Origin of the sequence: Paenarthrobacter sp. 22069 (genome assembly GCF_052046035.1) — a bacterium.
Lineage (GTDB): Bacteria > Actinomycetota > Actinomycetes > Actinomycetales > Micrococcaceae > Arthrobacter.
Window position 1 is genome coordinate 109,621 of sequence record NZ_JBQEQF010000011.1, and the last position, 46,824, is coordinate 156,444.

Below are 46,824 nucleotides of genomic sequence, written 5' to 3' on the forward strand. Positions count from 1 at the left end.
GCCGACACCAAGTCCCGGCTTGAAGACATCTACCTGCCGTTCAAGTCCAAGCGCAGGACGAAAGCCCAGATAGCCCGGGAGGCCGGGCTGGAGCCGCTCGCGGATGCACTCCTGAAGCGGCCGGACCTGGACCCGGAACGGGAGGCCGCCAAGTACCTGAACACCGAGCACTCCATCGGTGACACCGCTGCCGCGCTCGCCGGCGCTCGTGCCATCCTGGTTGAGCGGGTGGCCCAGGACCCGGATCTCGCCGCGAACCTGCGGGACCGGATGTGGACGCAGGGCCGCATGGTGTCGCGTATCAAGAAAGGCAAGGAAGCGGAGGGCCAGAAGTTCGCTGACTACTTCGCGTTCGCCCAGGCGCCGGACAGGATGCCGTCCCACCGCGTGCTTGCGCTCTTCCGCGGCGAGAAGGACGGCATCCTTGAGCTGGACCTCGCCGAAGCAGACCCGTCGGACGACGCCGCCCTCACCGCTGCCCGGGCCCGCTACGAATCCGCGGTGGCACGCTTCCTCGGCGTCGCCGACCGAGGACGGCCCGCCGACGCCTGGTTGATGCAGACGGCACAGGTGGCCTGGCGCTCCCGCGTCCTCGCCCGCCTCACCTCCGACCTCCGCACCAAGCTGTTCGCCGCGGCGGAGGACGAAGCGGTCCGCGTGTTCGCCGCCAACCTCAGGGACGTCCTGCTGGCGGCTCCCGCCGGCAACCGGCCCACCCTGGGCCTCGACCCGGGGCTGCGGACCGGGGTCAAAGTCGCGGTGGTGGACGGCACCGGCAAGGTGGTGGCCACTGACACTGTCTACCCGCATGCTCCTGCCCGGAAGTGGGACGAAGCCCTCGCCACCCTGGTCCGGTTGGCGCGGCAGCACGCCGTCGAACTTGTGGCCATTGGCAACGGGACCGCATCCCGGGAGACGGACAAACTCGCCGCCGAATTGATCAAGCTGCTGCCCGGCGTTGACCGGAAACCGCAAAAGCTCGTGGTGTCCGAGGCAGGTGCGTCGGTCTATTCCGCCTCCGCGCTCGCCGCCGCCGAACTGCCGGGCATGGACGTATCGCTGCGAGGTGCCGTGTCCATTGCCCGCCGCCTGCAGGATCCGCTCGCCGAACTCGTCAAGATCGACCCCAAGTCCATCGGCGTCGGCCAGTACCAGCACGACGTGACAGCGTCGAAACTCGACCGGAGCCTCGATGCGGTGGTGGAGGACTGCGTGAACGCCGTGGGAGTTGATGTGAACACCGCGTCGCCGGCGCTGCTGAGCCGGGTGGCCGGCGTCGGACCCCTGCTGAGTGAAAACATCGTGGCCTACCGGAACGAGCACGGCGCCTTCAACAAGCGCACCGACCTCAAGAAGGTGCCCCGCCTGGGCGCCAAGGCGTTCGAACAATGTGCCGGCTTCCTGAGGATTACCGGGGGAGCGGAACCCCTGGATGCATCGAGCGTGCACCCGGAAGCGTACGCCGTGGCCCGGAAGATCAAGGTTGCCGCGGGCTCCGCGCCGGCGTCGTCACTGGACCCGCAAAAGTTCGTTGACGACACGTTCGGGCTGCCCACCGTCCGGGATATCCTCGCAGAGCTGGATAAGCCCGGGCGTGATCCCCGGCCGGCCTTCGCTGCCGCCACATTCTCCGAAGGCATTGAAAAGATCTCGGACCTGGTGCCCGGCATGATCCTCGAGGGCACCGTGACCAACGTGGCGGCCTTCGGCGCGTTCGTCGATGTGGGCGTCCACCAGGATGGGCTGGTCCACGTGTCCGCCCTGGCCAACCACTTTGTGGCGGATCCACGTGAGGTGGTGAAGTCCGGCCAGGTTGTCCGCGTGAAAGTCCTGGAGGCCGATCCGGAACGCAAACGGATCTCGCTGACCTTGAGGCTCGACGACGAACCGGCCGGCGCCGCCACAGGTTCAGGGCGTCGCGGCCCAGGCGCTGAAAAGACCGAGCGCGGCGGTAAGGCTGAGCAGCCCGGGAAGCCTGAGCAGCCCGGAAAGGCTGGGCAGCCCGGAGAGGCTGGGCGGGGCGGACGTCCGGACCGCCAGCAACCGGGAAGGCAGGCACGCGGGACGGGTGGTGGCCGGCCGGCTCCCAAACCCGAGCCGGTCAACACGGCAATGGCCGAGGCACTCAGGAAGGCCGGACTGGGCAAGTAGGCACGCCCTGCACGTATTTCAAGGCCCACGGGTGACCGTTGGTGGGGCTTTTGGCGCGGGTGGGTTTTCTGCAAGGGTGGAGTATGACGTATTTCCTGGAGTACACCGTTCCTGCCGCCCCCGGCGATGCTGGCTTCGAGTTCCCGCATGACGAGATCAACGCCGGCACTACCGTCCCGCTGACGCAGACGGACGCCGAAGTGGTGCATACTCCTGCCCTCCCGGCCCGCACGGGCATTTTGGGCGCCACCGTGCCGGAGGCGAAGCTCGAGGCTGAGCAGTTGATTTCCCATAGCCGTGCCTCGGAAGCGTCCCTGTACTACGATCCGTCCAACTCCCTGCAGGCGGGCGTCGGCACCCTGGTTAGCACTTTCAGCGAAGGCCAGGGCTGGCAGGATCTTCAGGACACCGGCTTCTAGTCGGCACCCACCAGGCCGGGCCGGCCGAACCTTGTCCGCACCCCAGGGGAATAGAGAACCGACTCCGGTGCTCCGCTGACGCCGATTCCTGCAGCGCCCACCAGCCCATCGGCGAACCCGTGGAGGTCCGCTGCAAACAGCGGCCAGGGATTATGCGTGTTGGGGATATAGGCGGTTCTTCCGAAGAAGCGGCCATGCATGCCGAACCTGGCGGTCAGGAAAATGGATAACGGGTCAGCGGCTGCGGTATCCAGGTGCGGAATGACCGCGAAGTTGCTGCTGGCGGCCGTGGCGCCGAACCGGCGCACGGAATAGCCCAACGGAAAATCATCCGTGCTGCGGGCTGGCCCGGACCGGCTTAACGCGTGCTGCGGATCGCCGTCTCCGGGGAAGGCCGGCCAGTGCCGGATTCGCGACCATACATACGGAATTCCGGCCGCCCTGGTTGCCAGGACCACCGGCAGCCGGTTGGCGTCCAGGCTCAGGAACACCACCCCGCGGGTCCCGTCCGGCCCGCGTGAGTAGAGCCGGACGTTGACCTCGTTGAAGCTGCCCAGATACGGAATGCCCGGGCCGCTCCCAAGCCCGGCTTGTTCCATCCGGAATCCGATGAGACCAACCCAGGAACTACCGTCGAACACATCCGGCCGTACTCCTGCGGGCATGTATCGGGCCGCCACCGACTCCGGAATGCGCCAGTGGAGGAAGATCGCGTCCAGCCATCGTTGGTCAGAGAACACCGGCGCGGGCAGCCCGGGCGGCCGCGGCCAGAGTCCGGCTGCAGATGATGTCGCCTTCATCTCCACTCCTTCGCTGCGCCGGATCACCCAGCTTCTGGCCGCACGGCTGTTGCACCCTTTAGTTCAGCGGACGCGTGTTCTCCGGAAGCTGGCCGCCAGCAAGGAGGCTGGCCGCAGCGTCACTCAGTGCAGTCAGGGCGACCCGCTGTGTCCACGGACCGTACGAGATGCGCGCGACGCCCAGTTCCTGGAGCTTGGCCGGCGGCAGGGACCCCGGAACGTTGATGACCGAGACCTTGTTCCAGCCGATGCCCTCCACCAGCGCGGCGACTGTGGGTTCGTCCAGCAGTCCGGGGACGAAGACGGTGGTGGCGCCTACGTCCAGGAACGCCTTGCCCCGGGCTATGGCATCCGCCAGAACCTCGTCGCGGTTCCGGTCCCCGGCCTTGAGGAAAGCATCGGTCCGGGCATTCAAAACGAAGTCGACTCCCTCTGTGGAGCCTGCGTGGACGGCTGCCGACATTTGGTTGACTGCGTCTGTAAGCGGCCGCATCTGGTCCTCGATATTCGCTCCGACCACGCCAACTCCAATCGCCCGGCGTACTGTTTCGCCCGGATTTCCATAACCGGATTCGAGATCGGCGCTCACCGGCAGGTGGGTGGCAGCCGCTATGCGGCCCACGAAGTCGATCATCTCGCCGACGGGAATGTTCTCGCCGTCCTCGTAGCCGAGCGACGCTGCGATCGAGTGGCTGGCGGTGGCCAGGGCGGTGGTGCCTGGGACATCCGTGATGACTTTCGCGGTTACCACGTCCCACACGTTGACCACTTGAAGGATCTCAGGTGCCTCATGAAGGCGGAGCAACTCGGATGCTTTGGCGCGGGTGGATTCAGTCATGGCTGAAGCCTAACGGACGGGGTCACCGCCTCCGGCGGTGCGGGGAGAACGGTGCTCGCCCCGGGCAGGGAGCCAGCCTTATCCCGCGGGGGCGTCGGCGCCGGAACGGGCAGCGGCCGGGTCCTTCTGCCACGGCCAGCGTCCGCTGATTTCCAGTTCCAGCGAGAAGCTGAGGAATGTCCTGATCAGCACGATGATGGCCAGTACACCGACGCTTTCAAACGTCGGGGTCACGGCAACGGTACGGATGATATCGGCAGCTACCAGCAGTTCCAGGCCCAAGAGGATGGACCGGCCCAGCAACTGGCGGTAGGACCGGTAGAAACCCAGCTTGCCTGCTCCGGGTGGGAGCTGCCGCGGCTGGTGGCCGCGCAGTGCCAGCGGGAGGGCTACCACGGCCCCGGCCACCATGACGGCAACCCCCGCGAAGTCCACCAGCTGCCCCGCTGCCTTAATGATCTGCCGAAATTCCATGCCCTGCCTCGTCCCGGGCCAGGCGTGCCGCGTCCGGCCTGGCAGTGACCAGGGAACGGCGGCGCCCGTTATGGATGGCGAACACCGTTTCCCGCAATAACGTCCCTGTACCCTTCCCTGAAGGTGGGAAACGTGAAGGTGAATCCGGTGCTGCTGAGGAGGCGGTTGCAGCAGCGCTTGTTGCCCCCGCGGGCCGGACCTGCGTCGCCAACCGGCGGCGATGGCTGCCCCAGTTCCTCCGCAAGGAACCGCAGTACTGTCCCCAGGTCTGCGCAGTCGTTGTCCACGCCCACGTAGACAGGCGCAGGTGCTGCTTCCATCGTGGCCAGGTGGACGATGGCGGCCGCGGCGTCGTCACGGTGGATGCGGTTGGTGTAGCGCACGTCCTCGGGGATGACCGCGGACTGCGTCCGTACCTGGTCGATCAGCCGGGTCCGGCCCGGTCCGTAGATGCCGCCCAGTCTCAGCGCTGTGCCGGAAGTGCTGGTTCCGGCGAGCCGGGTCTGCAGCAGGTCCTCCGCCTCCAGCAGCACCCGTCCTGAGAAGCCGGCAGGTTCCGGCTGCGTGGATTCATCCACCCAGCCGCCGGCTGCGTCGCCGTAGACGGCGGTTGAGGATACGAACAGGATCCTGTCCGGTGCCACCTGGTCGCGCTCCAGCGCGTCGAGGACGTTTGCCACACCGCGTACATACGCAGCGCGGTATGCCTCCTCGGTAGGGGAGTCGGCAGCAACAGCAATGACGACGGCGGTGGTGTCCGCCGGGACCGGCGGCAGGTCCGGCGATCCCAGGTCCGCCGCGGCGCCTTCGATATGTGCCGGCAGCTTGCCGGGGGTCCGGCGCCACCCCACGACCCTGTGGCCCAAAGCAGCGAAACGGAGCCCTGCCTCGGTGCCCAGGTCACCGCAGCCCGCCATAAGGATGGTCATTGGTTACGGTGCCTCCACCGGGAAGAAGGCGCGCGGGTCCTGCAGGAGGGCGGGGTAAGCGAACGCAGAACGGTCGATAATTTCCAGGACCTCAAAATTCCTGCCGAACCGGCCATCGTCAAGCGTGATGGGCCGGCCCACCACGTGTCCCACCGCGAACCTGGACCCGTTCTCGAACGGAACGGCAACGGGCGTCTTTCCGGGAAGGGTCCGGAACGCCTCTTCCTGCGCAAGCCGCTTGCGGGTGGGCTTCTTGGCCTGCGGCTTCGGGGGCGCCTTCTTGGGGGCGCGGGAAGGACGGCGGGACCCGTCGTGCACGTAGACAGGGGAGTACCCGTCATCCCCGCCGGCCATGGCTGCCGCCTCGGCAGCCTTCCGGTTCACAGGCGGCAGCGCCACCGTGCTGAGCGACTGGGGATCGACCTCGTCGTACGGCTCACGGAGGATCCACAGGATGTCCCCCTCAGGTTCCTGCGGGAGGAACTCGTGGCGCGGCTCCGGCCAGACGTAGTCCATGTCCGGAATCGCGTCAGCGAAGACAGGCGTGTAGAACTTGGGTTCCTTGTGGACCAGCTTGGACCGGTGGCTGAGGTGGAAGTCGGGGTCTCCGAGCCACGGCGGCATGACAATCTTCGCTGCATAGTCGGGGTGCGCCGCCTGCGGGGCGAACTCGGCGATGTTTGCACGGGTGTTGTCGGGGTGGCCCCGTTCGATCCATTCATCCACCATGGCCAGCCCATACATGGTGAGCGCGGGCACGTGGCCCATCCACATCCGGATCGCAGGGTGCGTCTGCCAACCGTAGCCGGGAATCACCAGGGCGCGGAGGGTCTGCAGCGCTTCAACCCGCTGCTTGCCCAGCCGTGCAGTGTCCAGGGCTTTGGCGCTTTGGCGGAAGTCAGGGTATGGGAGGAAGGTTTGCATCTATTCAGTCTGACGGCATGCGGCGGATGTTCCAATTGCAGTGCGCAGGACCACATACGGCATCGCGCGCTGTCCAAATAGTGGACGCATACATACGGCTCCCAGGTTAAACCACTAAGATCGCCGCAACCACCCCCGCGTTTTGGAAGCCCTCTCATGACATTTACATCAGACAAAGCCGTCAACCATGTCCCCGCCTCCCTGCCCAGGTACGGGCAGATGCTGGGCCCTGAAGCCCAGGGAATCCTGGTTCTTGACGAATTCACCATCGATCCCGCCGCGGCCCGGAAGGATCAGCACCGCTTCCGGGATGGCATGGCGACCGTCGCCAGGACGGTCCGCCGGATTGCTGCCCTCCGGGTGGTGATCGCGCTCGTGGCCATCGGCAACCTGCCGCTCTTCCTGCTCTCCAGCGGCTGGTGGATTTACGGTGTTTCGCTCACCCTCGTTGTGGGCGTCCACACGGCCGTGACGCTGCTCAACCGGCACGAGCCTCGGCTCAAGCAGCGCTCCGCCCTTGAACTGCATATGCACCGCGAACGGAGCGCCAACTACCGCAAGGTCCGGGACGCCGTGAAGTACATGATCGACACCCCCAGCCGGATGAACGAACACCTCTACCTGGAGCTGCTCGCGGTAAAGCGGGTTGCCCTGAACCTTGCGCACGGCACCGTCGCACTGCTGGACACCAGTGACGAATCTGCCTGGAAGGTGCGGATCGTCCGCGAGCTGCCCGCCAACTGATATCGCGGCCCTGACCGCCTCCTGCGGCAGGGACGAAGGAATTAAGGAACGACGCCGGCACATCCCTTGTGGGGTGTGCCGGCGTCGTCTTTTGGTCAACGGAATTTGTCTATCGCCGACCTGTCTATGTCGCCTGTGAAAGGCGCGGCGGCCGCAGCCGCTGGTGGAATGTCCCCAGGTGTTATGCCGGGAGCTGGATGACCTGTCCCTCGAAGACGAGGTTCGGATCGGAAATGGTATCCAGGTTCGCGTCCGCGAGGTGCTGCCAGCCGCCCTGGATGCCCAGCTTGTCGGCAACGATGCTCAAGGTATCCCCGGCCTGCAGGGTGTAGGTCTCACCGCTGAGGGGAACCGAGGTTGCGTGCCGCGGCGCCGGAGCCTGCTTGGCCGGCGCACTCTGCACCTGAACGCTCTGCGCGGGGGCAGCCTGGACGGGTGCGCTCTGAACGGGTGCGCTCTGGACCGGGGCCCCGCCGCCACCGCTGAGGCCGAGCTGTGAGGCGCAGGACGGCCAGGCGCCCCAGCCCTGGGATGCCTGGACCCGCTCGGCTACAGCGATCTGCTGTTCACGGCTGGCGTTCTCCGGGGAGCCGGTTCCGCCGTAGGCTGACCAGGTGCTGGAGGTGAACTGCAGGCCGCCGGAGAATCCATTGCCCGTGTTGATGGACCAGTTGCCGCCGCTCTCGCACTGCGCGAGTGCATCCCACGTGGACGTGGTGGTGGCTGCGTTGGCCGCCGTGGCGGAAAGTGCCAAACCTGCCGCGGAGACGGCGGCCAGGGTGACTCCGCGGCGTGCGGCAGTACGGAATTTGGTGTTTTTCATTATGGTGATGCTCCTGAAGGCCACCAGCGCTGCTTCCGTCCCCGGAGATCGTCGCGCCACTGCCCGCCCCTGACGAATAGAGGTCACTGTCGGCTGCTGCCGCTGGGCAGTTCTGGTGAAGGCAGCACCGGGCAATCAAAAAGCCCGCCTGGCGGGCATGTATTTCACGCTAGGTCATCGTTTGGGTGTTATCAAATCGAGATTCCGGCAGGCGGGGCGCCGTGGTGCTCGCGGCCCCGTGTTCGCGGGAAGGTATCCGGCCCGCATTGCTGGAAGGCACAAACCCGGGAGGGGCACTATCCTGACCGGATGGACAACTTTGCCGGCAGCAGCAGCATGCCCGAAAACGAAACGGATCCTGCGGAACCCGCGGTCCCTGCCCAGCCCCTCCCGGTGGCTGAACTTCACCTGCATATCGAAGGAACGCTGCAGCCGGAGCTCATCTTTGCCCTGGCCGGGCGCAACGGCATTGTGCTGCCGTACTCGGGCCTGGACGAACTCCGCGAAAAGTACGAGTTCACCGACCTCCAGTCCTTCCTTGACCTCTATTACGCCAACATGGCCGTGCTGCAAACCGAGCAGGATTTCGCGGACATGACCCGCGCCTACCTGGAGCGGGCCGCCGCCGCCGGTGTCCGGCACGCGGAAATCATGATGGACCCGCAGGCCCACCTTTCGAGGGGGATTCCCCTCGAAGCGTGCGTCAGGGGCGTTGCCTCGGTGCTGGCCACGTCGGAGCAGGACTACGGAATTTCCACCATCCTGATCGCAGCCTTCCTGCGGGACCTGCCGGAGGATTCCGCACTGGAGGTCCTCGACGGGCTGCTGGCCATGGATGCACCCATCGGCGCCATCGGCCTGGACTCAGCCGAAGTTGGAAACCCGCCATCGAAGTTCGAGCGGCTGTACGCGAAGGCGCGCGAAGCGGGGCTGCGGCTAACGGCGCACGCCGGGGAGGAGGGCCCGGCGTCGTACATCACCGAGGCCCTGGACATCCTGGGCGTGGAGCGGATCGACCACGGCATCCGCTGCATGGACGATCCCGACCTGGTGGAGCGCCTCGTGGACGCCCGGACCCCGCTGACAGTCTGCCCGTTGTCCAACGTCCGGCTGCGGGCCGTCGACACCCTGGCCGACCATCCCCTGCCTGCGATGCTCGCTGCGGGACTTAACGTCTCCGTCAACTCCGATGACCCTGCCTACTTTGGCGGCTATGTGGATGACAACTTCGCCCAGCTCACCGCCGCCTTTGACCTCTCCGATTTCGACAGGGCCCGGCTGGCGGCGAATTCCATTCATTCCTCCTTCGCCTCGGAGGAGCGGAAGGCGGAGCTGCTGGCCGAGTTGAATGGCCGGGAAGTGTCCGACTGACAGTCGCTGTGTCGGGCGCGACAGCCGGGCTTCGGGGCCGGGTAAACTGGTCCCGCAGGCGTGTCCGGGAGTGCGGTGCGGCACCCATGCCGGCGCTCAAAAGGGTTATGCAGACAGCCCTTACCCGAGACCTCAGCCTCACTTGCGGCCTAATCCGCTTCACAGTCGGTCACGACACGCAGAGTTAACCAATTAAAGTCGCGCGATTTAACGGGCAGTTGGCAAGATGCCTAAGACCGATCGCTTTTATATAAGGGGAATCATGGCCAAGTCCACCGCAGAAAACACCTACCTTCGACTCAAGACCGTGCTGGATGTCCTGACCGAAGGCGTGTGGTCCGGTGATGCCCTGAACGCCGGCCAGGTGCTGGCGGAAGCGACGGCCCGGGTGCCGTTCAACGAGCACGAGGCGGAACTTCTCAGCGGCGGAATCCCGCGCGGGCACAAGACCCTCACCTCGGCCACTGCCAAGCTGGTCAAGGCAGGCTGGCTGATCAAGGGCCGCTCTGGCTGGACCATCACCGAGGACGGCATGCGCGCCACGGTGGCCTTCCCAGACGCCGACTCCTTCGCCGCAGCGCTCGACGCCGGCACTCCGGTCCCTGCGGACACGCCGGTTCCCACGGCTCCCAAGGGTTTTGTCCGCCCGGTCTCCGCCGCCGCAGCAACGCTGCAGGTCCCGGCCACGGAGGAAGCTCCGAAGAAGGCAGCCAGGAAGGCTCCCGCCAAGAAGGCCGCCTCCGCCGTGGGCAAGGCAGCCAAGGCCATCGAAGACGCCGTCGAGCCTGTGGTCAAGGCCGTCCGCAAGAAGTCGGCGGCCAAGGACAAGGCTGAGACTGCACCTGCTGCGTCTGCCGCGGCAGAACGGTTCGAGGACGCGGACGTGGAAACCCTGCCGCAGCCGGAGGCTGTTGCCGTGGCCGGTGACTTCAACACCATCCTGGGCGCGCCCGAGAACTGGGCACCGCAGTACGACGAAGCCCAGATGGAGTTCGACTTCCTGGATCAGCTCTGGAAGAAGAGCGCTGAACTGCCCGCCGGGTTCTACACCTTCAAGATTGCGCTGAACCGCTCCTGGGCTGAGAACTACGGCGCTTTCGGCACCTTCGATGGGCCCAACCACGAACTGCACCACGCCGGTGGCACGGTGACAATCCGCTACAACCACGCCACCCGCGACATCACCATCAACTAACGGTTTGTCCTCTACCCAACCGGGTAGCGCCAACCGCCGTTTTGGAGGTTCGAAACGGCAGTTGCTGCTACCCGGTTGGGACGGGGCGACAGGTCCAGGAGGAGCCGCATGGGCAGGCATGAACGCCCGGCAGTGGATGACCCGGGGCAGGAAGCCGTGCGGCTGGACGCCCGGGTGTACGGGATGGTCCAGGGAGTCGGCTTCCGGTACTGGACCATGGGCACGGCGGAGGAGCTTGGGTTGTCCGGTGAGGTGCGAAACCTCGACGACGGCTCGGTATCCGTTGTTGCCGAGGGCCCTGGGCCGCAGGTCCGCAAACTCCTGGACTGGTTGAACTCTGACCGGACGCCCGGCCGGGTGGAACGGGTGGACGACTCACTGACACAGCCCAGCGGTAGCTTCCGCGGCTTCCGCGTCCGCTGACGCCTAATCCCGCCCCGTGCGGACCCACGCCTGGTCCCGTGGGCTGAGGCCGATGAAAGCGCCGAGCTCCTCGAGGGCCGCGGGCTTGTGCGGCATGTAGCTGGTGAGGTCGGGGGACCGGATGATCACGGCACGCCACTGCCCGCGGGACACCGCCACATTGATGCGGTTCCGGTTGAGCAGGAACTCCGCGCCGCGTGGGGCCTCTGACACAGCCGAGCAGGCCATCGACACCAGCACCACCGGAGCCTCCTGGCCCTGGAACTTGTCCACCGTGCCCACCCGGACCTCCGGCAGTCCGGCCTCCGCCAGATGCCTGCGGATCAGGTGGACCTGCGCGTTGTAGGCAGCCACCACCAACATGTCCTGCTGCTCCAGCGGGCGCGGCTCCAGGCCCGGGCCGCAGGTCCACTTCAACCCCAGGTGGCGGCGGACCTGGCGCACCACTTCCTCGGCTTCTTCCGTGGACGCCGTGGTGTTGCCGCTGTGGTCGACGAACACAGTTTCCACGCCTGGCGGCAGCTCCCCAAGTTTGCGCAGGGACGCCGCAGGAGCCGACTTCAGCTTCCCCTCGTAGCTGAGGGTCGACACCGCGCGGCATAATTCCGGATGCATTCGCCAGGTATCGGCAAGGAAGTAGCCGAGGGCCGGGGGAAGGGTGGCGTGTCCTGCCGCGAGCCAGCCCAGGGCAGACTCATCGACGGGTTCCGGATGGGCGCCCTGGGTGACCTGCGGGAGCTGTTGCGGGTCACCCAGCAAGAGCAGCCGTGTCCCCGCCCGGCTCACGGCCAGCGTGTTGGCCAGCGAGAACTGGCCCGCTTCGTCAATGACCAGGAGATCCAGGGACCCGGGAGGCACTTCCTTACCGGTCATGGTCCATGCCGTACCGCCGACCAGGCAGCCGCCGGGGGAGGAGAGCAGGCGGGCCACATCGCCTTCCGCCGTGAGCGTCCACGGAACAGGGTGGGGTGCGGCCAGTTTCTTACCCACCTGCTCTGCGTCCACCCCGCCGGTTTCGATGGCGCGGCAGAGCAGGTTTTCCACCACGTTGTGTGACTGGGCCACCACACCAATTTTCCAGCCCTTTGCCACCAGCCGGCCAATGACGTGCGCGCCCACGTAGGTTTTGCCCGTCCCCGGAGGCCCCTGGACGGCAAGGTACGAGCGGTCCAGGTCCAGCAGCGATTCTGCAATGGCGCCGGCATAATCTGCGGCGCTGTCGTCACCGTGCCGGACGGGCGCCGGTCCCGGGAGGGAACGGAACCGCGGCGGCAGCTTGCGCAAAATGTCCACGCCCGGCTGTGCGGGCAGCGACGGTACGGAGGCGCCAACGGCGCGGGCAATGTCCCTGATCGAGGCTTCGATACTTGCCGTTGCCAACGGCTGGTCCTCGGTCAGCGCCATGGGGAAGTGGGGATATGCGGCAACCTTCCCCGTTTCCCGTTCCGCGATGGTGACCAGATGTTCCGGGCTGTCCTGCGCCGGCTCGAGCCCGTTGATCCTGGTGCCGAACGTGTAGGCCCTGGTCCCCGGAACAGCTGCAGGGTTCATTCCGTCGGGACCCGGCGCGTCGTACAGCCGGCACCAGGTGGAGTCCGCACGGAAGTCGGAGCCCTCGGTCATGGTGCCGCGGAGTTTCAGGACGCGGGTGCGCATCCGTTCCCTCGGCTTGGCCAACGCCCAGTCGGAAACCACTTCCGCGGATGACACAACAAACACGTTCCTCTGGTCGGACCAGCTCTCCAGCGGGGCCTCGACCCGGTCGAAGTGCTGCCACCAGAACTGTTTGCGTTCGCGGCGGTGGTATCCGGTAGCGGCGGCCACCATGGCGATGGCACGTTCATCGTTGGTCCAGGGCCGGTTGTCCGGCAGGCCGGCAAGGAATTGGCGCAGCCTGGCGTGTTCGGGGGACTCTTCACTGCCGGGCGCGTCGTCGTCCTCATCGGGAAGTCCGGCGGACCGGTCAGGGCAGTGGGCGGCGGGAGCGGCAACTCCAGGATGGCCGGGAGCGGAGCCGGCTTTCTGTCCCGCCTCCATCAACCAGTCGCGAAGGCGCAGCGTGGAGAGGCAGTCGTAGCGGTTGTAGTCGGAAATCGAGGCCAGGATGGTGTCGGCTTCTTCCCGCCGTCCCTCGTCGCGGGCGGCACAGTAGGCGGCGTAGGCCACCACCGAGGCGCCGGCATCCTTGACGTCCCCGGACCGGAGGTTGTCACCCATGTACAGCGGTTCGAGCTTCTTGATGGAGTACGACGCTTCGGAGATGCGGATGGAATGCCGCACGGTGGCGTACAGGTCCACCAGCAGCCCCTGCCGGAGCCAGTCGTCCACGGTGTCCTCGCCGGCCTGGTGGGCGAGGGACAGGTTCCGCAGCGCCGTCTTTTCGTATGAGGCGTAGTGGTAGACATGCATGTCCGGGTACCGGGCCCGCCGCTTCTCCACGTATTCCAGGAAGTCCAGGAAGGCGCGGCGTTCCCCGGACCGGGAGTGTGCCCAGAACGGGCGGAATACGGGGTCGCCGTCGGCGCCCGCAGCGGGGGCTTCGATGACGCCGAAGAGGTACTCGATGCCCCACGCCCCGGTGGCGGGATCCTGCCAGAGGGGGTCACCCTCGAAGTCAAAGAAGATGTCGCCCGGGCTCGGGGCGGGCAGTGATCCGATCGTGTTGTCCGGAAGCACCGTGTAGGCGACCGTGTGGGGCTGGCCGTCCTTGCTGAACGTCCGCGAGCTGGCCGGCTGGTCCAGCCCCAGCTGCATCCGCGCCTGGGCACGAAGCCGTGCGACGGAATTCTTCGCCTCGGCGGCGGGCAGGGCAGCCAGGTCATCGATAGTCCTGATCCGGGCTGCGTGAAGCTTCCGCCGCTGGACAACGGACATGCCTGCCACCATCAACAGGTCCCGGTGCAGCCTGACCTGCTCGGCGCAGTAATCGCACCGCCCGCAGTGCACGATGCCGGGCTGTTGCCACTGCACCGGTGCCTCGGCAGCCCGGTGGTTCGCTGTGAGCTGGCGGAAGCGCCGGCGCCGTTCCCGGAAGACGGGCAGCAGGTCCGGCAGCGAGTGGGTGCTCCGCAGCCAGTCCTCGCCGACGCGGGTGCCCAGCACCAGCGTGACCACGGGGGAGGGCTCCAGTCCCATGCCGATGAGCTGGTCGCCGTAGGCGGCAAGCTGCAGGAGCGCCCCCACCTTGGCGTGCCGGGCAAGCTTGGTGTCCCACACTTCGTACCGGCCAGGGTTGCCCGTACCGGCAGCCTCATTCACCAGGAAATCCGCGTAGCCAAGGAATTCGCCGTCGAAGAAGGTGGCCTGGAAGACGACGTCGGCGCCGGACCTCAGGGCGAGCTCGGTTTCGGCGTGCCTGGCCTGCAGGTCGCCGCGCAGGGTGGGGCCACGCTCCAGTGAGTAGACGCCTGCCCCGCGGCTTGCATCCCACTCGCCGTACTTCGCCACCAAACTGGCAAGGACGGTGCGCTCGTGCCGGTCACCGAGCTCACCGGCGCGCTTTTGCATTTCGTCGACGGGGAACTCCGGTTTGGGAGACCGTCCAAGCTTTTCGTCGAGGACCCGGAGCGTGCGGTACTCACACTCGGATGCAGCCACCAGGTCGCTGGCCGAAAACACCAGGTCCGGCGGGGCGACGGACCCGGCATCAGCGCCGGGGGAATCGAGCAGAAACACGGGGCCTCCCGAACTGTTCGCGGGCCTGGGACGTTTCCCCGGCCTGGCTCAAACGTAGCAAGAGGGACTGACGAAGCTGCATGTTCCCCTGCCGGGGCTTCCTGTCCTGGCGTGGCGGCCGGGCTGTCAGGCCAGGCGTGCCACGCTGCGCCGCGACGGGCGGCGCGCTTCGCCGTCGGAAAACAGTTCCGGCGTTGCTTCCTGGATCCGCTGGACATCTTCGAAGACGGCACGGAGATGGAGGCGCAGGCTGCTGTCCGCATCCGGGAGGTTGTTGGCTTCCAGTGCGTCGACAACGGCGGTGTGCTGCTCGATCAGGGTGGACACGGGCCGCGTGTCCAGCAGGCTCATCCGGCGTGCCCGGTCCAGGTGCGCCTTGGCGGAGTTGACGGCCGCCCAGGCTGATTCATGTCCCGCAAGGCGCAGGAGTTCGCGGTGGAAGTCTTCGTCCAAACGGAAGAATTCCTCCACGTCGTCCTTGGCGTCCGCCTCGCACTGGGCCTGCAGGATGTTCCGCAGTCCGGTGATGCCGTCGCTGTCAACGGCAAGGTCGCGCAGCGAGGCGCACTCGATGGCTTCCCGGACGAACTGGGCTTCCGAGACGCGCCCCAGGTCTACAAGGGAGACGAACGAGCCGATCTGCGGGAACACCTGAACCAGGCCCTCCTCACGGAGCAGGATGAGGCTTTCGCGGACCGGAGTGCGGCTGACCCCCAACTCCTGGGCCAACTCGTTCTCCGACAACGGCTCACCCGGGGGCAGCTGCAGCGAAATGATCCTGCGCCTGAGTGTTTCAAGCGTTTGGTCGCGCACCGAAAGCCGGGGGGAAGCGCCTCTTTTGTCCATTGCCATGGGACCAGTCTAGCCGGTTGACACACTAGAATGGTAGTGCTTGTATGGTAGTAGAAATCGACGTGCTGCCCGTCACTCCTTCCCCTGGAGTCGACATGGCGGACCCCAGCTTTTCCGCTGTCCACATCCCTCCAAACGCTCTCCCCTTCGACAGCATCACCTGCAAAGGAGCAACTGATGACCGAAAGCATTGCGCCGCCAACCAGCAGCCAGGCCGAAGCCCGCAACACCCGGGACCTGGCCAAAGTAGCCGCCTCGGGGTGGCTCGGCACCGCCATGGAATTCATGGACTTCCAGCTGTATTCCCTGGCCGCAGCCATTGTCTTCAACAAGATCTTCTTCCCGGACGTCAGCCCCGTGATCGGGCTCATTGCCGCCATGGCAACCTACGGGGTGGGCTACGTGGCCCGCCTGTTCGGCGCTGTCTACTTTGGCCGGATGGGTGACCGGATCGGCCGCAAGAAGGTCCTCTACATCACCATCGCCCTGATGGGTGCCTCTACCACCCTGATCGGTGTACTCCCCACCTACGCCATGATCGGCATCTGGGCGCCGATCCTGCTGGTGGCGCTGCGGCTCATCCAGGGCTTCGGCGCCGGCGCGGAAATCGCAGGTGCAACCGTCATGCTCGCTGAGTTCGCCTCGGCCCGCCGTCGCGGCCTTATCTCGTCCCTGGTCTGCCTGGGAACGAACTCCGGCACCCTTGGCGCTTCGGCTCTGTGGGCCATCCTCGCGGCGTCTCTCTCGCAGGAAGACCTGCTGAGCTGGGGCTGGCGCATTCCCTTCCTGGCGAGCTTCGTGATCATGCTGTTCGCCGTCTGGATCCGGCGCTCCATCAAGGAAAGCCCCGTCTTCGAACAGCGTGCCGACGTCGTGGACGGCGTGGCCCTGACGAAGGACAGGATCAAGACCGCCGCAAAGGCACCCGAACTGGCCGGGACCAGCACCATCGAAGCCGCCCTGCACCAGAAAAAGGGCAAGTCGTTCCTGATCGCACTGGGCCTGCGCTTCGGCCAAGCCGGTAACTCCGGCCTGGTACAGACCTTCCTGGTGGGCTACCTCGCCACCGTCCTGCTTACGGACAAGACGGTGGGCACCAACGCCATCATGTACGGTTCCCTCCTGGGCTTCGTCACTATTCCCGTGGTCGGTCTCCTCGGTGACCGCTTCGGCCGTCGTCCCCTCTACCTGGCCCTCAGCGCCCTGACTGCGGTGTACGCCATCCCGATGATGCTGATGATCACCAGCGGCAACACCGCACTGATCACCATCGCCATGGTGGTGGGCCTGAACCTCGGAGTGCTCAGCCTCTTCGCGATGGAAAGCGTCACGATGGCCGAGTTCTTCGGAGCCCGCACCCGCTTCACGCAGCTTGCCCTCGCCAAGGAAATCGGCGGCATCCTGGCCACCGCGATCGGGCCGCTGCTGGCAGCGACCCTGACCGCCGTCACCGGACACTGGTGGCCGCTGGCCGCCATGCTCATCGGTTACTCGCTGATCACCCTGGTATCGGCCGCCGTTGGCCCCGAGGTCCGCGGCCGCGACCTGGTCCGCCTCGAGGACGCGGTATGAAAGCTGTCGTGGTCCACGGCGCCAACGACCTCCGGATCGATGACCGGCCGGAACCGGTCGCCGGGCCAGGGGAAGTAGTGCTCGACGTCGAATGGGGCGGCATCTGCGGAAGTGACCTTTCGTACTGGCGCCACGGAGCGTCAGGGACGGCGGCGCTGAAGTCACCGCTGGTCCTGGGCCACGAAGTGGCAGGCCGGATCGCAAAGCTGGGCGCCGGCGTCGAACATCTCCACGTGGGCCAGCCCGTGACGGTGCACCCGGCCGAATTCGTGGGTGACGGCGTTATGCCGGAGCGCCTGCGGGGCCGGACCAACCTCTACCCACAGATCCGGTACTTCGGCTCGGCGGCGTTCGACCCCCACACCGACGGCGGCTTCAGCGAACAGAAGCTCGCCAAGGCATCCCAGGTCCGTCCCCTTCCCGACGGCGTGGACACCCTCCGCGGGGCACTTGCGGAACCGCTCGCCGTCGCCATGCACGCGGTAAGCCGGGCGGGCAGCCTGCGGGGCCGGGACGTGCTGGTCAACGGTGCCGGACCCATCGGGTCGCTGGTCACCGCGGCCGCCAAATTTGCCGGGGCACGGACCGTTACCGCCACCGACATCAGCGACGCGTCCCTTCGGATTGCCAAGGCCATGGGCGCGGACGAGGTAATCAACGTTTCGGACAATCCCTTGCCCGCTGACGTGGAGCTCGTCTTCGAGGCCACCGGGATCCCGGCAGTCCTGGGCGGAGTCCTGCGGGCCACGGCCCGCGGCGGCACGCTCGTCCAGGTGGGCAACCTGCCCGGTGCCCCGGCGGCCTCGGTCCTGGGGGACCTCGTCACCCGGGAAATCGCCTGGATCGGGTCCTACCGGTTCGTGGACGAAATCACCGATGCTTTGCAGGCCATGAAGGACGGCCTGGACGTCTCGCCCGTCATCACCCACAAGTTCGGCATCGACGACGCGCAGAAGGCCATGCAGACCGCCGCGGACCCGGCCGCCGGCAGCAGCAAGGTCATGCTCCACCTCTCCTGACCCAACTGACTGGCAGTAGATGTCGTTCTGAGCCCTCAAAACGACATCTACTGCGACCTACTTGCACATCCACCATTTGAAGGACTCCCCAGTGAAGATCACCGACGCACGGGTGGTGGTTTCGTCGCCCGGACGGAACTACGTGACGCTCGTTATTGAAACCGAGGACGGCATCACCGGCATCGGCGACGCCACCCTCAATGGCCGCGAGCTGGCCGTCGCGTCCTACCTCAGCGAGCACCTCTGCCCGCTCCTGATCGGCCGCGACGCCCGCCGCATCGAGGACGCCTGGCAGTACTTCTACAAAGGCGCCTACTGGCGGCGCGGCCCGGTGACCATGACGGCAATCGCCGCCATCGACGTCGCGCTCTGGGACATCAAGGGCAAGGCCGCCGGCATGCCGGTCTACGAACTCCTGGGCGGAGCGGCGCGCGAGGGTGTCATGGTCTACGGGCACGCCAGCGGCAGCACCCTGGAGGACCTCAGCGCCGACTTCCAGCACCACCTGGACCTCGGTTACAAAGCCATCCGCGCGCAGGCCGCCATCCCCGGACTGGACAAGACGTACGGCATCGCGCCGGTGGACGGGAAGCTGTACGAACCGGCCAGCAGCAACGTGCCCCAGGAAGACACCTGGGAGACCACGGCATACCTGGACTTCGCGCCGAAAATGATGGCCCATGTCCGCGGGCAGTTCGGCTACGGCGTGCACGTCCTGCACGACGTCCACCACCGCCTGACCCCCATCGAGGCAGGCCGCCTGGGAGCCTCACTGGAGCAGTACCGGCCGTTCTGGATTGAGGACCCGACGCCGGCAGAGGACCAGTCCGCGTTCCGGCTGATCCGCCAGCACACCACCACCCCCATCGCCGTGGGGGAGGTGTTCAACTCGATCTGGGACTGCCAGCAGCTCATCACCGAACGCCTGATCGACTACATCCGCACGTCCGTTTCCCACGCCGGCGGCATCACGCACCTACGCCGGATCTTCTCGCTCGCCGACCTGTACGGCGTCCGCTCCGGCTCCCACGGTGCCGGCGACCTATCGCCGGTGTCCTTCGCGGCAGCGCTGCACGTGGACATGAGCATCCCCAACTTCGGCGTCCAGGAGTACATGGGCCACCGGGATCCGGCGGGCGAAGTATTCAAGAGTTCCTACACTTTCAGCGACGGCTACATGCACCCCGGCGACGCACCGGGCATCGGCGTGGAGTTCGACGAGGCAGCGGCCGCACGCTTCCCCTTCGACCCCAAATACCTGCCGGTCAACCGGCGGCTCGACGGATCGGTGCACGACTGGTGAACGCTGCAACAGACAAGCCCTTCGACGTGGTGGTGATGGGGGAGATCCTCGTCGAAGTCGCCACCGACCTGCCCTTCGCCCACGGCGTTCCAGCACAGCTTGGCATCTCCGGTGACGCCCTCAACGTGGCCGCAGCCGCCGCGGCGGCCGGTGCCAGGGTGGGCCTGCTGTCCGTACTCACCGACGATGACCTTGGCCAGGCCATGTCGGCCCGGGTCGCCGAGCTGGGCATCTCCACGGACCTGTTGCTGCACCGCCGCGGTCAACAGGGCGTTTACCTGGTGCACAGCGACCCCGACGGCGAACGCGAGTTCTCCTACGCCCGCAGCGGCAGCGTGGGTTCCACCATGGGACCGGACGACGTCGACGCAACAGTCTTCGCGTCTGCCGGCGCCGTGGTGGCGGGCGGCATCGCCTGCGCCATCTCGACGACGGCACGCGCCGCCGTCGTCAAAGCCGCCTCGCTGGCCCGGCGTTTTGTCTTCGATCCGAACTTCCGGCCCCGGCTCACCACCAAGGAAGAGGCGACGGCGGTCCTCGCCGAACTGGCGCCACAGGCCTTCCTCGTTACCCCCTCATTCCCCGGCGAAACCAGCGCGCTGCTGGGAGCGTCCACGCCGCAGGAAGCGGCCGCCGGGCTCCGTGCGCAGGGCACAGCCAACGTCGCCGTGACCTGCGGTGCTGAAGGAATCCAGCTCGAGTCCGGGCAGGACTCGGTGTGGGTCCCGGCAGTCCCGGCCCCTGCGGTGGTGGACCAGACCGGCGCGGGCGACGCCTTCATAGGGACCCTCACCGCCCGGCTGGTGCTCGGGGACGACTTCAGGACGGCGGCGGGGTACGGTGCCGCGGCGTCATCCCTGGTGGTGGGCGGCAAGGGCGGAACGGGCTTCATCCCCACGTTCGAGCAGACCCGTGCCCACGCCGGGGCGTCCGTCCATGCGGTGGAAGGAGCAGTGTCATCGCACGCCTGAGTTCTTCATCCATTGCCGCTGCCGGCCATCGGGCCCTGTTGCCGCGGGAGAAGCTGCAGCCCGGGATCGTCCACCTTGGCCTCGGTGCTTTCGCCCGCGCCCACACCGCAGTTTTTACCGAGGACGCCATGCTCTCCTCGGGGGACTTCGAGTGGGCAATCGTTGGTGTCACCCAGCGATCGGACACCGTGGCCCGGCAGCTTTCACCGCAGGACGGGCTGTTCACCGTCTCCGAAAGGGGCGGCGGCGCAGCACCTCTGCGCGTGGTTTCGAGCATCGTGGAGGCGATATCCGGCCGGGACCGGCCGCAGGAGGTCGTGGACCGTATTGCTGCGGCGTCCACCAGGATCGTCACCCTGACCATCACGGAAAAGGGCTACCGGTTCGATCCCCGGACCGGCGGCCTGGACCTGGCCGATGACGATGTGCAGGCGGACCTCGCCGGACGCCCCCCGCTCACCGCTGTCGGGCAGATCACCCGCGGGCTGCAGCAGCGCGCCCGCACTGGAGCCGGTCCCGTCACCATCCTTTCCTGCGACAACCTCCCTGCCAACGGTGAACTGACGGGCCGCCTCGTCCACGGGTTTGCCGCTGCCCTTCCTGCTGCCGAGGCGGAACCACTGACCGCCTGGCTGGGACAGAATGTCACCTTCCCCAGCACGATGGTGGACCGGATGGTGCCCGCCACCACGGACGGTGACCTTTCCGCCGTCGAACATGAACTGGGCGTGCGTGACGAAGCCGCCGTGGTGGCCGAGCCCTTCAGGCAGTGGGTCATCGAGGACAACTTCGCGGCCGGCCGCCCCCGCTGGGAGGACGCCGGCGCCCTGTTCAGCGCAGATGTCGCAGCGTGGGAAGCGGCGAAACTCCGGCTGCTCAACGCCAGTCACTCCATGCTTGCGTATCTTGGCCTGGCGGCCGGGAAGGAAACCATCAGCGACGCCGTGACGGTGGAGCCGTTCCGCACCGCCTGCCGGCGCATGATGCTGGAGGAAGCACTGCCCGCCATCACCCTGCCTGCCGGACTGGAGGGCGAACAGTACTGCTCGCAGGTGCTGGAACGGTTCGCTAATCCGGCCCTGGGCCACACCACCGCCAAAGTGGGCAGCGACGGATCACAGAAAATTGGGCTGCGCCTGCTGCCCACCATCAGGGGGAGCCTGGAAGCTGGCCGCGAACCCCGCTGGGCCGCCCTGGCGATTGCCGCCTGGATGCACAGGGTTGCCACCACCCCGCCGGCCGGCCTGGACGACCCGCTGGCCGCCGGGCTCCACGCTGCCCTGCCCGCCACCCGCACCGCCGGGACGGTGGTCCCGGCGCTGCTGGGATTCCGTCCCATTTTTGACCCAAACCTGGCGCAGAACGAACAATTCACGCAACTGCTGCTGCACTGGTACCGCACGCTGGAAGACGGGCCGGAAGGCCTGGGAAACGAGATCAACCATGGCTGACGCAGCCGCCGTCCTGAACACTTCACCGGTCATCCCGGTGGTCACCATCGACGACCCCCAGGACGCTGTTCCGCTGGCCCGGGCGCTCGCCGACGGTGGGGTGGGCATCATCGAGCTCACGCTGCGGACAGAATCTGCGCTGACATCGTTGAAGCTGATCGCCAACGAGGTACCGGAGATCCTGGTGGGTGCCGGGACGATTCTTACGCCCGGACAGGCCGACGCCGCGGTGGCAGCAGGTGCCCGCTTCCTGGTCAGCCCCGGGGTCACCCCCGCCCTGCTCACCTCGATGCTGTCCCTGGACGTGCCGGTGCTGCCGGGGGTGGCCACGGTGGGTGAGGTCATGGCGGTCCTGGAGGCCGGCCTGGACGCGATGAAGTTTTTCCCGGCGGGTCCCGCCGGCGGTCCCTCGTACCTTGCGGCCATCGGCGCGCCGATCCCGCAGGTCCGGTTCTGCCCCACCGGCGGCATCAGCCTGGCCACAGCGCCGGATTACCTCGCGCTGCCCAACGTGGCCTGCGTCGGCGGAAGCTGGCTGACCCCGGCGGCTGCTGTCGCTGCCAAGGACTGGGACAGGATCACCGGCCTGGCCAGGGGTGCGGCGGCCCTCAGCCGGTAGGTCAGGCCTCGGCCGCGGCAGCCCGGACCTGGGCCTTGTCATGCTCCACGTGGGCGTTGCGCAGCAGGTCCATGAATTCGGTCTCGTTGCGGATCAGCCGCTTGTACTTCTCCGGGAGTTTGCGGATCTGGCCTTCCTCCCGGCACATCTTGGCGAAGATCTTGTCACGTTCGGCCATGTCCGTCTCGTAGTTCAGGTCCAGGTATTCGGTGGCATGCCGTTTTGCCCCGGACACGGCATTCTTGGCCTTCCCCTTGGGACTGAAGATGGAGGCCAGGATGGTCACCACCAGGACGCCCAGGATCACCAACAGCGACACGGCGGTGCTGACTTCGACCACATCGACGTGCCCGCCGTCGTTGATGAACGGAAGGGTGTTCTCGTGCAGCGCATGCAGAATGAGCTTCACGCCGATGAAACCGAGGATCACCGCCAGGCCGTAGGACAGGAAGATCAGCCGGTCCAGCAGGCCGTCGATCAGGAAGAACAGTTGGCGCAGGCCCATCAGCGAGAACGCCGTGGCGGTGAAGACGACGAACACGTTCTGGGTCAGCCCGAAGATCGCCGGTATGGAGTCCAGTGCGAAAAGAACGTCGGTGCCGCCGATGGCCACCATCACCAGCAGCATGGGCGTCAGAACCCGCTTCCCGTTCTCCACGGTGAAGAGCTTGTCGCCGTCGTAATGTTCCGACGCCGGCAACAGCTTCCTGGCCAGCCTGACCACCACGCCTTCGGAGTCGTCGTCGTGGCTGTCCGGCTTGAGCAGGTTGCCCGCGGTGACCAGCAGGATGAGGCCGAAGATGTAGAACACCCAGGCGAAACTGTTGATCAGGGCTGCCCCCAGGAAGATGAACGCCGTGCGGGCGATCAGGGAGAACACGATGCCGAACAGCAGCACCTTCTGCTGGTCCGCGCGCGGCACCTTGAAGCTCGCCATGATGATGAGGAAGACGAAAAGGTTGTCGACGGACAGGGCCTTCTCCGTGACGTAGCCGGCGAAGTACTCCGTGCCCATGGCGGAGCCGCCGAACAGCAGCACCCCCAGCCCGAACACCAACGCTATGCCCACATAGATGGCAGACCAGGCTGCGGATTCCTTGAGCGTAGGCGTGTGGGCCTTGCGGACGTGGAAGAAGAAATCGAAGGCCAGCAGCCCCACGATTCCCGCAATGGTCAGGGTCCAGACATACGCAGGCACTTCCACCCGGAGCCTTTCGTTGGAGGTCCTCCCAGCCTACCTACGCAGGCTTCAGGAGTTTATGCTCCACGACGGCGGACCGGGACAGCGTCTTGTACCCCTCCTGTTCAAAGAGCACCGTGATGACGTCATCCTCGTGCCGCATCACCAGCCCCGGCCCCCATTCCTTGTGTACCACTGCGGACTGCAGCGGGAACGGCTCGTCCGTTGCGGAACCAGGGCCGCCGCCTGACGTCCCGCCGCCCTTCTTCCTGCCGGAATGCTTCTTGTCCTGCTTCTTCTTACCGCGTTTCTCCTTGCCGCCGGGCGCCGGATGCCCTGGCGCAACGGCCGCCGCGCATCCATCACAGTTTCCACAGGGCTCCGGCAGGTCCTCGCCGAAGTAGCCCAGCAGGAACTGCCGGCGGCAGCCGTCCGTCTCCGCGTAGGCGCGCATCATGGTGAGCCGGGATTGGTCCACGCGCTGCCTCGCCTCGGCCAGTTCGACGGCGGCGCCCACCAGGGCGGGCAGCTTGGCTTTGGACGTGAGCCGGATGCCCCGCTTGCCCGTGCTGACGGCGCCGATTTCCTCAAGTTGGTTGATCAGGCCGGTGACGCGGCGGGCCGGAAGGCCGGTGAGTTCCGCCAGGGACGCTTTGGGAACCGGGGCGTCGGCGGACTTGAGGAGCTTCAACACTGCGAGCAGTGAATCGGGATCAGGGGAGTGGGTGCCGAAGAATTTCCGGAGGCCCAGATCCTCCGAACGGTAGTGCAGCACGGCGGATGCGGGGTCGCCGTCCCGGCCTGCCCGGCCGATCTCCTGGTAATAGGAGTCCAGCGATTCGGGGATGTCGGCGTGGACTACAAAGCGGACGTTCGGCTTGTCGATGCCCATGCCGAAGGCGGTGGTGGCCACCACCACGTCCAGCATGTCCGCCAGAAACAGCTCGTGGATGCGCTCGCGGTCCGCGGCCGACCGGCCGGCATGGTAGGCCTCCGCGCGCAAACCCTCCTTGGCCAGCTTCTCCGCGTACTTCTCCGTATCCTTCCGGGTAGCGGCGTACAACAGCCCCTGCCCGTTCCTGACCAGGGCCGCCACCTGTTCCAGCACAGCCTTGCGCTTGCCCTTGTCTTCGTGGTGACGGACCACGTCAAGGCTGATGTTCGGCCGGTCAAAGCCGTGGACCAGGACCAGGGGATCCTTCATGCCCAGCCGCTCCACAATCTCGTCCCGCACCGGCGGGGAGGCGGTTGCCGTCAGGGCGGCGACAGGCGGGTTCCCCAGTTGCTCCCGCACATTGCCGAGCCCCAGGTAGTCGGGGCGGAAATCGTGGCCCCAGGAGGAAACGCAGTGGGCCTCATCCACAATGAACAGCGAAATATTCAGTGCCTTGATCCGGTCCACGGTTGCCTGCTTGGCCAGCTGTTCCGGGGCAAGGAACAGGAACACCGCTTTGCCCTGCTCGGCGGACTGCCAGGACGCTTCGACGTCGGCATCACTGTGGGAGGAGTTGATGGCCACTGCCGCGTCCGGGCCAAGGACCTGGGACAGGCCGTCCAGCTGGTCCTCCTGGAGGGCAATCAGCGGTGACACCACGACGGCGGGACGTCCGGTCTCCTGGTGCAGGTGCAGGGCTGCCACCTGGTAGATCGCGGATTTGCCGTAACCGGTGGGCATCACGGCCAGGACGTCGCGGCCGTCCACAAGGCCCGCCATGCCGGCCAATTGGCCGTCCCTCAGGTGGGGCAGTGAAAAAGGTGACTCAGCAAGGGCCCGGAGGGCCGGTTCGTCGGACATAGGAAAAGGCTCCGCACTGAAAAGAAACAGCAGCCGCTTGCTTCAGCCGTAGGACCACCCTACGCCAGCCCCCGCCCCGCGGTCGTCAACTCCGGACGCTGTGTGGAAAAGCGCCGGCTACGTATCAATGGTGGACATGTTGGGGTAGCGTGCACCCGCCGTTGCTCCGGCCGGTGCCAGCTGGTCGAGCAACTGCAGCTCGTCCTGGCTGAGCTCGACGTCCACGGCGCCCAGGTTTTCGCGCAGCCGTTCCCGCTTCTTGGTGCCGGGGATGGGGACGATGTGCTCACCCTGGGCGAGCAGCCACGCGAGGGCCAGCTGCCCCGGGGTGCATTGTTTCCGGTCCGCCAGTTCCTTGACCCGGTCCACGAGTTCCAGGTTCCGGGTGAAGTTCTCGCCCTGGAAGCGTGGTGAGTGGCGGCGGAAGTCGTCCTCGGCGAAGTCGTCCACGCTGCGGATCTGCCCGGTCAGGAACCCGCGGCCCAGCGGGCTGTAGGGAACGAACCCGATGCCCAGCTCGGCGAGCACGGGAAACACCTTGGTTTCGGGCTCCCGTTCCCACAGCGAATACTCTGTCTGCAATGCGGTGATGGGGTGCACGGCATGGGCCCGGCGGATGGTGTCCGCGGAGGCTTCTGACAGGCCCAGATGGCGGACCTTGCCTGCCTGGACCAGTTCCGCCATGGCGCCCACCGTGTCCTCGATGGGGACGCTCTTGTCCACGCGGTGCTGGTAGTAGAGGTCGATGTGGTCCACACCCAGGCGCCGGAGGCTGGCGTCGCAGGCTGACCGGACGTAGTCGGGCCGGCCGTTGATGCCCACCCAGGAACCGTCTTCGCGGCGCTCGTTCCCGAATTTCGTGGCCAGGACAACGTCCCCGCGGCGCCCGGAGATGGCCCGGCCCACCAACTGTTCGTTGGTGAAGGGGCCGTACATGTCGGCCGTGTCCAGCAGTGATCCGCCGGCGTCGAGGAACTCGTGGATGGTGGCGATGGACTCCTGCTCGTCGCCGTTGCCGTAGAACTCGCTCATGCCCATGCAGCCAAGGCCCAGGGCGGAAACCGTCAGTTGTCCAATAGTGCGCGTCTTCATGCCGTCTCCTCAGGGTGGAACTTTCACGGGAACCCGGCCAGCCGGCGTCCATTTCCTGCAAGCGAAATGCCGGTTGGTGCAGCGTAGCCACTATAGGCGCCTACCCTGTGGGAACGCGCCGTAAACAAGGGGCTTCCTACCCCTAGACCACTTTCGGGGGCGTGCCTAGACTGGGCGAATCCCCACCCGGGAACCGGCGCCTGACTATGCCATGCAGCAGGAAAACACCAAGGGGCCAGGGCTGTTCCCATTTCGGGATGTCTCACCTAACCAGATCAAGGCCGTCCCACCGGACGCCTGACTACAGGAGCAATTGATGACAGGGAACAAAGCCGTTGCCTACAAAGAAGCCGGCAAAGTTGAAGTAATTGACATTGACTACCCGACGTTCGAGCTCAAGGACGGCCCGGGGGTCAACCCCGCGAACGTGGGACGCGCCGTCAACCACGGCGTCATCCTCAAAACCGTCGCCACCAACATCTGTGGATCGGACCAGCACATGGTCCGGGGCCGGACCACTGCTCCACCCAACCTGGTGCTGGGCCATGAAATCACCGGCGAAGTGGTGGAGGTGGGCCGCGACGTCGAGTTCATCAAGGTGGGCGACCTCTGCTCGGTTCCGTTCAACATCGCCTGCGGCCGCTGCAGGAACTGCAAGGAACGCAAGACCGGCATCTGCCTGAATGTTAACCCCGACCGTCCGGGCAGCGCCTACGGCTATGTGGACATGGGCGGCTGGGTGGGCGGCCAGGCCAACTACGTCCTGGTGCCCTATGCGGACTGGAACCTGCTGAAGTTCCCGGACAAGGACCGGGCCATGGAGAAGATCCTGGACCTGGCCATGCTCTCGGACATCTTCCCCACCGGGTTCCACGGCGCGGTGACGGCGGGGGTGGGCGTCGGGTCCACCGTGTACATTGCCGGAGCTGGTCCCGTGGGCCTCGCAGCGGCTACCAGCGCACATTTGCTGGGCGCCGCCGTCGTGATTGTGGGGGACCTCAACGAGGAACGGCTGGCGAGGGCGCGCAGCTTTGGCTGCGAAACGGTGGACCTTACCAAGGGAGGCCCGGCGGAGCAGATCGAGCAGATCCTCGGTGTGCCGGAGGTGGACTGCGGTGTGGACGCGGTGGGCTTCGAGGCACGGGGACAAGGGCATGGCAAGGACGCCGAAGAGGCACCCGCCACCGTGCTCAACTCGCTGATGGACATCACCACGGCCGGCGGCGCGCTGGGCATCCCCGGACTGTACGTCACCGGCGACCCGGGCGGCATCGACGAGGCAGCCAAGAAGGGCTCCCTGAGCCTGAGCCTTGGCACCGGCTGGGCCAAGTCGCTGAGCTTCACCACCGGTCAGTGCCCCGTGATGAAGTACAACCGGCAGCTGATGATGGCCATCCTCAACGACAAGGTCAACATCGCCAAGAATGTCAACGCCAAGGCCATCCCGTTGGAGGAGGCACCCAAGGGTTACGCCGAGTTCGACGCAGGCGCAGCCACCAAGTACGTCCTCAACCCCAACGGCTACCTGAGCTGAGACGGCGGCGGGCGGGAACGCCCTCAGGGAACCGCCCCTTTGCGGAAATAAGTGCTGCCCGGGCCGGGTTAGGCTTGGCACGGGCAGCACCAACCGCTAACAAAGGAGTACCCCTTGAGTGACATCACCGTCCGCCACAACCCCGGGCGCGAGCGCTTCGAGATCCTCGACGCCGGCAACGTGATCGGCAAGGCGGCCTACAAGGAGTACGACGGCGGGGAGTCGCCGCAGCGGATTTTCTACCACACGGTCATCAACGAGGAATACGGCGGGCAGGGCTTAGCCGGGCGCCTCGCTACGGTTGCCCTGGACAGCACCGTCGGAGCCGGCACCGGCATCGTGCCGGTGTGCCCGTTCATCAAGAAGTTCCTGGCCAAGCACCCGGAATACGCGGCGGGCGTGGTTGCCGTCACCCCGGCCCACCTCGAATTCCTGGAGGGTGCGCTGGCGGCCCGGACCCGCGCCTGACCCACTGGTCAAACCCTTTTCGGAACACCCCGCAAGCCTTCAAGAAGCTCCCAACCTCCGGTGATTTAATCAGCATCTGTCAGCGCGGCTCAACGCCGGGCTGACGTTGCTTGTGATTGCCGAAGCGGGACAGGAGCCCTTGTATGTCCGTGCACCCCGTGGTGCCCAAACCAGGCCGCGGTGCTCCGCAGCCCGCGCCTGGCAAGCCACCTTCCGGCAGGCGGGTGGGCCACGGGCGGCTGCTTCTCCTGGCCCTTGTTGTGGTGCTGGTCATCGCGGGCACCATCACCCTCGCGGTGGTCCGGTCCGAGCCGCCGTCCGGCACTGTTGCCCCCACCCAGCCTGCAGTGCCGGCTGCGCCCGTGGCGGCAGCCCCGGCGTCGCTGCAGGACAGCGTGGACGACATTCTCAGTGAGGCGGATGAATACCGCATCGGGATGGCGCTCGCGGACGTGTCCGGGGGAGCGGAACGGACGTTCGGGGACCAGGACACCTTTACGGCGGCCAGCACAGCGAAGATCCTGACCGCCGCCGCCTACTACCATCTGGTGGAGAACGGGCAGGCGAGCCTGGATGAACCCATGGGGGACTATGACGCCGCCTTCCAGCTCAAAGCAATGGTCAATGACAGCAACAATGATTCCTGGCTGCTGCTCATGGACGCCGTAGGCTACCCGCAGCTGATTGCCTATGCAGACTCGATCGGCGTCACGTACGACCCCGAACAGAACCAGCTGACCGCCGCTGACATGGCCCTGATCCTGAAGAAGCTCTACGCGGGGGAACTGCTGGATCAGGACCACACCAAGCAACTGCTCAGCTACATGCAGGACACCAACAACGAGGACCTCATTCCGGCCGGGTCGCGGTCCGGGGTGGATGTGCACCACAAGTACGGGGAAATCTCCGGCGAACTGCACGACGCCGCCCTCCTCAGCTACCGCGGTTCCACCTTCGCGCTGGTGATCTACACGGAGAACCGGGAGGGCGTTGCGGACGATGGCCAGGCCGAGGTGATCCGGAACCTGACCCGGGCGGTGGAGGACGCATTATTCCCGGTGGGGCTGGCGGGCAAGTAGCCGACACCACGCCTCCAGGCGGTTCGCCAAATCGCCCGCAGCGGAAGCCATGGGCCAGACTGTTACCGTGAGCAACAAACCCCGGACTTCCCTGGCCGTTGCCGGCCTCAGCCTGGGCACGGCACTGAACCCGCTTAACTCGTCCATGATCGCCGTCGCCCTGGTGGTCCTGCGCGCCGATTTTGGCCTCGACGTCGCTGCCGTGACCTGGGTTGTCACCTCGTTCTACCTGGCATCGGCCGCCGGGCAACCCGTCATGGGCCGGCTGGCGGACCGGTTCGGGCCGCGGCGGATGTTCCTGCTGGGCATGGGGCTGGTGGCCATCACCTGCGCCCTGGCCCCACTGGCGCCGAACTTCGCCCTGCTTTGCGTGGCCCGGGCAGTCATGGCGCTGGGCACTGCCACCGCCTACCCCAGCGCGGTGGTGATGGTGGGGGCGCTTGCCCACGAGGCCAAGGTGGACACCGCACGCCCGCTGGGACGGCTCCAGATGGCCAACACGTCGGCCGCTGCCGTAGGTCCTGTGGTCGGCGGCCTGCTCGTAGGCCTGGTGGGCTGGGAGTCGCTGTTCCTGATCAACGTCCCCCTGGCGTTGGCGGCGCTGCTGATCGTCCGGCAGGCCGCACCGCCGGACAGAGTCCGGGAGCGCGGCAGCGTCGCCGAGCTGGTGCGCGACTCGGACCTCCCCGGCATCGCGGGTTTCATCGGTGCGCTCCTGCTGGTCATGATGGCCGCGTTGAATGTGGCACCGGACTACCGCTGGTGGATGCTGGCCGCCGGCACCGTCATCGCGGCCCTGTTCGCCTGGCGGGAGCTGCGGTTCGCCAAACCATTCCTGGACCTGCGGCTGCTGGGCAGGAACAGGCCGCTGATGCTGGTGTACCTGGCCTTCGCCGTGTTCAGCAGCGTCTACTATTTCGTCTTCTTCGGCCTCCCACAGCTGCTGCAGGAAGCCGGCGGCTACGGTCCCGGGGTGGTGGGCCTGCTGATGCTGCCCCTGGCGGGCATGTCCGTGGTGGCAACTCCGTGGGCAGTCTCCGCGATGGGACGGTTCGGTGTCCGGCGGGTGCTGCTCGCCGGCGTCGTCCTCTTGACCGCGGTGGCGGCACTCATGTGGTTGCTGACCGGGACACTGGCCATCCCGGTGGTGGTGGTGCTGACCGCGCTGATGGGCATTCCGTACGGGACGGTGAGCATCGCCACGAACCAGGGCATGTTCGTCTCCACCCGGCCGCAGGAGCGCGGCGTGGCCGCCGGGATCTACCAGACCTGCCGCTACGTGGGTGCGATCACCGCCACCGTGATGATCGGTGTGTTTGCTGCCGGCGGGGTACACCAGGACAGCTGGCTGCGGATGGTGCTGGCCATGCTGGTGCTGTGCGCCGTGACGTTCGGGATTTCCGTGTTCTGGCGGCAGCGTAAGGCGTAGCCTGCAACCGCTGGAAGCGTCCGGAAACCCCCTATGAAGCCTCCGGCGGGCGTGCCATGCTGGCCGCATGGGAAACATGATGGCTCTGGGCAATGCCGAAACGTCGGTCCAGGCGTACGTCAGTGAACCGGCCGGGGCTGCCAAGGGCGGGCTGGTGGTGGTCCATGAAGTGTGGGGCCTGGTCCGGCACACCAAGGACGTCGCGGACCGCTTTGCGGCGGAAGGCTATGTGGCCGTCGCTCCGGACCTGCTGTCTGGAGCCGGCGGCGTCCCGGACCTGAGCGGGGAGCTGCAGGAGGCCGCCTTTGATCCGCAGCAGCGCAGCAATGCCCAGCCGCGCCTGCGGAAGCACATGGCACCGATGCGCTCACCGGAGTACGCCAGGCACGCGGTGGCCGCCCTCCGGCTGTGTTTCGACCACCTGGAACGCGTGCCCGGACTGGCCGGGCGGGTGGCCGCGACGGGCTTCTGCCTGGGCGGCACGTACACTTTTTCCCTCGCGGTTGCCGAACCACGGCTGCGGGCCGCCGTTCCGTTCTACGGCCACGCTGAATTCAAAAACGCTGAACTGCAGGCCATCAGCTGCCCCGTCCTGGCCTTTTACGGCGCGGAGGACAGCGCCCTCATGGAGGAACTGCCCGGGCTGAAGCGGCAGATGCAGGCTGCCGGGGTGGATTTCGACGCCGTGGTGTATCCCGGAACCGGCCACGCCTTCTTCAACGACACCAACAAGTACACCTACAACGCCGGGGCGGCCGCAGACTCCTGGGAGCGGACGCTCGCCTTCCTCGACCGGAGCCTCAGCGCGTAGGTCCCCGCCGGGCTCCCAGGGCACTGGGCGCAGCCAGGTGCTGACCGGTTGACGCCGGGTGCCGTCGTCGTACTCTTATGCTGGCCGGTCCGTGGCCGGGGTGACCCGGACCCGTGCTATCCGAAGCCTGTCCATGCTGAGGACCGTCAGCACGTAGCCCGGGACCTGCACGCGGTCGCCTGCCCGCGGAAGGCGCCCCAGCCGGTCCATGATGAAGCCGGCCACTGTTTCGTAGTGGCCCTCGGGCAGTTCTATTCCGGAGGCTGCCCTGAACTCCTGCAGGATCAAGCCGCCGTCCACGTCGATGGTTCCGTTGGCGATGCTGACGCGGTCCTCATGCTCGGCGCCGGTGTCGTACTCGTCGTAGATTTCGCCTACCAGTTCCTCCACCAGGTCCTCGAGCGTGACAACGCCGTCCGTGCCGCCGTATTCGTCCACCACCAGCGCGATGTGCTGGTTGACCTTGCGCATCCGGGACAGCGACGGCAGCACCCGGTTGGTGCCGGGCAGCGCCAGGATTTCCCTGGCAATCGTCCGCACCGGCCTCCGGTCCTGCGCTTCCTCGCTTGGCATCAGGTCGCGGATATGCACGAAACCCAGAACGTCGTCCGGACTCTTCCCGATGACGGGGAACCGCGAATACGGGCCGTCCCTGACCATGCTCCGGGCGTCGGCGATGGTCGTGGCGCCGTCGATGAACGTTACTTCCGTACGCGGGCGCATCACCTCCTGAAGCGTCCGGTCACCTGCGCCGAACACGTCGGACACGATGTTCCGGCTGCTTTCCTCCAGCAGTTCGCTTTCCGCCACCATGTCCCAGAGTTCTTCGGAGCTGATGCCCTCCCGCCTGGCTCGGGGATCGCCGCCGAGGAGCCGCACCACGGCGTCCGTCGAGACGGACAGGAGCCAGATGACCGGCCGCATCGCCCTTGAAAATGCAATCAGCGGCGGAGCCAGGATCCTGGTGAAGACCATCGGCCGCTGCAGCGCCAGCCGCTTCGGCGCCAGTTCACCCAGGACCAGGGACAGGTAGGCGACCAGCAGGGTCATGCCGATGAAAGCCACCGGCCCGGCCGCCGCGCCCAGCCCGGCGGCCTTGAGCAGGGGGACGACGCCGGGCGCGATCTCCGAGGCGCCGTAGGCCGCGGAGAAAAACCCGGCCAGGGTCACCCCGATCTGGACTGTGGAAAGGAACCGGTTGGGGTTGCGCGCCAGCTCGGCAGTCCGGACGCCGCCGGGGCCGGACTTCTCGATGCGGCGCACCTGGCTTTCCCGCAGGGACACCAAGGCCATCTCCGCTGCGGCGAACACCCCGCCGAGCAGCACGAAACCAAGAACCAAAGCGATGTTGACCACGGCGCCGCTGTCCATAGACATGACCTTACCGATCCGCGGACCGGTTGGCGCGTCGGCTAGGTATACATCAGCGAGCCCGGCGTGGTGAGCTTTTCGCCCGTCTCCAGCCACGTCTTCAGGCCGGAGAGGATCATCGGCCAGCCGCCGTACAGCTGCTCGTTGGCGCCCTCGCGCAGGTCGCTGTGCGTAACGGTGAGGTGGCACGAATCGCCCACCGGCTCGATCTCCCAGGTGATTTTCGAGGTGCCCTCGGCCTTGACGTCCTCGCCCCACAAGGCGCGCATGGTCTGTACCAGGCGGCGCGGCGGATCCACTTCAAGGTTCTCGCCCTCGCCCAGCAGGTCGCCGGCCTTGGGATTGCCCATTTCGAACCGGCCGCCGGGAACCCAGTCGGATTTCAGCGTGTTCCCGAACTGGTACTTGCTGCGGATCTCGCTGTCCGTGATGGCTTCCCAGAGCCGTTCCGGGGTGGTCTTGATGTAAATCTCGAAGATCTTTTCCATGGGACTTTCCAATCTGGATTTGAGGTCGCTGAGGGCAGCGGCCCATGGTTCTGCGTATTTGCTGACCCAGCGGTCGTGGACCAGGCGGATGGGAACCGGGTTCAGGAAATGCAGCTTTTCCCGGCCCCGACGGCGGGTGACCACCAGGCCTGCGTCCTCCAGGATGCGGAGGTGCTTGGCGATCCCGAAGCGGGTCATGTCGAAACGGGCCTCAAGGGCGCTCAGGGTTTGGCCGTCCTCGCGGAACAGCTCGTCGAGCAGGTCCCGCCGGGTGGGGTCGGAGAGTGCCTTGAACACGTCGTCCATGCGTCAATAATAGGTGACTAAAAGGTCACATATCAAGGGGTTGCCGGATCAGTTGTGCGCGGCCAGGTTCCTGTCGCGTTCCTCGAAGACTTCCTCGCCGGGTCCGGTGAAGGCCCGCGACCGCTCCACGGCCTCGATGGATCCGGTGAACAGCTGCGATTCGTGCGGGTCCGCTGGGGGACGGGCCCCGGCGGCCCCGGGCGAACCCAGCCCGCGCAGGGGTGCCCTGCGCCGGGTGGCCGTGCCGTCGTCGTTCGCTGGACTGCTGTCCGCTGCCTGCTCCCAGCGCTGATGCGGCAGTGCCTGCGGGTGGTTCTGCTGAAGGAACGTAACCATGGTTTCGCGGACCAGGCAGCGCAGGTCGAAGAGGGCGGCGCTGTCCGCGGCACTCACCAGGATCCGGACCCGGACAAAACCTCCCGTGGCGTCGGTGATCTGCAGGACCCCCACGCGCTCATCCCACAGTTCGGTGCCGGCCAGGACCCGGCGGAGCTCGGTGCGCATGTCCTCCACAGGGGCACGCCAGTCCAGGTCGAACTCCACGGTGCCCATCACCTCGGACTGGCGCCGCGTCCAGTTCTCGAAGGGGGTGGTGGTGAAGTAGGTGGAGGGCAGGATCAGGCGGCGGTCGTCCCAGAGATGCACCACCACGTAGGTGAGGGTGATTTCCTCAATCCGGCCCCATTCCTTCTGGACCACCACCACATCGTCCACGCGGATGGCATCGGTGAAGGCGAGCTGCATGCCGGCGAAGACGTTGACCAGGGACGTCTGCGCGGCGAGGCCGGCCACGATCGAGATCACGCCGGCGGAGGCAAGGAGCCCGGCGCCCAGAGCCTGAATGGCGGGGAAGGTCAGCATCGCGGTGCCGGCGGCGAGCACCACCACCAGTGCCACGGCGATCCGGCGGGCCAGGATCATCTGCGTCCGCAGCCGCCTTGCCCGCCGGTTGTCCGCCACGTCAACGCTGTGCCGGGTCAGCACCGCGGCTTCCACGATGAGGAGCACGGCGATGGCGAGCCAGGCCACCGCGCCAATGAGGGCAATGAGGAGGAGATGGTCGACGCCGGCATGCCAGGTTTCGCTTCCGGCGGTAAGGCCCAGCGCCGTGCGGACGCCCAGCAGGCACAGTGCCAGCCGCAGCGGCTGCCGGGCCACCCGGGAGGTGGCCTGCAGTTCCGGGCGTTTCCGGTTCAGCTTCAGGACGATCTTGCGGAGCAGCCAGGACAGTGCCAGTCCGGCCACCACCGCCAGGGCTGTGGCAATGAAGGGCAATGCGGGGTTCAGGACGTCGAGCATCCTTTAACGTCTATCAACTTCGGGCTGATGGGGCGAAGTTGACATGGTGCGTGATGTTGCGCGGCTTCATGCGCCCTGGCCGTGCATTCCGGCCCACGTACGGTGCCCGCAGGGCTGAAGCGGGTCTACAGCTCTGCGCAATAACGGGGTCCCTGCCTGATCGGAGGCTGGTGCGGGGAGGAGTAACCGGGCAGGGCTGCACACACCCCGTATCTCCCCACACGCTGCACGACCGCCTCAAATGGCTCTTCGCAAAAGTTGGGGCGGTGAAGCCGGGGCAAGTTGGTCGCCAGGATGACGGCCGCTGGGTAGCCTTGGGCGCATGCAGAAGATATCGATCGACGCACTGGCCCGGCAGCAGCTTGAGGCGGCCATCGGCTCCCCCAACGGCAGGGCTGCCGATACCGTGTACGGGGGCCACGAAAAGATCCTCCGGCAGACCGTCATGGCCATGACAGCAGGAACCCAGCTAAGCGAGCACCAGAACCCCGGCGACGCGACCGTCTTTGTGATCAAGGGCTGCGTCAGCCTGCGCGCCGGCGGCGAATCCTGGCAGGGCAAGGCCGGCGACCTGCTGATCGTTCCGCCCGGCCTGCACAGCCTTCACGCCGATGAGGACTCTACGTTCCTGTTCACGGTAGCCAAGTATCGGGACTGACCCGGACCACGCGGTCAAACCCGACCCGTGACGCTGTCCTTCACCGGCCGCGGCTCCAGCCAGATCCGTTCCCGTGGCCCTGGCGGGTAGGCGTAGCGCTTCCCTGCGAGGGTGATCACCAGGGCCGCAAGCACGGGCACCGCGGCAGCCACCGGCACCAGCAGCGGACCGCCCACCACCAGCGCGGCTGAACCGTAAAGGGCACCAATGGTGATGCCCAGCTGGATGGTCAGCACGGTCAGCCCGTTGGCGGCCTCGCTGTATTCGCCGCCGGCCCGCAGGATGGCCGACTGGTTGTAGATGCCGATGGCACCCAAGCCTGCTCCCCACGTGGCCATGAGCACCAGGGCCAGCGGAAGGTTGCCCACCGCAAAAGGCAGGAAGACCATCGATGCCGCGATGGCCGCCGTCGTGATCAGCAGCGACCGGCGCGGACGCGAATCAACGGTGAGGCCGGCAATCCAAATACCCAGGAGGCCGGAGCCGCCCAGCACGGTGAGGGAGAGACTGATGGCATAGTCGGGCAGGGCCGCCTCGCGGATGAACGGTGCAATGTAGGTGAAGAGAGCGAAGTGTGCCAGCACCAGCAGCGGCCAGGCCGTGGCTACGGACTTCACGCCCGGCTGGCCGATGGCCTTGCGCAGGGACGGCCGGGCCGCGCCGCTGATGCGGCGGACGCGGGGGAGCAGGCAAAACGCCAGGATTGTCAGGACCACGCCAAAGCCGGCAAGCACCAGGAACGCGGCACGCCAGCCAAGGAACCCGCCCAGGGCCGTGCCCACCGGCGCGCCGATGGCCAGGCCCAGGCTGTTGCCGCTGAACACGATCGCCAGGGCTTTGCCCACCTTGTCGGCAGGAACCACGCGGGAGACGAAGGGCGCCATGGTGGTCCACAGCAGTCCATGGGCCAGGCCACCCACCAACCTGGCAATCATTGCGGCGGTGAAATCCGGAGCCAGCCCCACCATCGCGTTGCTGAGTGCGAAGGTCAGGACCAGCCCCACCAGGAGGGCGTGGCGCGGGATCTTCCCCAGCAGCCGCGCCGCCGGAACCACGGTGACAACGATGACGGCGGCGTAGGCGGCGGCAAGGTAGCCGGCCACTGGTTCGGACACTCCCAGACCCGTGCTGATCTGCGGCAGCAGGCCGGACGGGAGGAGCTCGGTGGTGATGGCGGTAAAGGCGATGGTGGCAAGGACCACCATCGCGGCGTAGGGAAAACGGGCAGGTTCCGGCGCAGGGATCGCGGAAGACATGGGGGAGTGATCCATTCAAGGGAGGGGGGATGGAACGCGGCTCGGCTCACCGGACAATTCCTCCATTAAATTTACAGGATCAGCAGCGGTGTCATGGATGTGACAGACCGGCTTCCTGTGTCGAAGAATCGCCCCTGCGCAGGGCAGCCGGTAGGTTGGTCATGACCCGTACCAGCCCGCCTTTTCCCCTGACGGGCCCGGAGTGCCTGGAGGCCAGATGAATGCTTTCACCCTTGCAGACCGACCCTGGATGGTGGCCCCATGACCGCCCGTCTCCGCGTGTGCCTGCCCGGGCAGGACCTGCTGGACGCACTCGCCCCCATGGACGGCGTCGACTTCGTCGTGTGGGACCTGGCCGGGCCCCCGCCGGAGGGCCGGCTGGACCTGCTGGTTCCCGGCTACATGGGTAAACCGACGGCGCTCGCTGCGCTCAAGGGCGTGGACGTGGGACTGGTGCAAAGCCAGTCGATCGGGTACGACGGCGTCGCCGCGGTTCTGCCCGCAGGCGTCACCTTTGCCAACGCTGCCGGAGTCCACGAGACCTCCACGGCCGAGCTCGCGGTGGGCATGATGGTCGCCTCGCAGCGCGGCATCCCTGACTTCGTCCGGAACCAGCAGACCGGAACCTGGGACAACAGCCCGCGCCCCAGCCTGGCTGACCGGCGTGTGCTGCTGGTGGGTTACGGGGGAGTGGGCAAGGCCATCGAGGCCCGGCTGCTGCCGTTTGAAACTGAGCTCACCCGGATCGCCAGCCGGGCCCGCGAAGATGGCCGCGGACCCATCCACGGTATCGACTCGCTGTATGAGCAGTTGCCGCTGCACGAAATTGTGGTGGTCAGCGTTCCACTCAGCGGGCAGACCGAGCGGCTGGTGGACGCCAAGTTCCTCGCCGCCATGCCCGACGGGGCCCTGCTGGTCAATGTCGCCCGGGGCCCGGTGGCGGACACGGACGCTTTGCTGGCCGAGACCTCAAGCGGCCGGCTGCGCGCCGCCCTGGACGTGACCGACCCGGAACCGCTGCCGGCAGGCCACCCCCTGTGGACCACCCCCGGGGTGCTCATCACCCCGCATGTGGGCGGGGCCAGCTCGGCCATGTTCCCCCGGATGGTGCGGCTGCTCAGGAAGCAGATCGGGCTCCTGCTCGACGGCAAAGACCCGGTGAACGTGGTCCTCCCTTAACGGCAGCCGTCCCGGCGCCTATGCTTGGCCCATGTCCGCATTCGAAGTCCGCCGCAGCGCGGTCATCCCTGCCTCCCCGGAAGAGATCTTCCCCCTGGTTAACAGCTTCCACGAGTGGACCGCCTGGTCGCCATGGGAATCAGTCGATCCCGGCATGAGCCGCCGCTACTTCGGCAATGATGCCGGCGAAGGGGCGGGCTACGAGTGGAGCGGAAACCGCAGGGCGGGCAGCGGGACCATGCAGATCACCGAGTCCGTACCGTCCAGCTCCATCGGCATCCGGCTGGAGTTCACCAGGCCCTTTAAGGCGCTGAACCCCACCACCTTCACCTTTGTACCCGCGCCGGGCGGGACCGAGGTGACGTGGCGGATGACCGGTGAAAACAAAGGCCTCGGGAGGGTGTTCGCCTTGTTCATGAACATGGACAAGCTGGTGGGTGGCGACTTCGAGCGCGGGCTGAAGGCCCTGGCATCCACCGTTGCGGCAAGGAAGAGCTGAGGCCTGGACCGTGGGCGTCGTCGACGACTCGCTGGCAGAGGCCGGCGACCGGGACCGTGGTTGCCTCCAGCATGTGGTGGAGCTTGCCCGTTCCCTGGCCCCCGATGCCACGGAGGGCATGAGCTACGGGATGCCTGCTTTGAAACTGGACGGCAAACCGCTCCTGGCCGCCGTTCCCGCGGCGAAGCACCTCTCGATCTTCCCGTTCTCCTCCGCCGTTGTGGAGGCGGTGGCCGGCCGGCTGGAGGGATATTCCCTGTCGAAGGGCACCATCCGCTTTACTGTGGACCGCCCCGTTCCGGACGACGTGCTGGAAGACATCGTCCGGCTCCGGATGGCGGAAATCCGGAAGTAAGCCAGGGAACACACGCAGGCCAGGGCCACAGGGCAGGCAAGGCCCGACGGCGGTACGCCGCGGGCCGCCCGGCGGGCCGGTCCTTCGCGAGCGGCGGGACCAATGGTCCTTACCGGCAGGCATGCAGGTGCCTACCCTGAAGCCATGGCTGACACACTTGCAAACCTGGCGGATTCCTTCAAGAACATGGGCGTTTCCCGCGCGTACGGCACGCCGGTGAACATTGGCGGGGAGGAGATTGTGCCGGTGGCGCTCGTGTCCTTCGGCTTCGGCGGCGGCACGGAATCCGATCAGGGTGCGTCCGGCGGCGGGGGCGGCGGCTTTGTGGTGCCCCTGGGGGTGTACAGGACAGTCAATGGCCGGGCGGCTTTCCGTCCCAATACGATTGCCACCCTGGTGTGCCTGATTCCCCTGGTGACTGCTGCCGGTGCCGCCATCCGCAAAACCCTCCGGGCGGCCCGGAAATAAGGTGCCCGCACGGGCCGGATTCCGCGAAAAAATCCCCTATTTCGCCGCGGATCATTCGGCTCCATAATGGCCTCGTAGACTTCGGGAACCTCCCGCCGCTGTGCTGTGCCACGGCGGACCAGGGGTTCCAGGCGGCCGCCCCGGCAATCGGCGGGAAGGACGGCCACGAGGCCCGGCGGGGGACGGCCGGACTGTTTCAGGGGGAGAGCAACGCCATCAAGCACAAGGAGATTCGTCATGCTCAAAGATATGGAAGTCATGGCTGTGCTGCCGGCCAAGGACATCGACCGGGCGCGGGAGTTTTACCGGGACAAGCTGGGGTTCGAGCCCGAGCGGACGATGGCTGACGGCGGCCTTGTCTACCGGTGCGGGAAGGGGACATCGTTCCTGATCTACCAGACGGACAACGCCGGTTCGGCCAAGAACACGCAGATCGGCTGGGCCACCGATGACGTTCAGCGGGACGTGGAGGAACTCCGCGCCCGGGGCGTGGTTTTCGAGGACTACGACATGCCTGGGTTGAAGACCGAGAACGGCATCGCAACGATGGAGGGCTACGGCCAGGCGGCCTGGTTCCTGGACAGCGAGGGAAACATCCTGAACATTTCTTCGATTCCGTCTTGACGGTCACGGCCTGCAGACGCAGGCTCTGAGGAACAAGGACGACGCCGGCACTCACCACCCAAAGCACCCGTCACCCGGGTGCGCTGGAGCGGCGGGCCGGCGCCGCCGTCGTAAGTGTCCAACCGAAAGGGAAGCGATGGGCGTGGAGAAAGCGGAACAGGAGACGAAGGGGGTCACCGTGGAATTGCTGGCGACGGTGGACCTCGCCGGCGAGATCGACGGCATGGAGGGCCGGCAACTGCGGATGCGGATGGTGACCATCGAACCCGGCGGAGTGTTCGGGCCCCTTCATGATCACGCAGGACGGCCCGGAACGGTGTACATCCTGCAGGGAACCATCACTGACCACCGGGACGGCGTGGCCACCGAATACGGGCCGGGAGTGGGATGGCCGGAGGACCGGAACACCAACCACTGGCTGGAGAACCGGGGACCGGTCCCGGCCGTGGAGATCTCGGTGGACATCGTCAGCAGCCGGTAGCCGCGCCCAACCGTCCGGCCTTTCACACCGCGGGTTCGCGCCTGCCCAGTGCGATCCGGAGCGCGCCGCGGAGGGTGAGCCGGTTCCGCCTGGTGACCGCGATGACGGCCGCCACCCCAGCCAGCAGCACTACGGCGCCGCCGGCCGCAACCGCCCAGCGGGCGCCGAACTCGCTGCCGATCCATCCCACCAGCGGCGAGCCGACGGCTGTCCCGCCCTGCAGGATGGCCAGGTACAAGGCCAGCACGCGGCCGCGGAACTGCGGCTCCACCGAGAGCTGGATGCTCGTGTTGCAGCTGTTGAGGAATGTGATGGAAGCCAGGCCGACCGGAATCAGGACGGCGGCGTAGACCCAGAACGTCGGCGCGATGCTGCCCAGGATCGTAAAGATTCCCAGGCCCAGGGCCCCGCCCAGCAGGAACCTCAGTCGCGGGCCGGAACGGCGTGCTGCTAAGAGGGCCCCTGCCAGCGTGCCCACCGCCATGATCGATCCCAGGAGCCCGAATTCGCTTGGCCCCATGCTGAATTCGGTGGTAGCCATCAGCGAATTAATTACAGGGAAGTTCATGCCAAACGCACCCAGGATGCCCACCAGGACCATGATCAGCATCAGGTCGGGCCGGCCGCGGACGTAGCGGATGCCTTCGGCCACCTGGTGTTTGTTCCGCTCACCCTTAGCCGCCGGGGTGGCCTGGATGATCCGGATCCTGAACAGCGAGACCAGGACGGCGGCGAAGCTTGCGGCATTGAGCAGGAACACGGGTCCGGTCCCCACCCAGGCGATCAGGACACCGGCGATGGCGGGGCCGGTGAGCCGTGCGGTGTTGAAGGAGGCGGAGTTCAGCGCCACAGCGTTTGCGATGTTGTCCTGGCCCACAAGTTCGGACACAAAGGCCTGCCGTGCGGGGGCATCTACGGCGCTTGCTACCCCGAGGCAGAACGCGGCCACGTAGGCGTGCCACAGCTGGGCGGTGCCGGTGACCGCCAGGAGGCCGATGGCCAGTGCGGTGAAACCCATGGCCAGCTGCGTCCACATGAGGATGATCCGCTTCCGGTAGCGGTCGGCGAGCACGCCGCCATAGGGGCCGAACAGCAGCATGGGCAGGAACTGCAGCCCCGTGGTGAGTCCGACGGCGGCACCGGAGTGGTCGGTGAGGACGGTCAAGACCAACCAGTCCTGGGCAACACGCTGCATCCAGGTGCCGATATTGGAGACGATCGCACCGCTGGCCCAGATGCGGTAGTTGGGGTTTTCGAGGGCCCGGAACATTGCGCTCATTTGCCGCTCATTTCCTGCATGATGCGGGCCGCCCTGCTCAGGATGAGCCGGTCTTCCTCGCTGAGCCCGGCCACGCGGTGGGCCAGCCAGGCTGTCCGCTGGCTCCGCGCCTCCGCAAGAACCTGCCTGCCGGCGTCGGTGATGTCCACGCGGACCTGCCGGCCGTCGTCGGGATGTGCTGACCTGGTGACGAACCCCTGGTCGGCGAGGGCGTTGACGATCCTGGTCATGGACGGCGCCTGCACGTGTTCGCTCTCTGCCAGCGCGCGCAGGGTACTGGGGCCGCTGCCGTGGAGCAGGGCGAGGACGGTGTACTGCCCTGGGGTGATGACGTCGCCGGTGGCCTCGACGCGGAGCCGGCGCGATGTACGCATGACGGCGGTCCGAAGATCAATGGCCAGGGCATCAGGGGCCGTGGGTTCTGCGGTTGCCTGGTTTTTGGTTTGGGTGAGGGACATGTATTCGGGTGCGCCTCCTGCTGGCAGTCCTTAGCTATGCTAATTAGTTCTGCTAACTATTATGGTCCGCATGGTTGCCCGTGGCAACGGTGCCCGGTGTGGGCTTGCTGACAGGCTTCAACAGCGCTGGGGAACTGGCACCCTCCGGCGCGCCTAGCCGCTGCGACCTCTTCGGCGTAGGCTCTGCTGGACTATGACCGAACAGCAGCCCTATCAGGTGATCCGGCAATACCCGCATTTCGAGCTGCGCCGGTATCCGGACTATGTGGTGGCCGAAGTGACAGTGGCGGCGGATTTTGACCGCGCAGGCAATGCCGCCTTCCGGTATCTCTTCAACTACATCAGCGGCAACAACACAGCGCGTCAAAAGATCGCCATGACCGCGCCGGTGATCCAGGAACTGGGGCCGCAGAAGCTGGCCATGACCACCCCGGTGCTGCAAAGCGGCCCCACGCCCTCCGACGGGAAGCCTGGCGAATACACCGTAGCTTTCGTCCTGCCGGCCGGCGTTACCGCTGAAGATGCCCCGGTGCCCACCGATCCAAAGGTCAAGGTGCGCGCGGTGCCGGGTTCCCTTGCGGCAGTGCTGCACTTTTCCGGCAGTGGTTCCGCGACCGCTTTCGAGCGGCGGAACGCAGGGCTGCAGGCGGCACTCACCCTGGCCGGCCTGACCCCTGTGGGTCCGCCCCGGTTCGCCCGCTTCGATCCGCCGTTCAAGCCATGGTTCCTGCGGCGCAATGAAGTGGTTCAGGACGTGCAGGAGCCCCCGGCGGACGGGGCAACTGCCCGTTCCTGAGCAGATGCAGTCCTACTGCGTGCCCGGCCTATGAGGCGTGTGCGTCCCGGACAGCTGGGGGAGTCTGGCCCTGCATGACCCAACGGTTGCCGTCCGGGTCGCTGAAGTAGGCAAACAGGACACCGCCCAGGTCCTGGACCTCGCTGACGTCCGCACCACGCCGCACCAGCTCGGCGCGGACCTCGCTGATATCCGGAACCACCAGCTGCAGTCCCTCCAGGCTGCCCGGCACCATGCTGGTCATCCCGGTGCCGATCACCACCGACGCTGCCGAACCCGGGGGAGTTAACTGGACCACACGCATCCCCGGGATGTGCTCCACATCGTGATCCAGGACGAAGCCCAGCTTCTCGGTATAGAAGGCTTTGGCCGTATCGACATCGGACACCGGGACCTGGACAACCTCAAGGCGCATCTGCATGCGGGCCACTCTATCTGCGGCCGGCAGGGGTGGGAACAGGAGTCCGGACGGCGGCCAACAGGGCTGGCATTGTGAAGCCGTCATGAGCCATTGCGACGGGTTGGATCAAGAAACGCTCAAGACTGGCTGAAGGTTTGCTGAGGAACAGGAGACTTTCCGTTTCCGGACTGAGGCCGGGCATAGGCTCAGGCCCGATGACTTTGCCAGGGTTCAGCAGCGGGCCCGGCACATGCTGGGCCAGCGTTCGCGGCCCTCACAAATGGGGAAACAATGTCCGACCACGGAACCCGTTTCGGGCTCAACCATTCCACCGCTGCTGCACAGAATCCTCCAGGGAAACCTCGCGCTTCAACATTCATCGTTGGGATTCTCACCGCCCTGTTCATGTTCATAGGAGCATTGAGCGGCGGAATCGGGGGCGCCCTGATCTTCCTGGGCATCTCGGCCGCACTTACCGGGCTGTACGTCCTCCTTACCGGGCGCCGCTCCTGGGCCTGGCTGCCGGCCAAACGCAAGGCCGGCGCCGTCGTGATCGCCGCGTCCCTGGCGCTCTTCATCGGTGCCGCCGCAGCACTGCCACACGTAGCCAGGGCTGACCTCGAGGCTGCCTCCTCGGAGGGCAAAGCCGCCGCGGCAGCCAGCCCAACCGCCATAGCCAAACCCTCGCCGTCGTCCTCGCCCTCTCCCACCTCCACGGCCACGGAGACCGGGGAGCCCTTGGACCCGGACAACACCTACGTTCTGGCTGCCGGCGTTACCGCCACGGCACCCAACGCACAGCCGGCCTACGCAACCAAGGCGCTCGACCTGCTGGCCACCCTCCCCATCAAGGGCCGTGCGCCGAAGACCGGGTATGACCGGGCGCAGTTCGGCCAGGCATGGGCAGACGTGGACCGGAACGGCTGCGACACCCGCAACGACATCCTCAAGCGCGACCTGACCGGCGTCACGTACACGAACAGCGTGCCCTGCAAGGTGCAGTCTGGGACCCTGGCGGACCCCTACACGGGGACCAGCATCAACTTTGTCCGCGGGGCGGCCACCAGCAGCGCGGTGCAGATCGACCACGTGGTGGCGCTCAGCGATGCCTGGCAGAAAGGCGCACAGCAGTTGACGCTGGAGCAGCGGACAGCACTGGCAAATGATCCGCTGAACCTTCAGGCGACGGACGGGCCCACCAACCAGCAAAAGGGCGACGGCGATGCGGCCACGTGGTTGCCGCCGAACAAAGGCTTCCGGTGCGAGTACGTGGCACGCCAGGTCTCCGTGAAGGCCACCTACGGACTCTGGGTCACGCAGGCAGAGCACGACGCGATGGCGCGGATCTTTGGCGACTGCAGCGGGCAGTTGGCACCGACCAACCAGCAAGCGCCCGTCGCTGTGGCTCCGGCACCCGCGGCTCCGGCACCTGCCGCCGTTGCGCCGGCTCCGGCGGCCCCGGCCCCCGCACCTGTTGCACCTGCGCCTGCTCCTGTTGCGCCGGCACCTGCGCCCGTTGCACCGGCTCCCGCGCCCGTTGCACCGGCTCCCGCGCCCGCCGCCGTCTACTACGCCAACTGCACGGCGGCGAGGGCGGCTGGCGCCGCTCCCATCTACGCCGGCCAGGCCGGGTACCGCCCTGCCCTGGACCGGGACTCGGACGGCATCGCCTGCGAGTAGGCACCGTCTTGCCCGGATAGTCCGGGACCACTTTTTACCACCATCACACGCATACCCAGGGGGAAAAATGAACGAAACCACTGTTTTAGCGGCGGGCAGGATGAAGGCGTCGCTGGCTCTGATTGTGCTGACCGGGCTCATGCTGACCGGTTGCGGCGGCAAGCAGGCCGCCCCTCAGGCCCCACCCACGGCAACCGCAACTGCAGTAGCGCAAACAACGGAGAGCGTCACCGTTCCGGCTGTGATGAACCTGACGTTGGACAAGGCCACGGACCAGCTGAAAAAGCTCGGGTTTACGGTTGAGGCCGCGGACACCGCCCACGGCAAGCCGATCATCCTCGAGAAGAACTGGCAGGTGACCACCCAGGACCCCGGCAACGGGGCGCAGGCGGCCAAGGGTTCAACCGTCCACCTCGGTGTCAAGAACCTCGATGACGCGGCTGCGGAGAAGGCAGCCGCGGATAAGGCGGCAGCCGAGAAGGCCGCGGCAGAGCAGGCGGCTGCGGCAGCCAAGGCTGCCGCCGACAAGGCTGCAGCGGACAAGGCCGCAGCCGACAAGGCTGCAGCTGATCAGGCTTCAGCGGCGAAGGCTGCGGCCGACCAGGCTGCTGCTGATCAAGCGGCTGCCGCCAAAGCCGCAGCCGACCAGGCGGCCGCAGCCGCGGCCCAGGCCCCCGCACCCGCTCCTGCGCCCGGGGGCGGCGCGACTGCCTTGTGCGTGGATGGCTCCTTGTCCTATTCCGCAACGCATCAAGGGACATGCTCGCACCATAAGGGCGTTGCTGTCTGGTACAAGTAAAGAGGTGTGCAAGAAGGCCTGTTAACCAAATAGCAGGCCTTCTTGCGTCTCAGGTTTGATGAAGAGGACGATCCTCGGTTGCGGTGACATTGCGTTCTTGTCGGCGGAGCGCCCTAGAGTCGCCACGCTGTGAACGGATCTGAGGAACGTGTGCCGGAGCCCACACAACGAAATCACGACGAGGGACAAGCGCCAGGGCGCATGACCGGCCCCTCCTGCCCTGGAATTCCGCGGATTTACCTCACGTAGAGGCGCGATTTGCGGTGGGGGGTGTGTGCGGGTATTGTTTTCTGAGTCGCCGCCGCTGAAGCGGAAAGATAGCGGCCAACCCCCCAATTCAAAGCCTGTTTCTGGTTGCTCTTTAGGGCGCTGAAAATTGGTATGGGGTGGTCTTCAATTTCGGTGTGGGTCCTGGAAGATGGATTTGCTTCGGGGGTGGGGATCGGGTAAGTTTGAAAAGTTGCTCCGGAGCGATCCTGAACGTTGG

Annotated in this window: 46 protein-coding genes (1 of these 46 only partly in view); 27 read left to right on the forward strand and 19 right to left on the reverse strand. The window is 66.6% G+C overall.

Translation table 11 applies throughout. From position 1 onward, the window contains the following. Together ACTJK0_RS10970 and ACTJK0_RS10975 are read left to right on the forward strand one after the other, a co-directional pair. A protein-coding gene (locus ACTJK0_RS10970) for a Tex-like N-terminal domain-containing protein (RefSeq protein WP_440745180.1) crosses the window boundary here: on the forward strand, positions 1-2,151 show its 3' portion. Its footprint begins 327 nt before the window's first position; only the last 2,151 of its 2,478 coding nucleotides appear in the window; the start codon falls outside the window, past its left edge; its stop codon occupies positions 2,149-2,151. A gap of 83 nt (positions 2,152-2,234) precedes the next feature. Continuing rightward, complete coding sequence (locus ACTJK0_RS10975) at positions 2,235-2,570, forward strand: hypothetical protein (protein WP_440745181.1); 336 nt, start codon at positions 2,235-2,237, stop codon at positions 2,568-2,570. On the opposite strand, the gene ACTJK0_RS10980 is transcribed toward ACTJK0_RS10975, so the two are convergent. The 5 genes from ACTJK0_RS10980 to ACTJK0_RS11000 form a co-directional block, all read right to left on the reverse strand. Next, positions 2,567-3,370: a YqjF family protein gene (locus tag ACTJK0_RS10980; RefSeq protein ID WP_440745182.1), complete on the reverse strand. Its 804-nt coding sequence runs from the start codon at positions 3,368-3,370 to the stop codon at positions 2,567-2,569. The two genes, ACTJK0_RS10975 and ACTJK0_RS10980, sit on opposite strands and share 4 nt — an antisense overlap. A gap of 58 nt (positions 3,371-3,428) precedes the next feature. Continuing rightward, entirely contained in the window at positions 3,429-4,208 is a 780-nt protein-coding gene (locus ACTJK0_RS10985) for an isocitrate lyase/PEP mutase family protein (RefSeq protein ID WP_440745183.1), read from the reverse strand. A gap of 78 nt (positions 4,209-4,286) precedes the next feature. Further along, positions 4,287-4,682, reverse strand: a complete 396-nt coding sequence (locus tag ACTJK0_RS10990; protein WP_440745184.1) for a DUF1622 domain-containing protein — start codon at positions 4,680-4,682, stop codon at positions 4,287-4,289. Positions 4,683-4,750: 68 nt separating this feature from the next. Further along, positions 4,751-5,611, reverse strand: a complete 861-nt coding sequence (locus tag ACTJK0_RS10995) for an NAD-dependent epimerase/dehydratase family protein (RefSeq protein WP_440745185.1) — start codon at positions 5,609-5,611, stop codon at positions 4,751-4,753. Between the two features lie 3 nt (positions 5,612-5,614). Then, positions 5,615-6,535, reverse strand: coding sequence for an MSMEG_6728 family protein (locus tag ACTJK0_RS11000; protein WP_440745186.1), 921 nt, complete (start codon positions 6,533-6,535; stop codon positions 5,615-5,617). 156 nt (positions 6,536-6,691) lie between these two features. Between ACTJK0_RS11000 and ACTJK0_RS11005 the strand changes: the two genes are divergently transcribed. Continuing rightward, entirely contained in the window at positions 6,692-7,279 is a 588-nt protein-coding gene (locus ACTJK0_RS11005; RefSeq protein WP_440745187.1) for a hypothetical protein, read from the forward strand. 181 nt (positions 7,280-7,460) lie between these two features. On the opposite strand, the gene ACTJK0_RS11010 is transcribed toward ACTJK0_RS11005, so the two are convergent. Continuing rightward, the gene (locus tag ACTJK0_RS11010) at positions 7,461-8,102 is read right to left on the reverse strand and encodes a transglycosylase family protein (protein WP_110544041.1); all 642 of its coding nucleotides are present in this window, start codon (positions 8,100-8,102) and stop codon (positions 7,461-7,463) included. A gap of 309 nt (positions 8,103-8,411) precedes the next feature. Between ACTJK0_RS11010 and ACTJK0_RS11015 the strand changes: the two genes are divergently transcribed. From ACTJK0_RS11015 to ACTJK0_RS11025, 3 genes are all read left to right on the forward strand, one after another. After that, positions 8,412-9,473: an adenosine deaminase gene (locus tag ACTJK0_RS11015; RefSeq protein WP_440745188.1), complete on the forward strand. Its 1,062-nt coding sequence runs from the start codon at positions 8,412-8,414 to the stop codon at positions 9,471-9,473. 262 nt (positions 9,474-9,735) lie between these two features. After that, a complete protein-coding gene (locus tag ACTJK0_RS11020; protein ID WP_110543836.1) occupies positions 9,736-10,668 on the forward strand; it encodes a pullulanase X25 domain-containing protein in 933 nt (310 codons plus the stop codon). A 108-nt stretch (positions 10,669-10,776) separates the two neighbouring features. After that, positions 10,777-11,091, forward strand: coding sequence for an acylphosphatase (locus tag ACTJK0_RS11025; protein WP_440745189.1), 315 nt, complete (start codon positions 10,777-10,779; stop codon positions 11,089-11,091). A gap of 3 nt (positions 11,092-11,094) precedes the next feature. Here the strand turns inward: ACTJK0_RS11025 and ACTJK0_RS11030 are convergent, their stop codons facing one another. Together ACTJK0_RS11030 and ACTJK0_RS11035 are read right to left on the reverse strand one after the other, a co-directional pair. Further along, positions 11,095-14,766 carry a TM0106 family RecB-like putative nuclease gene (locus ACTJK0_RS11030; protein WP_440745190.1) on the reverse strand — a complete coding sequence of 1,224 codons (3,672 nt, stop codon included), beginning with the start codon at positions 14,764-14,766 and terminating at the stop codon, positions 11,095-11,097. 126 nt (positions 14,767-14,892) lie between these two features. Next, a complete protein-coding gene (locus tag ACTJK0_RS11035) occupies positions 14,893-15,618 on the reverse strand; it encodes a GntR family transcriptional regulator (RefSeq protein ID WP_440745191.1) in 726 nt (241 codons plus the stop codon). 177 nt (positions 15,619-15,795) lie between these two features. Here ACTJK0_RS11035 and ACTJK0_RS11040 point away from each other — a divergent pair, with 177 nt between their 5' ends. The 6 genes from ACTJK0_RS11040 to eda all read left to right on the forward strand — a co-directional run bounded on the left by ACTJK0_RS11040 (position 15,796) and on the right by eda (position 22,553). Beyond that, positions 15,796-17,190 carry an MFS transporter gene (locus tag ACTJK0_RS11040; RefSeq protein ID WP_110543829.1) on the forward strand — a complete coding sequence of 465 codons (1,395 nt, stop codon included), beginning with the start codon at positions 15,796-15,798 and terminating at the stop codon, positions 17,188-17,190. After that, positions 17,187-18,209 carry an L-idonate 5-dehydrogenase gene (locus ACTJK0_RS11045; RefSeq protein WP_440745192.1) on the forward strand — a complete coding sequence of 341 codons (1,023 nt, stop codon included), beginning with the start codon at positions 17,187-17,189 and terminating at the stop codon, positions 18,207-18,209. Before ACTJK0_RS11040 ends, ACTJK0_RS11045 begins: the two co-directional genes overlap by 4 nt. A gap of 91 nt (positions 18,210-18,300) precedes the next feature. Then, a complete protein-coding gene (gene manD / locus ACTJK0_RS11050; protein ID WP_110543826.1) occupies positions 18,301-19,512 on the forward strand; it encodes a D-mannonate dehydratase ManD in 1,212 nt (403 codons plus the stop codon). 35 nt (positions 19,513-19,547) lie between these two features. Further along, positions 19,548-20,483, forward strand: a complete 936-nt coding sequence (locus ACTJK0_RS11055) for a PfkB family carbohydrate kinase (RefSeq protein ID WP_110544036.1) — start codon at positions 19,548-19,550, stop codon at positions 20,481-20,483. Between the two features lie 38 nt (positions 20,484-20,521). Continuing rightward, positions 20,522-21,934 (forward strand): mannitol dehydrogenase family protein, encoded by a 1,413-nt coding sequence (locus ACTJK0_RS11060; RefSeq protein ID WP_440745193.1) that lies wholly within the window; start codon positions 20,522-20,524, stop codon positions 21,932-21,934. Next, positions 21,927-22,553 carry a bifunctional 4-hydroxy-2-oxoglutarate aldolase/2-dehydro-3-deoxy-phosphogluconate aldolase gene (gene eda / locus ACTJK0_RS11065; protein ID WP_110543825.1) on the forward strand — a complete coding sequence of 209 codons (627 nt, stop codon included), beginning with the start codon at positions 21,927-21,929 and terminating at the stop codon, positions 22,551-22,553. The genes ACTJK0_RS11060 and eda overlap by 8 nt, the downstream gene beginning before the upstream one ends. 1 nt (position 22,554) lies before the next feature. Here the strand turns inward: eda and ACTJK0_RS11070 are convergent, their stop codons facing one another. The 3 genes from ACTJK0_RS11070 to ACTJK0_RS11080 all read right to left on the reverse strand — a co-directional run bounded on the left by ACTJK0_RS11070 (position 22,555) and on the right by ACTJK0_RS11080 (position 26,620). Then, complete coding sequence (locus tag ACTJK0_RS11070; RefSeq protein WP_440745194.1) at positions 22,555-23,757, reverse strand: TerC family protein; 1,203 nt, start codon at positions 23,755-23,757, stop codon at positions 22,555-22,557. A gap of 34 nt (positions 23,758-23,791) precedes the next feature. Continuing rightward, positions 23,792-25,528 carry a RecQ family ATP-dependent DNA helicase gene (locus tag ACTJK0_RS11075; RefSeq protein ID WP_440745195.1) on the reverse strand — a complete coding sequence of 579 codons (1,737 nt, stop codon included), beginning with the start codon at positions 25,526-25,528 and terminating at the stop codon, positions 23,792-23,794. Between the two features lie 117 nt (positions 25,529-25,645). Beyond that, positions 25,646-26,620 (reverse strand): aldo/keto reductase, encoded by a 975-nt coding sequence (locus ACTJK0_RS11080; protein ID WP_440745196.1) that lies wholly within the window; start codon positions 26,618-26,620, stop codon positions 25,646-25,648. A 316-nt stretch (positions 26,621-26,936) separates the two neighbouring features. On the opposite strand from ACTJK0_RS11080, the gene fdhA reads away from it, so the two are divergent. The 5 genes from fdhA to ACTJK0_RS11105 all read left to right on the forward strand — a co-directional run bounded on the left by fdhA (position 26,937) and on the right by ACTJK0_RS11105 (position 31,941). Next, positions 26,937-28,154: a formaldehyde dehydrogenase, glutathione-independent gene (fdhA, locus tag ACTJK0_RS11085; protein WP_110543818.1), complete on the forward strand. Its 1,218-nt coding sequence runs from the start codon at positions 26,937-26,939 to the stop codon at positions 28,152-28,154. Positions 28,155-28,268: 114 nt separating this feature from the next. After that, positions 28,269-28,622, forward strand: a complete 354-nt coding sequence (locus ACTJK0_RS11090) for a GNAT family N-acetyltransferase (protein ID WP_440745197.1) — start codon at positions 28,269-28,271, stop codon at positions 28,620-28,622. Between the two features lie 143 nt (positions 28,623-28,765). Beyond that, positions 28,766-29,701: a serine hydrolase gene (locus ACTJK0_RS11095; protein ID WP_110543815.1), complete on the forward strand. Its 936-nt coding sequence runs from the start codon at positions 28,766-28,768 to the stop codon at positions 29,699-29,701. 67 nt (positions 29,702-29,768) lie between these two features. Next, a complete protein-coding gene (locus ACTJK0_RS11100; protein ID WP_440745198.1) occupies positions 29,769-31,130 on the forward strand; it encodes an MFS transporter in 1,362 nt (453 codons plus the stop codon). Positions 31,131-31,197: 67 nt separating this feature from the next. Beyond that, a complete protein-coding gene (locus ACTJK0_RS11105) occupies positions 31,198-31,941 on the forward strand; it encodes a dienelactone hydrolase family protein (RefSeq protein ID WP_440745199.1) in 744 nt (247 codons plus the stop codon). A gap of 75 nt (positions 31,942-32,016) precedes the next feature. Here ACTJK0_RS11105 and ACTJK0_RS11110 read toward each other — a convergent pair whose 3' ends face one another. The 3 genes from ACTJK0_RS11110 to ACTJK0_RS11120 are packed head-to-tail and all read right to left on the reverse strand — an operon-like array spanning position 32,017 to position 35,405. Further along, positions 32,017-33,312 carry a hemolysin family protein gene (locus ACTJK0_RS11110; RefSeq protein ID WP_110543811.1) on the reverse strand — a complete coding sequence of 432 codons (1,296 nt, stop codon included), beginning with the start codon at positions 33,310-33,312 and terminating at the stop codon, positions 32,017-32,019. A 41-nt stretch (positions 33,313-33,353) separates the two neighbouring features. After that, positions 33,354-34,106 carry a metalloregulator ArsR/SmtB family transcription factor gene (locus tag ACTJK0_RS11115; protein WP_110543809.1) on the reverse strand — a complete coding sequence of 251 codons (753 nt, stop codon included), beginning with the start codon at positions 34,104-34,106 and terminating at the stop codon, positions 33,354-33,356. A gap of 48 nt (positions 34,107-34,154) precedes the next feature. Beyond that, entirely contained in the window at positions 34,155-35,405 is a 1,251-nt protein-coding gene (locus tag ACTJK0_RS11120; protein WP_440745200.1) for a mechanosensitive ion channel family protein, read from the reverse strand. A 322-nt stretch (positions 35,406-35,727) separates the two neighbouring features. Between ACTJK0_RS11120 and ACTJK0_RS11125 the strand changes: the two genes are divergently transcribed. Then, complete coding sequence (locus ACTJK0_RS11125; RefSeq protein ID WP_110543808.1) at positions 35,728-36,063, forward strand: cupin domain-containing protein; 336 nt, start codon at positions 35,728-35,730, stop codon at positions 36,061-36,063. Between the two features lie 14 nt (positions 36,064-36,077). Here the strand turns inward: ACTJK0_RS11125 and ACTJK0_RS11130 are convergent, their stop codons facing one another. After that, positions 36,078-37,319, reverse strand: coding sequence for an MFS transporter (locus ACTJK0_RS11130; protein ID WP_440745201.1), 1,242 nt, complete (start codon positions 37,317-37,319; stop codon positions 36,078-36,080). Between the two features lie 261 nt (positions 37,320-37,580). On the opposite strand from ACTJK0_RS11130, the gene ACTJK0_RS11135 reads away from it, so the two are divergent. From ACTJK0_RS11135 to ACTJK0_RS11160, 6 genes are all read left to right on the forward strand, one after another. Next, complete coding sequence (locus ACTJK0_RS11135; RefSeq protein WP_440745202.1) at positions 37,581-38,498, forward strand: 2-hydroxyacid dehydrogenase; 918 nt, start codon at positions 37,581-37,583, stop codon at positions 38,496-38,498. 31 nt (positions 38,499-38,529) lie between these two features. Then, complete coding sequence (locus ACTJK0_RS11140) at positions 38,530-38,997, forward strand: SRPBCC family protein (protein ID WP_440745203.1); 468 nt, start codon at positions 38,530-38,532, stop codon at positions 38,995-38,997. A gap of 10 nt (positions 38,998-39,007) precedes the next feature. Next, on the forward strand, positions 39,008-39,352 hold the full coding sequence (locus tag ACTJK0_RS11145; protein WP_440745204.1) for an iron chaperone: 345 nt from the start codon (positions 39,008-39,010) through the stop codon (positions 39,350-39,352). Positions 39,353-39,496: 144 nt separating this feature from the next. Then, positions 39,497-39,820 (forward strand): hypothetical protein, encoded by a 324-nt coding sequence (locus ACTJK0_RS11150; protein WP_110544031.1) that lies wholly within the window; start codon positions 39,497-39,499, stop codon positions 39,818-39,820. A gap of 237 nt (positions 39,821-40,057) precedes the next feature. Then, on the forward strand, positions 40,058-40,444 hold the full coding sequence (locus ACTJK0_RS11155) for a VOC family protein (RefSeq protein ID WP_110543799.1): 387 nt from the start codon (positions 40,058-40,060) through the stop codon (positions 40,442-40,444). Positions 40,445-40,580: 136 nt separating this feature from the next. Beyond that, entirely contained in the window at positions 40,581-40,925 is a 345-nt protein-coding gene (locus ACTJK0_RS11160) for a cupin domain-containing protein (protein ID WP_440745205.1), read from the forward strand. A 22-nt stretch (positions 40,926-40,947) separates the two neighbouring features. Here the strand turns inward: ACTJK0_RS11160 and ACTJK0_RS11165 are convergent, their stop codons facing one another. Together ACTJK0_RS11165 and ACTJK0_RS11170 are read right to left on the reverse strand one after the other, a co-directional pair. Beyond that, a complete protein-coding gene (locus ACTJK0_RS11165) occupies positions 40,948-42,204 on the reverse strand; it encodes an MFS transporter (RefSeq protein ID WP_440745206.1) in 1,257 nt (418 codons plus the stop codon). Beyond that, complete coding sequence (locus ACTJK0_RS11170; RefSeq protein WP_110543794.1) at positions 42,201-42,662, reverse strand: MarR family transcriptional regulator; 462 nt, start codon at positions 42,660-42,662, stop codon at positions 42,201-42,203. Before ACTJK0_RS11170 ends, ACTJK0_RS11165 begins: the two co-directional genes overlap by 4 nt. A 193-nt stretch (positions 42,663-42,855) precedes the next feature. On the opposite strand from ACTJK0_RS11170, the gene ACTJK0_RS11175 reads away from it, so the two are divergent. Beyond that, a complete protein-coding gene (locus ACTJK0_RS11175; protein ID WP_110543793.1) occupies positions 42,856-43,458 on the forward strand; it encodes an SOUL family heme-binding protein in 603 nt (200 codons plus the stop codon). A gap of 28 nt (positions 43,459-43,486) precedes the next feature. Here the strand turns inward: ACTJK0_RS11175 and ACTJK0_RS11180 are convergent, their stop codons facing one another. Next, positions 43,487-43,879, reverse strand: a complete 393-nt coding sequence (locus tag ACTJK0_RS11180; RefSeq protein WP_440745207.1) for a VOC family protein — start codon at positions 43,877-43,879, stop codon at positions 43,487-43,489. Positions 43,880-44,149: 270 nt separating this feature from the next. Here ACTJK0_RS11180 and ACTJK0_RS11185 point away from each other — a divergent pair, with 270 nt between their 5' ends. Further along, positions 44,150-45,538, forward strand: coding sequence for a GmrSD restriction endonuclease domain-containing protein (locus ACTJK0_RS11185; protein WP_440745208.1), 1,389 nt, complete (start codon positions 44,150-44,152; stop codon positions 45,536-45,538). A 67-nt stretch (positions 45,539-45,605) separates the two neighbouring features. Continuing rightward, positions 45,606-46,337, forward strand: a complete 732-nt coding sequence (locus ACTJK0_RS11190) for a PASTA domain-containing protein (protein ID WP_440745209.1) — start codon at positions 45,606-45,608, stop codon at positions 46,335-46,337. A gap of 236 nt (positions 46,338-46,573) precedes the next feature. Here the strand turns inward: ACTJK0_RS11190 and ACTJK0_RS11195 are convergent. Continuing rightward, a partial coding sequence (locus ACTJK0_RS11195) for a hypothetical protein (protein WP_440745210.1) occupies positions 46,574-46,824 on the reverse strand: 251 nt, incomplete at its 5' end.

Coding starts and splice junctions, on each gene's coding strand:
- ACTJK0_RS11160 (WP_440745205.1), top strand. CDS start 40,581: ATGGGCGTGGAGAAAGCGGAACAGGAGACGAAGGGGGTCACCGTGGAA.
- ACTJK0_RS11010 (WP_110544041.1), bottom strand. CDS start 8,102: ATGAAAAACACCAAATTCCGTACTGCCGCACGCCGCGGAGTCACCCTG.
- ACTJK0_RS11110 (WP_110543811.1), bottom strand. CDS start 33,312: ATGGACAGCGGCGCCGTGGTCAACATCGCTTTGGTTCTTGGTTTCGTG.
- fdhA (WP_110543818.1), top strand. CDS start 26,937: ATGACAGGGAACAAAGCCGTTGCCTACAAAGAAGCCGGCAAAGTTGAA.
- ACTJK0_RS11175 (WP_110543793.1), top strand. CDS start 42,856: ATGACCGAACAGCAGCCCTATCAGGTGATCCGGCAATACCCGCATTTC.
- ACTJK0_RS11150 (WP_110544031.1), top strand. CDS start 39,497: ATGGCTGACACACTTGCAAACCTGGCGGATTCCTTCAAGAACATGGGC.
- ACTJK0_RS10980 (WP_440745182.1), bottom strand. CDS start 3,370: ATGAAGGCGACATCATCTGCAGCCGGACTCTGGCCGCGGCCGCCCGGG.
- ACTJK0_RS11040 (WP_110543829.1), top strand. CDS start 15,796: ATGACCGAAAGCATTGCGCCGCCAACCAGCAGCCAGGCCGAAGCCCGC.
- ACTJK0_RS11180 (WP_440745207.1), bottom strand. CDS start 43,879: ATGCAGATGCGCCTTGAGGTTGTCCAGGTCCCGGTGTCCGATGTCGAT.
- ACTJK0_RS11185 (WP_440745208.1), top strand. CDS start 44,150: ATGTCCGACCACGGAACCCGTTTCGGGCTCAACCATTCCACCGCTGCT.
- ACTJK0_RS11140 (WP_440745203.1), top strand. CDS start 38,530: ATGTCCGCATTCGAAGTCCGCCGCAGCGCGGTCATCCCTGCCTCCCCG.
- ACTJK0_RS11025 (WP_440745189.1), top strand. CDS start 10,777: ATGGGCAGGCATGAACGCCCGGCAGTGGATGACCCGGGGCAGGAAGCC.
- ACTJK0_RS11045 (WP_440745192.1), top strand. CDS start 17,187: ATGAAAGCTGTCGTGGTCCACGGCGCCAACGACCTCCGGATCGATGAC.
- ACTJK0_RS11000 (WP_440745186.1), bottom strand. CDS start 6,535: ATGCAAACCTTCCTCCCATACCCTGACTTCCGCCAAAGCGCCAAAGCC.
- ACTJK0_RS10990 (WP_440745184.1), bottom strand. CDS start 4,682: ATGGAATTTCGGCAGATCATTAAGGCAGCGGGGCAGCTGGTGGACTTC.
- ACTJK0_RS11015 (WP_440745188.1), top strand. CDS start 8,412: ATGGACAACTTTGCCGGCAGCAGCAGCATGCCCGAAAACGAAACGGAT.
- ACTJK0_RS11005 (WP_440745187.1), top strand. CDS start 6,692: ATGACATTTACATCAGACAAAGCCGTCAACCATGTCCCCGCCTCCCTG.
- ACTJK0_RS11165 (WP_440745206.1), bottom strand. CDS start 42,204: ATGAGCGCAATGTTCCGGGCCCTCGAAAACCCCAACTACCGCATCTGG.
- ACTJK0_RS11115 (WP_110543809.1), bottom strand. CDS start 34,106: ATGGACGACGTGTTCAAGGCACTCTCCGACCCCACCCGGCGGGACCTG.
- ACTJK0_RS10985 (WP_440745183.1), bottom strand. CDS start 4,208: ATGACTGAATCCACCCGCGCCAAAGCATCCGAGTTGCTCCGCCTTCAT.
- ACTJK0_RS11130 (WP_440745201.1), bottom strand. CDS start 37,319: ATGTCTTCCGCGATCCCTGCGCCGGAACCTGCCCGTTTTCCCTACGCC.
- ACTJK0_RS11095 (WP_110543815.1), top strand. CDS start 28,766: ATGTCCGTGCACCCCGTGGTGCCCAAACCAGGCCGCGGTGCTCCGCAG.
- ACTJK0_RS11075 (WP_440745195.1), bottom strand. CDS start 25,528: ATGTCCGACGAACCGGCCCTCCGGGCCCTTGCTGAGTCACCTTTTTCA.
- ACTJK0_RS11035 (WP_440745191.1), bottom strand. CDS start 15,618: ATGGCAATGGACAAAAGAGGCGCTTCCCCCCGGCTTTCGGTGCGCGAC.
- ACTJK0_RS10975 (WP_440745181.1), top strand. CDS start 2,235: ATGACGTATTTCCTGGAGTACACCGTTCCTGCCGCCCCCGGCGATGCT.
- ACTJK0_RS11155 (WP_110543799.1), top strand. CDS start 40,058: ATGCTCAAAGATATGGAAGTCATGGCTGTGCTGCCGGCCAAGGACATC.
- eda (WP_110543825.1), top strand. CDS start 21,927: ATGGCTGACGCAGCCGCCGTCCTGAACACTTCACCGGTCATCCCGGTG.
- ACTJK0_RS11120 (WP_440745200.1), bottom strand. CDS start 35,405: ATGCTCGACGTCCTGAACCCCGCATTGCCCTTCATTGCCACAGCCCTG.
- ACTJK0_RS11055 (WP_110544036.1), top strand. CDS start 19,548: ATGGGGGAGATCCTCGTCGAAGTCGCCACCGACCTGCCCTTCGCCCAC.
- ACTJK0_RS11125 (WP_110543808.1), top strand. CDS start 35,728: ATGCAGAAGATATCGATCGACGCACTGGCCCGGCAGCAGCTTGAGGCG.
- ACTJK0_RS11170 (WP_110543794.1), bottom strand. CDS start 42,662: ATGTCCCTCACCCAAACCAAAAACCAGGCAACCGCAGAACCCACGGCC.
- ACTJK0_RS10995 (WP_440745185.1), bottom strand. CDS start 5,611: ATGACCATCCTTATGGCGGGCTGCGGTGACCTGGGCACCGAGGCAGGG.
- ACTJK0_RS11080 (WP_440745196.1), bottom strand. CDS start 26,620: ATGAAGACGCGCACTATTGGACAACTGACGGTTTCCGCCCTGGGCCTT.
- ACTJK0_RS11190 (WP_440745209.1), top strand. CDS start 45,606: ATGAACGAAACCACTGTTTTAGCGGCGGGCAGGATGAAGGCGTCGCTG.
- ACTJK0_RS11105 (WP_440745199.1), top strand. CDS start 31,198: ATGGGAAACATGATGGCTCTGGGCAATGCCGAAACGTCGGTCCAGGCG.
- ACTJK0_RS11135 (WP_440745202.1), top strand. CDS start 37,581: ATGACCGCCCGTCTCCGCGTGTGCCTGCCCGGGCAGGACCTGCTGGAC.
- ACTJK0_RS11020 (WP_110543836.1), top strand. CDS start 9,736: ATGGCCAAGTCCACCGCAGAAAACACCTACCTTCGACTCAAGACCGTG.